Origin of the sequence: Escherichia sp. XD33 (genome assembly GCF_019375075.1) — a bacterium.
GTDB classification, from domain to species: domain Bacteria; phylum Pseudomonadota; class Gammaproteobacteria; order Enterobacterales; family Enterobacteriaceae; genus Enterobacter; species Enterobacter flexneri_A.
Genome location: NZ_JAENDM010000015.1, coordinates 56,973 through 102,523, shown reverse-complemented (window position 1 = coordinate 102,523; position 45,551 = coordinate 56,973). Strand labels below are relative to the sequence as shown.

The 45,551-nt window shown below is 52.4% G+C and carries 39 protein-coding genes, 6 tRNA genes, 1 rRNA gene and 1 pseudogene (1 of these 47 only partly in view); 35 read left to right on the top strand and 12 right to left on the bottom strand.

Annotation, left to right across the window (positions count from 1 at the left end; translation table 11 throughout):
* The 3 genes from rrf to K0778_RS11455 form a co-directional block, all read left to right on the top strand.
* Positions 1 to 105: ribosomal RNA gene (rrf, locus tag K0778_RS11465) — 5S ribosomal RNA — on the top strand; the annotation flags it as partial.
* A gap of 54 nt (positions 106 to 159) precedes the next feature.
* Positions 160 to 236: transfer RNA gene (locus K0778_RS11460), tRNA-Asp, on the top strand.
* Positions 237 to 244: 8 nt separating this feature from the next.
* Positions 245 to 320: transfer RNA gene (locus K0778_RS11455), tRNA-Trp, on the top strand.
* A gap of 95 nt (positions 321 to 415) precedes the next feature.
* Here the strand turns inward: K0778_RS11455 and hdfR are convergent.
* Positions 416 to 1,255 (bottom strand): HTH-type transcriptional regulator HdfR, encoded by an 840-nt coding sequence (hdfR, locus tag K0778_RS11450; RefSeq protein ID WP_000379245.1) that lies wholly within the window; start codon positions 1,253 to 1,255, stop codon positions 416 to 418.
* 118 nt (positions 1,256 to 1,373) lie between these two features.
* Here hdfR and maoP point away from each other — a divergent pair, with 118 nt between their 5' ends.
* A complete protein-coding gene (gene maoP, locus K0778_RS11445) occupies positions 1,374 to 1,712 on the top strand; it encodes a macrodomain Ori organization protein MaoP (protein ID WP_000841001.1) in 339 nt (112 codons plus the stop codon).
* Positions 1,713 to 1,736: 24 nt separating this feature from the next.
* Here the strand turns inward: maoP and K0778_RS11440 are convergent, their stop codons facing one another.
* Entirely contained in the window at positions 1,737 to 3,257 is a 1,521-nt protein-coding gene (locus K0778_RS11440) for a YifB family Mg chelatase-like AAA ATPase (RefSeq protein ID WP_000058964.1), read from the bottom strand.
* 352 nt (positions 3,258 to 3,609) lie between these two features.
* Between K0778_RS11440 and ilvL the strand changes: the two genes are divergently transcribed.
* The 7 genes from ilvL to ilvA all read left to right on the top strand — a co-directional run bounded on the left by ilvL (position 3,610) and on the right by ilvA (position 10,165).
* Positions 3,610 to 3,708, top strand: coding sequence for an ilv operon leader peptide (gene ilvL, locus K0778_RS11435; protein WP_001311244.1), 99 nt, complete (start codon positions 3,610 to 3,612; stop codon positions 3,706 to 3,708).
* Between the two features lie 86 nt (positions 3,709 to 3,794).
* Positions 3,795 to 3,845 (top strand): peptide IlvX, encoded by a 51-nt coding sequence (ilvX, locus tag K0778_RS11430; RefSeq protein ID WP_001387183.1) that lies wholly within the window; start codon positions 3,795 to 3,797, stop codon positions 3,843 to 3,845.
* A 2-nt stretch (positions 3,846 to 3,847) separates the two neighbouring features.
* Positions 3,848 to 5,494 (top strand): acetolactate synthase 2 catalytic subunit, encoded by a 1,647-nt coding sequence (ilvG, locus tag K0778_RS11425; RefSeq protein ID WP_001012624.1) that lies wholly within the window; start codon positions 3,848 to 3,850, stop codon positions 5,492 to 5,494.
* Positions 5,491 to 5,754 carry an acetolactate synthase 2 small subunit gene (ilvM, locus tag K0778_RS11420; RefSeq protein ID WP_000983255.1) on the top strand — a complete coding sequence of 88 codons (264 nt, stop codon included), beginning with the start codon at positions 5,491 to 5,493 and terminating at the stop codon, positions 5,752 to 5,754. The genes ilvG and ilvM overlap by 4 nt, the downstream gene beginning before the upstream one ends.
* A gap of 19 nt (positions 5,755 to 5,773) precedes the next feature.
* Positions 5,774 to 6,703, top strand: coding sequence for a branched-chain-amino-acid transaminase (gene ilvE / locus K0778_RS11415; RefSeq protein WP_000208520.1), 930 nt, complete (start codon positions 5,774 to 5,776; stop codon positions 6,701 to 6,703).
* A gap of 64 nt (positions 6,704 to 6,767) precedes the next feature.
* Positions 6,768 to 8,618 (top strand): dihydroxy-acid dehydratase, encoded by a 1,851-nt coding sequence (ilvD, locus tag K0778_RS11410; RefSeq protein WP_001127420.1) that lies wholly within the window; start codon positions 6,768 to 6,770, stop codon positions 8,616 to 8,618.
* A 2-nt stretch (positions 8,619 to 8,620) separates the two neighbouring features.
* Positions 8,621 to 10,165 carry a threonine ammonia-lyase, biosynthetic gene (ilvA, locus tag K0778_RS11405; RefSeq protein ID WP_001460158.1) on the top strand — a complete coding sequence of 515 codons (1,545 nt, stop codon included), beginning with the start codon at positions 8,621 to 8,623 and terminating at the stop codon, positions 10,163 to 10,165.
* Positions 10,166 to 10,216: 51 nt separating this feature from the next.
* Here ilvA and ilvY read toward each other — a convergent pair whose 3' ends face one another.
* A complete protein-coding gene (ilvY, locus tag K0778_RS11400; RefSeq protein ID WP_000365774.1) occupies positions 10,217 to 11,110 on the bottom strand; it encodes an HTH-type transcriptional activator IlvY in 894 nt (297 codons plus the stop codon).
* Between the two features lie 149 nt (positions 11,111 to 11,259).
* On the opposite strand from ilvY, the gene ilvC reads away from it, so the two are divergent.
* Positions 11,260 to 12,735, top strand: coding sequence for a ketol-acid reductoisomerase (gene ilvC / locus K0778_RS11395; RefSeq protein WP_001491404.1), 1,476 nt, complete (start codon positions 11,260 to 11,262; stop codon positions 12,733 to 12,735).
* Between the two features lie 86 nt (positions 12,736 to 12,821).
* On the opposite strand, the gene ppiC is transcribed toward ilvC, so the two are convergent.
* Positions 12,822 to 13,103: a peptidylprolyl isomerase PpiC gene (gene ppiC, locus K0778_RS11390; protein WP_001140251.1), complete on the bottom strand. Its 282-nt coding sequence runs from the start codon at positions 13,101 to 13,103 to the stop codon at positions 12,822 to 12,824.
* 198 nt (positions 13,104 to 13,301) lie between these two features.
* Positions 13,302 to 13,750 (bottom strand): annotated as a pseudogene (locus tag K0778_RS11385) (type II toxin-antitoxin system PemK/MazF family toxin).
* 216 nt (positions 13,751 to 13,966) lie between these two features.
* Here K0778_RS11385 and rep point away from each other — a divergent pair.
* Complete coding sequence (gene rep, locus K0778_RS11380; protein WP_001238890.1) at positions 13,967 to 15,988, top strand: DNA helicase Rep; 2,022 nt, start codon at positions 13,967 to 13,969, stop codon at positions 15,986 to 15,988.
* 46 nt (positions 15,989 to 16,034) lie between these two features.
* On the opposite strand, the gene gppA is transcribed toward rep, so the two are convergent.
* Together gppA and rhlB are read right to left on the bottom strand one after the other, a co-directional pair.
* Positions 16,035 to 17,519 carry a guanosine-5'-triphosphate,3'-diphosphate diphosphatase gene (gppA, locus tag K0778_RS11375; RefSeq protein WP_001401379.1) on the bottom strand — a complete coding sequence of 495 codons (1,485 nt, stop codon included), beginning with the start codon at positions 17,517 to 17,519 and terminating at the stop codon, positions 16,035 to 16,037.
* 133 nt (positions 17,520 to 17,652) lie between these two features.
* On the bottom strand, positions 17,653 to 18,918 hold the full coding sequence (rhlB, locus tag K0778_RS11370; protein ID WP_000047499.1) for an ATP-dependent RNA helicase RhlB: 1,266 nt from the start codon (positions 18,916 to 18,918) through the stop codon (positions 17,653 to 17,655).
* A gap of 130 nt (positions 18,919 to 19,048) precedes the next feature.
* On the opposite strand from rhlB, the gene trxA reads away from it, so the two are divergent.
* From trxA to K0778_RS11265, 21 genes are all read left to right on the top strand, one after another.
* Positions 19,049 to 19,378: a thioredoxin TrxA gene (gene trxA / locus K0778_RS11365; protein WP_001280776.1), complete on the top strand. Its 330-nt coding sequence runs from the start codon at positions 19,049 to 19,051 to the stop codon at positions 19,376 to 19,378.
* 140 nt (positions 19,379 to 19,518) lie between these two features.
* The gene (gene rhoL, locus K0778_RS11360; RefSeq protein WP_001295255.1) at positions 19,519 to 19,620 is read left to right on the top strand and encodes a rho operon leader peptide RhoL; all 102 of its coding nucleotides are present in this window, start codon (positions 19,519 to 19,521) and stop codon (positions 19,618 to 19,620) included.
* A gap of 84 nt (positions 19,621 to 19,704) precedes the next feature.
* Entirely contained in the window at positions 19,705 to 20,964 is a 1,260-nt protein-coding gene (rho, locus tag K0778_RS11355) for a transcription termination factor Rho (protein ID WP_001054527.1), read from the top strand.
* Between the two features lie 239 nt (positions 20,965 to 21,203).
* A complete protein-coding gene (gene wecA, locus K0778_RS11350; RefSeq protein ID WP_001050960.1) occupies positions 21,204 to 22,307 on the top strand; it encodes a UDP-N-acetylglucosamine--undecaprenyl-phosphate N-acetylglucosaminephosphotransferase in 1,104 nt (367 codons plus the stop codon).
* An 11-nt stretch (positions 22,308 to 22,318) separates the two neighbouring features.
* On the top strand, positions 22,319 to 23,365 hold the full coding sequence (wzzE, locus tag K0778_RS11345) for an ECA polysaccharide chain length modulation protein (RefSeq protein WP_001295256.1): 1,047 nt from the start codon (positions 22,319 to 22,321) through the stop codon (positions 23,363 to 23,365).
* A gap of 55 nt (positions 23,366 to 23,420) precedes the next feature.
* Positions 23,421 to 24,551: a non-hydrolyzing UDP-N-acetylglucosamine 2-epimerase gene (gene wecB / locus K0778_RS11340; RefSeq protein ID WP_000866670.1), complete on the top strand. Its 1,131-nt coding sequence runs from the start codon at positions 23,421 to 23,423 to the stop codon at positions 24,549 to 24,551.
* Positions 24,548 to 25,810, top strand: coding sequence for a UDP-N-acetyl-D-mannosamine dehydrogenase (wecC, locus tag K0778_RS11335; RefSeq protein ID WP_000006621.1), 1,263 nt, complete (start codon positions 24,548 to 24,550; stop codon positions 25,808 to 25,810). Before wecB ends, wecC begins: the two co-directional genes overlap by 4 nt.
* Positions 25,810 to 26,877, top strand: a complete 1,068-nt coding sequence (gene rffG, locus K0778_RS11330) for a dTDP-glucose 4,6-dehydratase (RefSeq protein ID WP_001226602.1) — start codon at positions 25,810 to 25,812, stop codon at positions 26,875 to 26,877. The genes wecC and rffG overlap by 1 nt, the downstream gene beginning before the upstream one ends.
* An 18-nt stretch (positions 26,878 to 26,895) precedes the next feature.
* Positions 26,896 to 27,777, top strand: a complete 882-nt coding sequence (gene rfbA, locus K0778_RS11325) for a glucose-1-phosphate thymidylyltransferase RfbA (protein ID WP_000676056.1) — start codon at positions 26,896 to 26,898, stop codon at positions 27,775 to 27,777.
* Positions 27,755 to 28,429 carry a dTDP-4-amino-4,6-dideoxy-D-galactose acyltransferase gene (rffC, locus tag K0778_RS11320; RefSeq protein ID WP_001145183.1) on the top strand — a complete coding sequence of 225 codons (675 nt, stop codon included), beginning with the start codon at positions 27,755 to 27,757 and terminating at the stop codon, positions 28,427 to 28,429. The genes rfbA and rffC overlap by 23 nt, the downstream gene beginning before the upstream one ends.
* Positions 28,430 to 28,433: 4 nt before the next feature.
* Positions 28,434 to 29,564, top strand: a complete 1,131-nt coding sequence (gene rffA, locus K0778_RS11315) for a dTDP-4-amino-4,6-dideoxygalactose transaminase (RefSeq protein ID WP_000612043.1) — start codon at positions 28,434 to 28,436, stop codon at positions 29,562 to 29,564.
* Between the two features lies 1 nt (position 29,565).
* On the top strand, positions 29,566 to 30,816 hold the full coding sequence (gene wzxE / locus K0778_RS11310) for a lipid III flippase WzxE (RefSeq protein ID WP_000050265.1): 1,251 nt from the start codon (positions 29,566 to 29,568) through the stop codon (positions 30,814 to 30,816).
* Complete coding sequence (rffT, locus tag K0778_RS11305) at positions 30,813 to 31,892, top strand: TDP-N-acetylfucosamine:lipid II N-acetylfucosaminyltransferase (RefSeq protein ID WP_000217262.1); 1,080 nt, start codon at positions 30,813 to 30,815, stop codon at positions 31,890 to 31,892. The genes wzxE and rffT overlap by 4 nt, the downstream gene beginning before the upstream one ends.
* Positions 31,889 to 33,241, top strand: coding sequence for an ECA oligosaccharide polymerase (gene wzyE, locus K0778_RS11300; RefSeq protein ID WP_000055132.1), 1,353 nt, complete (start codon positions 31,889 to 31,891; stop codon positions 33,239 to 33,241). Before rffT ends, wzyE begins: the two co-directional genes overlap by 4 nt.
* 2 nt (positions 33,242 to 33,243) lie before the next feature.
* Positions 33,244 to 33,984: a lipopolysaccharide N-acetylmannosaminouronosyltransferase gene (gene wecG, locus K0778_RS11295; RefSeq protein ID WP_001064040.1), complete on the top strand. Its 741-nt coding sequence runs from the start codon at positions 33,244 to 33,246 to the stop codon at positions 33,982 to 33,984.
* Positions 33,985 to 34,174: 190 nt separating this feature from the next.
* Complete coding sequence (locus K0778_RS11290; RefSeq protein WP_000774731.1) at positions 34,175 to 35,560, top strand: amino acid permease; 1,386 nt, start codon at positions 34,175 to 34,177, stop codon at positions 35,558 to 35,560.
* Between the two features lie 102 nt (positions 35,561 to 35,662).
* A tRNA-Arg gene (locus K0778_RS11285) sits at positions 35,663 to 35,739 on the top strand.
* Positions 35,740 to 35,797: 58 nt separating this feature from the next.
* Positions 35,798 to 35,873, top strand: a tRNA-His gene (locus tag K0778_RS11280).
* A 20-nt stretch (positions 35,874 to 35,893) separates the two neighbouring features.
* Positions 35,894 to 35,980, top strand: a tRNA-Leu gene (locus K0778_RS11275).
* Between the two features lie 42 nt (positions 35,981 to 36,022).
* Positions 36,023 to 36,099, top strand: a tRNA-Pro gene (locus K0778_RS11270).
* A 146-nt stretch (positions 36,100 to 36,245) separates the two neighbouring features.
* Entirely contained in the window at positions 36,246 to 37,481 is a 1,236-nt protein-coding gene (locus K0778_RS11265) for an anaerobic sulfatase maturase (RefSeq protein ID WP_000941517.1), read from the top strand.
* A gap of 158 nt (positions 37,482 to 37,639) precedes the next feature.
* On the opposite strand, the gene aslA is transcribed toward K0778_RS11265, so the two are convergent.
* The 5 genes from aslA to hemC all read right to left on the bottom strand — a co-directional run bounded on the left by aslA (position 37,640) and on the right by hemC (position 44,054).
* Positions 37,640 to 39,295, bottom strand: a complete 1,656-nt coding sequence (gene aslA / locus K0778_RS11260) for an arylsulfatase AslA (RefSeq protein WP_000395863.1) — start codon at positions 39,293 to 39,295, stop codon at positions 37,640 to 37,642.
* A 678-nt stretch (positions 39,296 to 39,973) separates the two neighbouring features.
* Positions 39,974 to 41,170 (bottom strand): protoheme IX biogenesis protein HemY, encoded by a 1,197-nt coding sequence (gene hemY / locus K0778_RS11255; protein ID WP_000921791.1) that lies wholly within the window; start codon positions 41,168 to 41,170, stop codon positions 39,974 to 39,976.
* A gap of 2 nt (positions 41,171 to 41,172) precedes the next feature.
* Positions 41,173 to 42,354 (bottom strand): uroporphyrinogen-III C-methyltransferase, encoded by a 1,182-nt coding sequence (gene hemX, locus K0778_RS11250; protein ID WP_001618971.1) that lies wholly within the window; start codon positions 42,352 to 42,354, stop codon positions 41,173 to 41,175.
* A gap of 21 nt (positions 42,355 to 42,375) precedes the next feature.
* Entirely contained in the window at positions 42,376 to 43,116 is a 741-nt protein-coding gene (gene hemD / locus K0778_RS11245; protein ID WP_000026049.1) for a uroporphyrinogen-III synthase, read from the bottom strand.
* Positions 43,113 to 44,054, bottom strand: coding sequence for a hydroxymethylbilane synthase (gene hemC, locus K0778_RS11240; protein WP_001338644.1), 942 nt, complete (start codon positions 44,052 to 44,054; stop codon positions 43,113 to 43,115). The genes hemD and hemC overlap by 4 nt, the downstream gene beginning before the upstream one ends.
* A 386-nt stretch (positions 44,055 to 44,440) precedes the next feature.
* Between hemC and cyaA the strand changes: the two genes are divergently transcribed.
* Positions 44,441 to 45,551, top strand: partial view of a class I adenylate cyclase gene (gene cyaA, locus K0778_RS11235; protein WP_000281668.1) — the 5' portion only. 1,436 nt of this gene lie beyond the right edge of the window; the window shows 1,111 of its 2,547 coding nt (coding positions 1-1,111); its start codon is at positions 44,441 to 44,443; its stop codon lies off the right edge, out of view.

Here is a 45,551-nt window from a genome sequence, read left to right as displayed (position 1 = left end):
TAGCGCGGTGGTCCCACCTGACCCCATGCCGAACTCAGAAGTGAAACGCCGTAGCGCCGATGGTAGTGTGGGGTCTCCCCATGCGAGAGTAGGGAACTGCCAGGCATCAAATTAAGCAGTAAGCCGGTCATAAAACCGGTGGTTGTAAAAGAATTCGGTGGAGCGGTAGTTCAGTCGGTTAGAATACCTGCCTGTCACGCAGGGGGTCGCGGGTTCGAGTCCCGTCCGTTCCGCCACCCTAATTAGGGGCGTAGTTCAATTGGTAGAGCACCGGTCTCCAAAACCGGGTGTTGGGAGTTCGAGTCTCTCCGCCCCTGCCAGAAATCATCCTTAGCGAAAGCTAAGGATTTTTTTTATCTGAAATAACCCTCTCCGAAGTAAATCCTTCTACCGGCATCCTTGCCAGCCATTCATATTAATACACTTCATCCAGCACGTTAATTTTCAAAAGATCGCGAATCAACGCATTTTTATCGCTATTTTGCAGCCATATGGCATAAAGCGGCCGTGAAAGTGTTGTGCTATCGACAACGGTATGCAGGCCGCCTTTTTTACGCGCCCAGCTGACGGGTAGCCAGGTGCAACCATTAAGCATCGCAATCTGTTGCTGTGCCAGTTCAGCAGAACTGGTTGTCAGAATGGGCACTTCGTCAGCACCGATCAAACCTGCCTCATGCTGTTGAAAATCTGGCCCCCACTCAAGTCGCAGATAATTAAGATCTCCCTTTAGTTTTGAAGGGGCACTGGTATAAAGCGCTAAAGTGAAATATCCCAGCAACTGACTACTAAATTCGTCCATTTTGGGCGCTTCAGTGGTAATAAGAAGATCAAGCTGGCGTTCATGCAGCTGTTTTACCAGAGACTGCCGTTGGGCAATTCGCGCTTCGAACTGTAAGCCTGTATGGGCATCCTGATTTTGATACAAGCGTCCCAGCCACTGATTAAGCATACATTCCCACAACGAGGCGCTGGCACCGATAGAAAACTCGTTATGTCGTGAGGTATGCGCCACCTCCTTACGGGCGGCCTGCCAGGTGCTCATGAGCGTTTCTGCATAAGGCAGTAGTTTTTCACCGGCAGCGGTTAAACGGATATTGTTTCTGTGGCGGGTGAAAAGGTTCACACCCAGTTGATTTTCCAGTTGTCTGATTCGAAAGCTCACTGCTGACTGGGTCAGATAGAGCGATTCAGCCGCTCGACCAAAGTGACGCGTTCGGCTAACTTCCAGGAAAGTTTTTAACAATTCCGTATCCACAGTGCTCTCCGCAAAATTATTTGTCGTTATGATTTAAATGTTTTGTTTTACACTCTGTCAAGCGTAACTAATACTCCGCGCCATAACTAGCTCGGTCAAAGAATTAGGAGCGTGCAGGATGGCGGAAAGCTTTACGACGACTAATCGATATTTCGACAATAAACATTATCCACGTGGATTCTCTCGTCATGGTGATTTCACCATCAAAGAGGCACAACTGCTTGAGCGTCATGGTTATGCCTTCAATGAGTTGGATCTTGGCAAACGCGAGCCGGTTACCGAGGAAGAGAAACTCTTCGTAGCAGTATGCCGTGGCGAACGTGAGCCAGTGACAGAAGCAGAACGCGTGTGGTCCAAGTATATGACGCGTATTAAGCGTCCAAAACGTTTTCACACCCTTTCCGGCGGTAAACCGCAGGTTGAAGGTGCTGAAGACTACACCGATTCTGACGATTAATAAAAAGGGCGAAATGCCCTTTTTTTATGTCAGTAGTTTCTGCAGATGGATGAGCAAACGGTCAATCGCTCGATAGCTAACTGCCTCCTGCAAATGCTGACGTGTGATAATGTCAGACTGATCAATATCAGCAATGGTTCGTGCAACTTTCAATAACCGCTGCCAGGCACGAATCGATAACCCCAGATGGATCAGTGTTCCTTCCAACCACATCGCATCTTCGCTCTCAAGTTTGCAGAATTGGCGTATTTCCGGACTATCCAGCCAGGCATTCAGTTTATTCTGCCGCTTAAATTGGCGCTCTCTGGCGGCCATTACGCGTTGTTTAACGGTGGCGCTGCTTTCTCCCGGCACTACCGTTTTACTCAAAATGCCGGGGGGTGGTAATGGGATCTCCAGTGAGAGATCGAAGCGGTCGAGAAAGGGCCCCGAGAGCCGGTTGAGATAACGTAATGTCTGTTCTGGCGTGCAGCGGTTATGGTTTCCCTGATAATGTCCGGTAGGGCTGGGATTCATCGCCGCAACAAGCTGGAAACGGGCTGGATAGGTTATTTTTGCTCGTGTGCGTGAAAGATGGATCTGCCCGGATTCAATCGGCTCTCGCAAGGCATCCAGTGTACGCCGTTCAAATTCAGGTAGCTCATCAAGAAAAAGCACGCCGTTATGCGCCAGCGAAATTTCACCGGGCCCTGGAATTGCGCCACCGCCTACCATCGCAGTTAACGATGCACTGTGATGAGGTGAGCGGAACGGGCGCTGCCGCCATTGTTTTTGTACTGATTCAGCATTTACCAGACTTAATATCGCAGCACTCTCCAGTGCCTCTTCATTGCTTAAATCTGGCAACAGGCCATTAATACGGCTGGCGAGCATTGTTTTACCTGTTCCCGGCGGCCCAATCAGTAAAAGGTTGTGCCCGCCAGCAGCGGTAATTTCCAGTCCTCGCTTTCCTTGTTCCTGACCGATAACATCACTGAGATCATGTTGTAGCGCCCGGGATACTGCATCAGTTGGTTTCGGGCGTTCGAGAGCGTGCTTACCTTCCAGAAACGCACAGACAGCCTGCAGATGATCGGCTATCAGGCATCCTTCACCGTTAATTAGCCCCACTTCATCTTCGTTATCTTTCGCGACGATAATTTTTCTGCCCGACTTAATAGCTTCAGTTGCACTGGAGATTGCGCCGGGAACGCCACGCAGAGCGCCTGTAAGCGCCAGTTCTCCGACTAATTCATATTCATCTAACTTATTGGCTGTAAGCTGTTCTGAGGCCGCCAGCAACGCAATGGCGATAGGTAAATCATATCGTCCCCCTTCTTTTGGCAGATCGGCTGGAGCCAGGTTGATGGTGATTTTTTTCGCCGGATATTCATATCCGCTATTGATAATGGCGCTGCGCACGCGATCGCGAGCTTCTTTTACAGTTGTTTCTGGTAAGCCCACCATCGTTAAGCCGGGTAGACCTTTACTGATATGTACCTCAACAGTGATTGGGGGCGCATTTACTCCCAGGGCTGCGCGGGTATGAACAATTGACAGTGACATAAGCCCTCCTTGAGTCACTATTATGTGCATAAGATATCGCTGCTGTAGCCCGCTAATTCGTGAATTTTAGTGGCTGATTCCTGTTTATTTGTGCAAGTGAAGTTGAGTTGTTCTGGCGGTGGAATGATGCTCGCAAAAATGCAGCGGACAAAGGATGAACTACTAGGAAGGGAACAACATTCATACTGAAATTGAATTTTTTTCACTCACTATTTTCTTTTTAAAAAACAACAATTTCTATTGAAATTATTAAACGCATCATAAAAATCGGCCAAAAAATATCTTGTGCTATTCGCAAAATCTATGGTAACTCTTTAGGCATTCCTTCGAACAAGATGCAAGAAAAGACAAAATGACAGCCCTTCTACGAGTGATTAGCCTGGTCGTGATTAGCGTGGTGGTGATTATTATCCCACCGTGCGGGGCTGCACTTGGACGAGGAAAGGCTTAGAGATCAAGCCTTAACGAACTAAGACCCCCGCACCGAAAGGTCCGGGGGTTTTTTTTGACCTTAAAAACATAACCGAGGAGCAGACAATGAATAACAGCACAAAATTCTGTTTCTCAAGATTCAGGACGGGGAACTAACTATGAATGGCGCACAGTGGGTGGTACATGCGTTGCGGGCACAGGGTGTGAACACCGTTTTCGGTTATCCGGGTGGCGCAATTATGCCGGTTTACGATGCATTGTATGACGGCGGCGTGGAGCACTTGCTGTGCCGACATGAGCAGGGTGCGGCAATGGCGGCTATCGGTTATGCCCGTGCTACCGGCAAAACTGGCGTATGTATCGCCACGTCTGGTCCGGGCGCAACCAACCTGATAACCGGGCTTGCGGACGCACTGTTAGATTCTATCCCTGTTGTTGCCATCACCGGTCAAGTGTCCGCACCGTTTATCGGCACGGACGCATTTCAGGAAGTGGATGTCCTGGGATTGTCGTTAGCCTGTACCAAGCACAGCTTTCTGGTGCAGTCGCTGGAAGAGTTGCCGCGCATTATGGCTGAAGCATTCGACGTTGCCAGCTCAGGTCGTCCTGGTCCGGTTCTGGTCGATATCCCAAAAGATATCCAGCTAGCCAGCGGTGACCTGGAACCGTGGTTCACCACCGTTGAAAACGAAGTGACTTTCCCACATGCCGAAGTTGAGCAAGCGCGCCAGATGCTGGCAAAAGCGCAAAAACCGATGCTGTACGTTGGTGGTGGCGTGGGTATGGCGCAGGCAGTTCCTGCTTTACGAGAATTTCTCGCTACCACAAAAATGCCTGCCACCTGCACGCTGAAAGGGCTGGGCGCAGTTGAAGCAGATTATCCGTACTATCTGGGCATGCTGGGAATGCATGGCACCAAAGCGGCGAACTTCGCGGTGCAGGAGTGCGACTTGCTGATCGCCGTGGGTGCACGTTTTGATGACCGGGTGACCGGCAAACTGAACACCTTCGCACCACACGCCAGTGTTATCCATATGGATATCGACCCGGCAGAAATGAACAAGCTGCGTCAGGCACATGTGGCATTACAAGGTGATTTAAATGCTCTGTTACCAGCATTACAGCAGCCGTTAAATATCAATGACTGGCAGCAATACTGCGCGCAGCTGCGTGATGAACATACCTGGCGTTACGACCATCCCGGTGACGCTATCTACGCGCCGTTGTTGTTAAAACAACTGTCGGATCGTAAACCTGCGGATTGCGTCGTGACCACAGATGTGGGGCAGCACCAGATGTGGGCCGCGCAGCACATCGCACACACTCGCCCGGAAAATTTCATTACCTCCAGCGGCTTAGGCACCATGGGTTTCGGTTTACCAGCGGCGGTTGGCGCACAAGTCGCACGACCGAACGATACTGTCGTCTGTATCTCCGGTGACGGCTCTTTCATGATGAATGTGCAAGAGCTGGGCACCGTAAAACGCAAGCAGTTACCGTTGAAAATCGTCTTACTCGATAACCAACGGTTAGGGATGGTTCGACAATGGCAGCAACTGTTTTTTCAGGAACGATACAGCGAAACCACCCTTACTGATAACCCCGATTTCCTCATGTTAGCCAGCGCCTTCGGCATCCCTGGCCAACACATCACCCGTAAAGACCAGGTTGAAGCGGCACTCGACACCATGCTGAACAGTGATGGGCCATACCTGCTTCATGTCTCAATCGACGAACTTGAGAACGTCTGGCCGCTGGTGCCGCCTGGCGCCAGTAATTCAGAAATGTTGGAGAAATTATCATGATGCAACATCAGGTCAATGTATCGGCTCGCTTCAATCCGGAAACCTTAGAACGTGTTTTACGCGTGGTGCGTCATCGTGGTTTCCACGTCTGCTCAATGAATATGGCTGCCGCCAGCGATGCACAAAATATAAATATCGAATTGACCGTTGCCAGCCCACGGTCGGTCGACTTACTGTTTAGTCAGTTAAATAAACTGGTGGACGTCGCACACGTTGCCATCTGCCAGAGCACAACCACATCACAACAAATCCGCGCCTGAGCGCAAAAGGAATATAAAAATGACCACGAAGAAAGCTGATTACATTTGGTTCAATGGGGAGATGGTTCGCTGGGAAGACGCGAAGGTGCATGTGATGTCGCACGCGCTGCACTATGGCACTTCGGTTTTTGAAGGCATCCGTTGCTACGACTCGCACAAAGGACCGGTTGTATTCCGCCATCGTGAGCATATGCAGCGTCTGCATGACTCCGCCAAAATCTATCGCTTCCCGGTTTCGCAGAGCATTGATGAGCTGATGGAAGCTTGTCGTGACGTGATCCGCAAAAACAATCTCACCAGCGCCTATATCCGTCCGCTGATCTTCGTTGGTGATGTTGGCATGGGCGTAAACCCGCCAGCGGGATACTCAACCGACGTGATTATCGCTGCTTTCCCGTGGGGAGCGTATCTGGGCGCAGAAGCGCTGGAGCAGGGGATCGATGCGATGGTTTCCTCCTGGAACCGCGCAGCACCAAACACCATCCCGACGGCGGCAAAAGCCGGTGGTAACTACCTCTCTTCCCTGCTGGTGGGTAGCGAAGCGCGCCGCCACGGTTATCAGGAAGGTATCGCGCTGGATGTGAATGGCTACATCTCTGAAGGTGCAGGCGAAAACCTGTTTGAAGTGAAAGACGGCGTGCTGTTCACCCCACCGTTCACCTCCTCCGCGCTGCCGGGTATTACCCGTGATGCCATCATCAAACTGGCGAAAGAGCTGGGAATTGAAGTGCGTGAGCAGGTTCTGTCGCGCGAATCACTGTACCTGGCGGATGAAGTGTTTATGTCCGGTACTGCGGCAGAAATCACGCCAGTGCGCAGCGTAGATGGTATTCAGGTTGGTGAAGGCCGTTGCGGTCCGGTTACCAAACGCATTCAGCAAGCCTTCTTCGGCCTCTTCACTGGCGAAACCGAAGATAAATGGGGCTGGTTAGATCAAGTTAATCAATAAATACAAAAAATGGGACGGCACGCACCGTCCCATTTACGAGACAGACACTGGGAGTAAATAAAGTATGCCTAAGTACCGTTCCGCCACCACCACTCATGGTCGTAATATGGCGGGTGCTCGTGCGCTGTGGCGCGCCACCGGAATGACCGATGCCGATTTTGGCAAGCCGATTATCGCGGTTGTGAACTCGTTCACCCAATTTGTACCGGGTCACGTCCATCTGCGCGATCTCGGTAAACTGGTCGCCGAACAAATTGAAGCGGCTGGCGGCGTTGCCAAAGAGTTCAACACCATTGCGGTGGATGATGGGATTGCTATGGGCCACGGGGGGATGCTTTATTCACTGCCATCTCGCGAACTGATCGCTGATTCCGTTGAGTATATGGTCAACGCCCACTGCGCCGACGCCATGGTCTGCATCTCTAACTGCGACAAAATCACCCCGGGGATGCTGATGGCTTCCCTGCGCCTGAATATTCCGGTGATCTTTGTTTCCGGCGGCCCGATGGAAGCCGGGAAAACCAAACTGTCCGAGCAGATCATCAAGCTCGATCTGGTTGATGCGATGATCCAGGGCGCAGACCCGAAAGTTTCTGACTCCCAGAGCGATCAGGTTGAACGTTCCGCCTGCCCAACCTGCGGTTCCTGCTCCGGGATGTTTACCGCTAACTCAATGAACTGCCTGACCGAAGCGCTGGGTTTGTCGCAGCCAGGCAACGGCTCGCTGCTGGCAACCCACGCGGACCGTAAGCAGCTGTTCCTTAATGCTGGTAAACGCATTGTTGAATTGACCAAACGTTATTACGAGCAAAACGACGAAAGTGCACTGCCGCGTAATATCGCCAGTAAGGCGGCGTTTGAAAACGCCATGACGCTGGATATCGCGATGGGTGGATCGACTAACACCGTACTTCACCTGCTGGCGGCGGCGCAGGAAGCGGAAATCGACTTCACCATGAGTGATATCGATAAGCTTTCCCGCAAGGTTCCACAGCTGTGTAAAGTTGCGCCGAGCACCCAGAAATACCATATGGAAGATGTTCACCGTGCTGGTGGTGTTATCGGTATTCTCGGCGAACTGGATCGCGCGGGGTTACTGAACCGTGATGTGAAAAACGTACTTGGCCTGACGTTGCCGCAAACGCTGGAACAATACGACGTTATGCTGACCCAGGATGACGCGGTAAAAAATATGTTCCGCGCAGGCCCTGCGGGCATTCGTACTACACAGGCATTCTCGCAGGATTGCCGTTGGGATTCTCTCGATGACGATCGCGCAAACGGCTGTATCCGCTCGCTGGAACACGCCTACAGCAAAGACGGCGGCCTGGCGGTGCTCTACGGTAATTTTGCTGAAAACGGCTGCATCGTGAAAACCGCGGGCGTCGATGACAGCATCCTCAAATTCACCGGCCCGGCGAAAGTATACGAAAGCCAGGACGACGCGGTAGAAGCGATCCTCGGTGGCAAAGTTGTCGCGGGCGATGTGGTGGTGATCCGCTATGAAGGCCCGAAAGGCGGCCCTGGCATGCAGGAAATGCTCTACCCAACCAGCTTCCTGAAATCAATGGGTCTCGGTAAAGCCTGTGCGCTGATCACCGACGGTCGTTTCTCTGGCGGCACCTCTGGTCTTTCCATCGGCCACGTCTCACCGGAAGCGGCAAGCGGCGGCAGCATTGGCCTGATTGAAGATGGTGACCTGATCGCTATCGACATCCCGAACCGTGGCATTCAGTTACAGGTAAGCGATGCCGAACTGGCGGCGCGTCGTGAAGCGCAGGAAGCTCGGGGTGACAAAGCCTGGACGCCGAAAAACCGTGAACGTCAGGTTTCCTTTGCCCTGCGTGCCTACGCCAGCCTGGCGACCAGCGCCGACAAAGGTGCGGTGCGCGATAAATCGAAACTGGGGGATTAATGATGGCTGACTCACAACCCCTGTCCGGTGCTCCGGAAGGTGCCGAATATTTAAGAGCGGTGCTGCGCGCGCCGGTCTACGAAGCGGCGCAGGTCACGCCGCTACAAAAAATGGAAAAGCTCTCGTCTCGTCTTGATAACGTCATTCTGGTGAAGCGCGAAGATCGTCAGCCAGTTCATAGCTTTAAGCTGCGCGGCGCATACGCCATGATGGCGGGCCTGACGGAAGAACAGAAAGCGCACGGCGTGATCACTGCTTCTGCGGGTAACCACGCGCAGGGCGTCGCGTTTTCTTCTGCGCGGTTAGGCGTGAAGGCCCTGATCGTTATGCCAACCGCCACCGCCGACATCAAAGTCGATGCGGTACGTGGATTCGGCGGCGAAGTGCTGCTTCATGGCGCGAACTTTGACGAAGCGAAAGCTAAAGCGATCGAACTGTCACAGCAGCAGGGGTTCACCTGGGTGCCGCCGTTCGACCATCCGATGGTGATTGCCGGGCAAGGCACGCTGGCGCTGGAACTGCTCCAGCAGGACGCCCATCTCGACCGCGTATTTGTGCCAGTCGGCGGCGGCGGTCTGGCGGCGGGCGTTGCGGTGCTGATCAAACAACTGATGCCACAAATCAAAGTGATCGCCGTAGAAGCGGAAGACTCCGCCTGCCTGAAAGCAGCGCTGGATGCGGGTCATCCGGTTGATCTGCCGCGCGTAGGGCTATTTGCTGAAGGCGTAGCGGTAAAACGCATCGGTGACGAAACCTTCCGTTTATGCCAGGAGTATCTCGACGACATCATCACCGTCGATAGTGATGCGATCTGTGCGGCGATGAAGGATTTATTCGAAGATGTGCGCGCGGTGGCGGAACCCTCTGGCGCGCTGGCGCTGGCGGGAATGAAAAAATATATCGCCCTGCACAACATTCGCGGCGAACGACTGGCGCATATTCTTTCCGGTGCCAACGTGAACTTCCACGGCCTGCGCTACGTCTCGGAACGCTGCGAACTGGGCGAACAGCGTGAAGCGTTGTTGGCGGTGACCATTCCGGAAGAAAAAGGCAGCTTCCTCAAATTCTGCCAACTGCTTGGCGGGCGATCGGTCACCGAGTTCAACTACCGTTTTGCCGATGCCAAAAACGCCTGCATCTTTGTCGGCGTGCGCCTGAGCCGCGGCCTCGAAGAGCGCAAAGAAATTTTGCAGATGCTCAACGACGGCGGCTACAGCGTGGTGGATCTCTCCGACGACGAAATGGCGAAGTTGCATGTGCGCTATATGGTCGGCGGGCGTCCGTCACATCCGTTGCAGGAACGCCTCTACAGCTTCGAATTCCCGGAATCACCGGGCGCGCTGTTGCGCTTCCTAAACACGCTGGGTACGCACTGGAATATTTCTTTGTTCCACTATCGCAGCCACGGTACCGACTATGGGCGCGTGCTGGCAGCGTTCGAACTCGGCGACCATGAACCGGATTTCGAAACCCGGCTAAATGAGCTGGGCTACGATTGCCACGACGAAACCAATAACCCGGCGTTCAGGTTCTTTTTGGCGGGTTAGGGAAAAATGCCTGATAGCGCTTCGCTTATCAGGCTTACCCGCGCGACAACGTCATTTGTGGTTCGGCAAAATCTTCCAGAATGCTTCAATCAGCGGCTCATGTAGCCGCTTTTTCTGCGCACAAACGCCCAGCTCAAACGGCGTTTTCTCATCGCTGCGCTCTAAAATCATCACGCGGTTACGCACCGGTTCCGGGCTGTTTTCCAGCACCACTTCCGGCAACAGCGCCACACCACAGCCGAGCGCCACCATCGATACCATCGCTTCATGCCCGCCAACCGTGGCGTAAATCATCGGGTTGCTGATTTTATTGCGTCGAAACCACAGTTCAATGCGGCGACGCACCGGTCCCTGATCGGCCATGATAAACGGCACTGTAGACCAGTCCGGCTTCTCTGCCGAAACCTGGTTACGCACCGGGCAGGGCAGCGCGGGCGCAATCAGCACTACTGCCAGATTCTCCAGCATCGAAAACGCCACAGCGCCGGGTAGCGTCTCCGGTTTCCCGGCAATCGCCAGATCCGCTTCTCCCGTGACCACTTTTTCCATTGCATCTGCCGCATCACCAGTGGTGAGTTTGATCTCCACCGACGGGTGTTCCGCGCGGAAGCGATCCAGAATCGGCGGCAGATGGCTGTAGGCAGCGGTCACCGAGCAGAAGATATGTAATTCGCCAGAGAGCGACGGCCCTTGCTGATCGATGGTGTGGCGCAATTGCTGATACTGCAACAGCGTTTGCTGGGCGAAAACGCGCAGCTCTTCGCCCGCTTCCGTCAGCGTTACCGTGCGGTTATCGCGCACAAATAGCGGCTGACCAAGATCTTCTTCCAGGCGCTGAATCTGCCGTGAGAGCGTGGATGGGCTAACGTGCATCGCCCGCGCGCTGCGGCCAAAATGGCGGCTTTCCGCCAGATGCAGGAAGGTTTTCAGATCGCGTAAATCCAATGGCGCAGCCCTCGATGTTGACGTTGCAAAAATTGCAATGTGACGTTGTGAATATATCAATTTCCGCAATAAATTTCCTGTCATATAGTGAATTCAATCTCGCAAACGCGAACCGAACAATAAGAAGCACAACATCACGAGGAATCACCATGGCTAACTACTTCAATACACTGAATCTGCGTCAGCAGCTGGCACAGCTGGGCAAATGTCGCTTTATGGGGCGCGATGAATTCGCCGATGGCGCGAGCTACCTTCAGGGTAAAAAAGTAGTCATCGTCGGCTGTGGCGCACAGGGTCTGAACCAGGGCCTGAACATGCGTGATTCTGGTCTGGATATTTCTTACGCTCTGCGTAAAGAAGCGATTGCCGAGAAGCGCGCGTCCTGGCGTAAAGCGACCGAAAACGGTTTTAAAGTTGGTACTTACGAAGAACTGATCCCGCAGGCGGATCTGGTGGTTAACCTGACGCCGGACAAGCAGCACTCTGATGTAGTGCGCACCGTACAGCCACTGATGAAAGACGGCGCGGCGCTGGGTTACTCGCACGGTTTCAACATCGTCGAAGTGGGCGAGCAGATCCGTAAAGATATCACCGTAGTCATGGTTGCGCCGAAATGCCCTGGCACCGAAGTGCGTGAAGAGTACAAACGTGGATTCGGCGTACCGACGCTGATTGCCGTTCACCCGGAAAACGATCCGAAAGGCGAAGGTATGGCGATCGCTAAAGCATGGGCGGCAGCAACCGGTGGTCACCGTGCGGGCGTGCTGGAATCGTCCTTCGTTGCGGAAGTGAAATCTGACCTGATGGGTGAGCAAACCATCCTGTGCGGTATGTTGCAGGCTGGCTCGCTGCTGTGCTTCGACAAGCTGGTGGAAGAGGGCACCGATCCGGCATACGCAGAAAAACTGATTCAGTTCGGTTGGGAAACCATCACCGAAGCACTGAAACAGGGCGGCATCACCCTGATGATGGACCGTCTCTCTAACCCGGCGAAACTGCGTGCTTATGCGCTTTCTGAACAGCTGAAAGAGATCATGGCACCCCTGTTCCAGAAACATATGGACGACATCATCTCCGGCGAATTCTCTTCCGGTATGATGGCGGACTGGGCCAACGATGATAAGAAACTGCTGACCTGGCGTGAAGAGACCGGCAAAACCGCGTTTGAAACCGCGCCGCAGTATGAAGGCAAAATCGGCGAGCAGGAGTACTTCGATAAAGGCGTACTGATGATTGCGATGGTGAAAGCGGGCGTTGAACTGGCGTTCGAAACCATGGTCGATTCCGGCATCATTGAAGAGTCTGCATATTATGAATCACTGCACGAGCTGCCGCTGATTGCCAACACCATCGCCCGTAAGCGTCTGTACGAAATGAACGTGGTTATCTCTGATACCGCTGAGTACGGTAACTATCTGTTCTCTTACGCTTGTGTGCCGTTGCTGAAACCGTTTATGGCAGAGCTGCAACCGGGCGACCTGGGTAAAGCTATTCCGGAAGGCGCGGTAGATAACGGGCAACTGCGTGATGTGAACGAAGCGATTCGCAGCCATGCGATTGAGCAGGTAGGTAAGAAACTGCGCGGCTATATGACAGATATGAAACGTATTGCTGTTGCGGGTTAAGTGCGCGCTGATGCCCTCACCCCGACCCTCTCCCACAGGGAGAGGGAGAAAACACTCAAGGCCTTCTCCTGGAGAAGGCCTTGCTATTAGTTGCGGTACAGCACCTTAATGATGTGATATCCGAACTGGGTGTGCAGCGGGCCGGTCGGCTCCAGTACCGGACAAGAGAAAACCACTTTATCGAACGCCGGAACCATCTGACCCTGGCGGAATTCACCTAAATCACCGCCGCGTTTGCCTGATGGGCAAATGGAGTGTTTCTTCGCCAGCTTGCCGAAATCGGCCCCGTTCTTAATCTGCTCGAGAAGATCCAGAGCCAGTTTCTCTTCTTTTACAAGGATATGCAGTGCTGCTGCTGTTTTTGCCATGATCGTGCCTTGAGTGAATAATTGTCAGGCGGCGATTTTAGCATGATCCGCAGATGCTAACGTAATTGTCAGTCAGGGAGTGGCTGGTACATATATGGCAAAAGCCCGGAAAATCCGGGCTTCGCAGGTCCCTCAAGGGGAGAAAACTTAGGGCCTCTATGGGCTACAAAGTCATTATCGGGGATGGTTATTTTATTGTCAATTTATGAGCGATATGGCATTGATTGACTTGATGACCGCCCTCTGTATGTCTGCAACCAACTCATGTGGCAAACATTGATTAAGATACCCTCTGTAAGTCCTTGCTCTGTTTAATCTGTTTCGACTGACTTGTTGTACCAGGTCGGCTTTGGCCCAACGAATCTGCTGATCAAAGAATTGCAGGTCATTGATAACATTACTGGCTATTTCAACATGCATTCCACGTTTTAACTTGTCTGGTCGCGAGTGGTTGATAATGGAACGACGATGCATGCGTTGCCATTAATTTTTCCGTTGAGCACGACAACTAACCTGTTTTTTATCATTTCAGGAGGAATGCGGCCATCGTAATACGTCGTGCTGAACGGTCCATTTTGGCTAACAGGATAGTTACCAAAGTTGCATTCCAGTATTTCACCAACCTTAGGGCTGAAATTAATCGCCACGAGTAAACCTCTCCTTAGTAAACTCTGAAAAAGTAATAACACAACGTTACGACCCGATATTTTCTAAGTCTAATGGATTCACGATGAACTCCGATTTCGGTCTTCTCTCTCTGATTTAAACATCCGCAGCCAACCGGTTAGCGGCTTACACGCGGTCACATTCAAATGCGATTCTGCTACAATCCTCCCCCCGTTCGAAGATTGAGCAATACACCTATGCGTCTAAACCCCGGCCAACAACAAGCTGTCGAATTCGTTACCGGCCCCTGCCTGGTGCTGGCGGGCGCGGGTTCCGGTAAAACTCGTGTTATCACCAATAAAATCGCCCATCTGATCCGCGGTTGCGGTTATCAGGCGCGGCACATTGCGGCGGTGACCTTTACTAATAAAGCAGCGCGCGAGATGAAAGAGCGTGTAGGGCAGACGCTGGGGCGCAAAGAGGCGCGTGGGCTGATGATCTCCACTTTCCATACGTTGGGGCTGGATATCATCAAACGCGAGTATGCGGCGCTTGGGATGAAAGCGAACTTCTCGTTGTTTGACGATACCGATCAGCTTGCTTTGCTTAAAGAGTTGACCGAGGGGCTGATTGAAGATGACAAAGTTCTCCTGCAACAACTGATTTCGACCATCTCTAACTGGAAGAATGATCTCAAAACACCGTCCCAGGCGGCAGCAAGTGCGATTGGCGAGCGGGACCGTATTTTTGCCCATTGTTATGGGCTGTATGATGCACACCTGAAAGCCTGTAACGTTCTCGACTTCGATGATCTGATTTTATTGCCGACGTTGCTGCTGCAACGCAATGAAGAAGTCCGCGAGCGCTGGCAGAACAAAATTCGCTACCTGCTGGTGGACGAATATCAGGACACCAACACCAGCCAGTATGAACTAGTGAAACTGCTGGTGGGCAGCCGCGCGCGCTTTACCGTGGTGGGTGACGATGACCAGTCGATCTACTCCTGGCGCGGTGCACGTCCGCAAAACCTGGTGCTGCTGAGTCAGGATTTTCCGGCGCTGAAGGTGATTAAGCTTGAGCAGAACTACCGCTCTTCCGGACGTATTTTGAAAGCGGCGAACATCCTGATCGCCAATAATCCGCACGTCTTTGAAAAGCGTCTGTTCTCCGAACTGGGTTACGGCACAGAGCTAAAAGTTTTAAGCGCGAATAACGAGGAACATGAAGCCGAGCGCGTTACTGGCGAGCTTATCGCCCATCACTTCGTCAATAAAACGCAGTACAAAGATTACGCCATTCTTTATCGCGGTAACCATCAGTCGCGGGTGTTTGAAAAATTCCTGATGCAAAACCGCATCCCGTACAAAATTTCTGGTGGTACGTCGTTTTTCTCTCGTCCTGAAATCAAGGACTTGCTGGCTTATCTGCGCGTGCTGACTAACCCGGATGATGACAGCGCATTTCTGCGTATCGTTAACACGCCGAAGCGAGAGATTGGCCCGGCGACGCTGAAAAAGCTGGGTGAGTGGGCGATGACGCGCAATAAAAGCATGTTTACCGCCAGCTTTGATATGGGCCTGAGTCAGACGCTTAGCGGACGTGGTTATGAAGCATTGACCCGCTTCACTCACTGGTTGGCAGAAATCCAGCGCCTGGCGGAGCGGGAGCCGATTGCTGCGGTGCGTGATCTGATCCATGGCATGGATTATGAATCCTGGCTGTACGAAACATCGCCCAGCCCGAAAGCTGCCGAAATGCGCATGAAGAACGTCAACCAACTGTTTAGCTGGATGACGGAGATGCTCGAAGGCAGCGAACTGGATGAGCCGATGACGCTCACCCAGGTGGTGACGCGCTTTACTTTACGCGACATGATGGAGCGTGGTGAGAGTGAAGAAGAGCTGGATCAGGTGCAACTGATGACTCTCCACGCGTCAAAAGGGCTGGAGTTTCCTTATGTCTACATGGTCGGTATGGAAGAAGGGTTTTTGCCGCACCAGAGCAGTATCGATGAAGATAATATCGATGAGGAGCGGCGGCTGGCCTATGTCGGCATTACCCGCGCCCAGAAGGAATTGACCTTTACGCTGTGTAAAGAACGCCGTCAGTACGGCGAACTGGTGCGCCCGGAGCCGAGCCGCTTCCTGCTGGAGCTGCCGCAGGATGATCTGATTTGGGAACAGGAGCGCAAAGTGGTCAGTGCCGAAGAACGGATGCAGAAAGGGCAAAGCCATCTGGCGAATCTGAAAGCGATGATGGCGGCAAAACGAGGGAAATAATCAAGGCCGGAGAAGATGCGTCAGCATCGCATCCGGCACTTACTCATTAATGCACTTCTAGCGGCCAGTGGACATAGCTCTGCCACTGGCTTTCCTGAGCAATAATCTCTTTACCCAGCGGATGTTGGGTTAGCCAACCTTGCGGAAGCGTCAAGGTCAACAGTTCATGGTTAGCCTGTAATGTCATCTCTGGCACGAGATCGTCACGGCGACGGCTGGCAAAAATGATGGCCAGGCGTAGTAAACGGCAGAGTTGTTCTGCGACGCGCGGCGGTACGGCATTTTGCTGATGCAGCGATGAGAGATCGACCGGATTAGTCTGGTTGAGCAGTAGCGTCGCCAGCAGTTTCTTCTGTGCGGGGGTAAAACCGGGAAGATCCAGATTACGCACCAGATAAGCAGCGTGTTGCGGCGCTTGTTTAAAGTCAACGCTCAGGCCGATTTCATGAAGCTGACAGGCGCTGATGAGCAAATCGCGGCTTATTGCTTCGAGATGCCATTCGTTTTCCACCTGATCGAAGAAGTTAGCCGCAACTTTGGCTACGCGCTGTGCCTGATCAATATCGATCATAAAGCGGCGCTGAATATTACGCAGCGTACGGCTGCGAATATCCTGCTCGACGGTAAGATGCAACATACCGTAGACCAGACCTTCACGCAGCGCACCGCCAGCCAGGGTCATACACTGAATATTCAGTTCGGTAAAAATGGCGATCAGGATCGCCAGACCACTCGGGAACACTAACGCACGTTCCAGCGTCAGCCCGTCAATCTCCAGCTCTTCCAGCCGACCGCAATGAATGGCGCGCTGTTTCAGTTGCTGCAACTTTTCCAGGGTAATGCGTTCATCCATCCCCTGTGCCATCATGATTTCCTGTAACGCCTGCACGGTGCCGGAAGCGCCAACGCACACTTTCCAGCCGTGATACCGTAATTCATCGGCAACCGGACGTAACACTTCGCGTGCCGCTTTTTCTGCAGCATCAAAATTTTCCTGCCCCAGATTACGATCGGCAAAATAGCGTTCCAGCCAGGTGACGCAGCCCATCGACAGGCTGAACAACGAGGTGGTTTGTGCACCCGTGCCGGTTACCAGTTCAGTGCTGGCACCGCCTATATCCACCACCAGGCGCTGATCGGCACCACCAGTGGTGTGAGCAACGCCCTGATAAATCAGACGCGCTTCCTCTTCACCGCTGATCACCTGTACCGGACAACCGAGGATTTCCTGCGCTTTGGCAATAAAATCACCCGCATTGACGGCAAGTCGTAATGTCGCCGTAGCGACAACGCGAATTTGCGAGGGAGGGATATCTTGCAGACGTTCAGCAAACAGGCGCAGACATTGCCAACCGCGCTCCATTGCTTCATTAGAGAGGGCATTTTCGCTATTCAGGCCAGCAGCCAGACGCACTTTGCGTTTAATTCGCGTCAGCGTCTGGATGCTTCCAGCCACCTCGCGCACAACCAGCATATGAAAACTATTCGAACCGAGATCAATGGCTGCATACAGCGACGAGGTGGAACCCATACTCTTCATCCTTCAATCTGTCTCTGTGTTGGCTGCATTCTTTCACCTGAATCACTTACTACATTAAGCTCATCGGGATTCATTCTCTTGCCATCTTGATACAGTTTGAATGATTTTGAGTATGACATTTTATTTAACCTGAACGACGACGATTACGCGGAGCGCCAGTACGACGCGGACCATTGCCTGTACGCGGGCGCGTGAGGCGCAGCGGTTTTGGCAGATCGGTCATCAATGCGTCCGGATTGTATTTGCTTACCGGAATTGAGTGACCAATATAGGTTTCAATAGCAGGCAAATTCAATGCATACTCTTCACACGCCAGGCTGATAGAGTGACCGCTTGCGCCTGCGCGACCTGTACGACCAATACGGTGAACGTAATCTTCACAGTCATCGGGTAAATCGTAGTTAAAGACGTGCGTCACTGCCGGAATATGCAAACCACGCGCGGCAACGTCGGTGGCAACCAGAATATCCAGATCGCCACGGGTAAATTCATCAAGAATACGCAGACGTTTTTTCTGCGCGACATCGCCTGTCAACAAACCGACACGATGACCATCTGCCGCCAGGTGGCCCCAGATCTCTTCACAACGGTGTTTGGTATTGGCGAAAATAATCGCTCTGTCTGGCCACTCTTCTTCGATCAGCGTTTGCAGCAAACGCATTTTTTCTTCGTTAGAAGGGTAGAAAAGCTCTTCTTTAATACGGTGGCCCGTTTTCTGTTCCGGTTCCACTTCAATATATTCGGCATTGTTCATCTGCTCGAACGCCAGTTCACGTACCCGGTACGAAAGCGTGGCGGAGAACAGCATGTTGAGGCGCTGGTTTGCAGGCGGCATACGGCGGAACAGCCAGCGGATATCTTTAATAAAGCCCAGATCGTACATGCGATCGGCTTCGTCCAGTACCACTACCTGAATGGCACCGAGGTTAATATGGTTCTGCTTGGCATAGTCAATTAAACGACCCGTGGTGCCAATCAGAATGTCAACGCCGCTTTCCAGCACTTTCAGCTGTTTGTCGTAGCCATCACCACCGTAAGCCAGACCCAGCTTCAGGCCAGTAGCTTCCGCCAGCGGTTCTGCGTCGGCATGGATCTGCACGGCAAGTTCACGCGTCGGTGCCATAATTAAGGCACGCGGTTGATTCACCTTGCGATCGGCAATCGCAGGATGAGAGAGAAGATAATGAAACGTTGACGTAAGAAACGCCATCGTTTTCCCGGTACCGGTTTGCGCCTGCCCGGCTACGTCACGACCCGCCAGCGTCAGCGGAAGGGCCAGTGCCTGAATGGGCGTACAGTTATGAAACCCTTTTTTTTCAAGGGCTTCTACAACCTTCGGATGCAGGGCGAAGTCGGAAAACTTCTGTTCTGTTAAATGTGTTTTGCTCATAGTGTGGTAGAATATCAGCTTACTATTGCTTTACGAAAGCGTATCCGGTGAAATAAAGTCAACCTTTAGTTGGTTAATGTTACACCAACAACGAAACCAACACGCCAGGCTTATTCCTGTGGAGTTATATATGAGCGATAAAATTATTCACCTGACTGACGACAGTTTTGACACGGATGTACTCAAAGCGGACGGGGCGATCCTCGTCGATTTCTGGGCAGAGTGGTGCGGTCCGTGCAAAATGATCGCCCCGATTCTGGATGAAATCGCTGACGAATATCAGGGCAAACTGACCGTTGCAAAACTGAACATCGATCAAAACCCTGGCACTGCGCCGAAATATGGCATCCGTGGTATCCCGACTCTGCTGCTGTTCAAAAACGGTGAAGTGGCGGCAACCAAAGTGGGTGCACTGTCTAAAGGTCAGTTGAAAGAGTTCCTCGACGCTAACCTGGCGTAAGGGAATTTCATGTTCGGGTGCCCCGTCGCTAAAAACTGGACGCCCGGCGTGAGTCATGCTAACTTAGTGTTGACTTCGTATTAAACATACCTTATTAAGTTTGAATCTTGTAATTTCCAACGCTTCCCGTTTTATCTTAAATGCGAAGTGAACAGATTTCTGGCTCGTCACTCAATCCGTCTTGTCGTTTCAGTTCTGCGTACTCTCCTGTGACCAGGCAGCGAAAAGACATGAGTCGATGACCGTAAACAGGCATGGATGATCCTGCCATAGCATTCACAACATTAAGTTCGAGATTTACCCCAAGTTTAAGAACTCACACCACTATGAATCTTACCGAATTAAAGAATACGCCGGTTTCTGAGCTGATCACTCTCGGCGAAAATATGGGGCTGGAAAACCTGGCTCGTATGCGTAAGCAGGACATTATTTTTGCCATCCTGAAGCAGCACGCAAAGAGTGGCGAAGATATCTTTGGTGATGGCGTACTGGAGATATTGCAGGATGGATTTGGTTTCCTCCGTTCCGCAGACAGCTCCTACCTCGCCGGTCCTGATGACATCTACGTTTCCCCTAGCCAAATCCGCCGTTTCAACCTCCGCACTGGTGATACCATCTCTGGTAAGATTCGCCCGCCGAAAGAAGGTGAACGCTATTTTGCGCTGCTGAAAGTTAACGAAGTTAACTTCGACAAACCTGAAAACGCCCGCAACAAAATCCTCTTTGAGAACTTAACCCCGCTGCACGCAAACTCTCGTCTGCGTATGGAACGTGGTAACGGTTCTACGGAAGATTTAACCGCTCGCGTACTGGATCTGGCATCACCTATCGGTCGTGGTCAGCGTGGTCTGATTGTGGCACCGCCGAAAGCCGGTAAAACTATGCTGCTGCAGAACATTGCTCAGAGCATTGCTTACAACCACCCGGATTGTGTGCTGATGGTTCTGCTGATCGACGAACGTCCGGAAGAAGTAACCGAGATGCAGCGTCTGGTAAAAGGTGAAGTTGTTGCTTCTACCTTTGACGAACCCGCATCTCGCCACGTTCAGGTTGCGGAAATGGTGATCGAGAAGGCCAAACGCCTGGTTGAGCACAAGAAAGACGTTATCATTCTGCTCGACTCCATCACTCGTCTGGCGCGCGCTTACAACACTGTTGTTCCGGCGTCAGGTAAAGTGTTGACCGGTGGTGTGGACGCCAATGCCCTTCATCGTCCGAAACGCTTCTTCGGTGCGGCGCGTAACGTGGAAGAGGGCGGCAGCCTGACCATTATCGCGACGGCGCTTATCGATACCGGTTCTAAAATGGACGAAGTTATTTACGAAGAGTTTAAAGGTACAGGCAACATGGAACTGCACCTCTCTCGTAAGATCGCTGAAAAACGCGTCTTCCCGGCTATCGACTACAACCGTTCCGGTACCCGTAAAGAAGAGCTGCTCACGACTCAGGAAGAACTGCAGAAAATGTGGATCCTGCGCAAAATCATTCACCCGATGGGCGAAATCGATGCAATGGAATTCCTCATTAATAAACTGGCCATGACCAAGACCAATGACGATTTCTTCGAAATGATGAAACGCTCATAAATTTGTCTTATGCCAAAAACGCCACGTGTTTACGTGGCGTTTTGCTTTTATATCTGTAATCTTAATGCCGCGCTGGCGATGTTAGGAAAATTCCTGGAATTTGCTGGCGTGTTATGCAATTTGCATATCAAATGGTTAATTTTTGCACAGGACTGGTGGGTTCGGAACGGACTTTCCCTTCTGAATAAAGGTCTTCGTGGTTATACTTCTGCTAATAATTTTCTCTGAGAGCATGCATTGTGAATTTACTGACAGTGAGTACTGATCTCATCAGTATTTTTTTATTCACGACACTGTTTCTGTTTTTTGCCCGTAAGGTGGCAAAAAAAGTCGGTTTAGTGGATAAACCAAACTTCCGCAAACGTCACCAGGGATTGATACCTCTCGTTGGGGGGATTTCGGTTTACGCAGGGATTTGCTTCACGTTCGGAATTGTCGATTACTATATTCCGCATGCATCTCTCTATCTCGCTTGTGCCGGTGTGCTTGTTTTCATTGGCGCGCTGGATGACCGTTTTGATATCAGCGTAAAAATCCGTGCCACCATACAGGCCGCTGTTGGCATTGTTATGATGGTGTTCGGCAAGCTTTATCTCAGTAGCCTGGGTTATATCTTTGGCTCCTGGGAGATGGTGCTCGGACCGTTTGGTTACTTCCTGACGCTATTTGCCGTCTGGGCGGCCATTAATGCGTTCAACATGGTTGATGGCATTGATGGCTTGCTGGGCGGGTTGTCCTGCGTCTCGTTTGCAGCAATCGGTATGATTTTGTGGTTCGACGGGCAAACCAGCCTCGCAATCTGGTGCTTTGCGATGATCGCCGCCATCCTGCCATATATCATGCTTAACCTTGGTATCCTGGGTCGCCGCTACAAAGTCTTTATGGGTGATGCGGGCAGTACGCTGATTGGTTTTACCGTGATCTGGATCCTGCTCGAAACGACCCAGGGCAAAACCCATCCCATCAGCCCGGTTACCGCTTTGTGGATAATCGCCATTCCGCTAATGGATATGGTGGCGATTATGTACCGTCGCCTGCGTAAAGGCATGAGCCCATTCTCTCCTGACCGTCAGCATATTCACCATTTGATCATGCGTGCCGGGTTTACTTCCCGTCAGGCGTTTGTGCTGATTACCCTTGCCGCAGCACTGCTCGCTTCCATTGGTGTGCTGGCAGAATATTCTCATTTTGTCCCGGAGTGGGTCATGCTGGTGCTCTTTTTGCTAGCATTCTTCCTCTATGGATATTGCATTAAGCGTGCCTGGAAAGTTGCTCGCTTTATTAAGCGCGTAAAACGCAGACTGCGTAGAAATCGTGGTGGCAGCCCCAATTTAACCAAATAAATGAGGATGTGATGACACAACCAATGCCTGGGAAACCGGCCGAAGACGCTGAAAATGAACTGGATATTCGTGGGTTGTTTCGTACCTTGTGGGCTGGGAAGCTATGGATTATTGGCATGGGGCTGGCGTTTGCGTTAATCGCGCTGGCGTATACGTTTTTTGCTCGTCAGGAGTGGAGCTCGACGGCGATTACCGATCGTCCAACGGTGAATATGCTGGGGGGATATTACTCGCAGCAGCAATTTTTGCGTAACCTGGATGTCCGTTCAAACATGGCTTCTGCCGACCAACCATCGGTCATGGACGAAGCCTATAAAGAGTTTGTTATGCAACTGGCCTCGTGGGATACCCGCAGAGAGTTCTGGCTGCAAACCGACTATTACAAACAGCGGATGGTGGGCAACAGCAAAGCCGATGCGGCGTTGCTGGATGAAATGATTAACAACATCCAGTTTATCCCCGGAGACTTTACCCGCGCGGTCAATGACAGCGTGAAGCTTATTGCCGAAACCGCGCCTGACGCTAATAACCTGTTACGTCAGTATGTTGCTTTTGCCAGCCAGCGTGCAGCCAGCCATCTGAATGATGAGCTGAAAGGCGCATGGGCGGCGCGTACCATCCAGATGAAAGCTCAGGTGAAGCGTCAGGAAGAGGTGGCGAAAGCCATCTACGACCGCCGGATGAACAGCATTGAGCAGGCGCTGAAAATTGCTGAGCAGCATAATATTTCGCGCAGTGCGACAGATGTACCTGCCGAGGAATTACCTGATTCAGAAATGTTCCTGCTTGGGCGTCCAATGCTTCAGGCTCGACTGGAAAATTTACAGGCCGTCGGTCCGGCCTTTGATCTCGACTATGATCAGAATCGGGCCATGTTAAACACCCTGAATGTTGGTCCAACCCTGGATCCGCGTTTTCAGACCTATCGCTATTTGCGTACGCCGGAAGAACCGGTAAAACGCGATAGCCCACGTCGTGCCTTCCTGATGATTATGTGGGGCATTGTCGGGGGGCTGATCGGGGCTGGTGTCGCATTAACCCGCCGTTGCTCGAAATAGCAACACTGCTGCGGTGAGCGCAAAGGCGCTCGCCGCTTATTCGAAGAGAATCGATGTGAAAGTACTGACTGTATTTGGTACGCGCCCGGAAGCCATCAAGATGGCGCCGTTGGTGCATGCGTTGGCAAAAGATCCTTTTTTTGAGGCTAAAGTTTGCGTCACTGCGCAGCATCGGGAGATGCTCGATCAGGTGCTGAAACTCTTTTCCATTGTACCTGACTACGATCTCAACATAATGCAGCCAGGACAGGGCCTGACAGAGATAACCTGTCGGATTCTGGAAGGGCTAAAACCTATTCTTGCCGAGTTCAAACCAGACGTCGTGCTGGTTCACGGCGATACGACGACGACGCTGGCAACCAGCCTGGCGGCGTTTTATCAGCGTATTCCTGTTGGTCACGTTGAGGCTGGTCTGCGCACGGGCGATCTCTATTCGCCGTGGCCGGAAGAGGCTAACCGTACATTGACCGGGCATCTGGCGATGTATCACTTCTCTCCAACCGAAACTTCCCGGCAAAACTTGCTGCGTGAAAACGTTGCGGATAGCCGAATCTTCATTACCGGTAATACAGTCATTGATGCACTGTTATGGGTGCGTGACCAGGTGATGAGCAGCGACACGCTGCGTTCAGAACTGGCGGCAAATTACCCGTTTATCGACCCCGATAAAAAGATGATTCTGGTGACCGGTCACAGGCGTGAGAGTTTCGGTCGTGGCTTTGAAGAAATCTGCCACGCGCTGGCAGACATCGCCACCACGCACCAGGACATCCAGATTGTCTATCCGGTGCATCTCAACCCGAACGTCAGAGAGCCGGTCAATCGCATTCTGGGGCATGTGAAAAATGTCATTCTGATCGATCCCCAGGAGTATTTACCGTTTGTCTGGCTGATGAACCACGCCTGGCTGATTTTGACCGACTCAGGCGGCATTCAGGAAGAAGCGCCTTCGCTGGGGAAACCTGTGCTGGTGATGCGCGATACCACTGAGCGTCCGGAAGCGGTGACGGCGGGTACGGTGCGTCTGGTAGGCACGGATAAGCAGCGAATTGTCGAGGAAGTGACGCGTCTTTTAAAAGACGAAAACGAATATCAAGCTATGAGCCGCGCCCATAACCCGTATGGTGATGGTCAGGCATGCTCTCGCATTCTGGAAGCGTTAAAAAATAATCGGATATCACTATGAGTTTTGCGACCATTTCTGTTATCGGACTGGGTTATATCGGGCTGCCAACGGCAGCAGCGTTTGCCTCACGGCAAAAACAGGTAATTGGTGTCGATATCAACCAACATGCGGTTGATACCATCAATCGTGGCGAAATCCATATCGTCGAACCTGATTTGGCGAGTGTAGTAAAAACTGCCGTAGAAGGCGGTTTTTTACGAGCGAGCACGACGCCAGTTGAAGCGGATGCCTGGCTGATTGCTGTACCCACGCCGTTTAAGGGCGATCATGAGCCAGATATGACCTACGTTGAATCGGCTGCTCGCTCCATTGCGCCAGTGCTGAAAAAAGGCGCGCTGGTGATCCTTGAATCCACCTCGCCGGTGGGGTCAACCGAGAAGATGGCAGAATGGTTAGCAGAGATGCGTCCGGATCTCACTTTCCCGCAGCAGGTGGGCGAGCAGGCGGACGTCAACATTGCTTACTGCCCGGAACGCGTGTTACCAGGACAGGTAATGGTCGAGCTGATTAAAAACGATCGCGTGATTGGTGGTATGACGCCGGTTTGTTCGGCCCGCGCCAGCGAACTGTACAAAATTTTCCTCGAAGGTGAGTGTGTCGTCACTAACTCGCGGACGGCGGAAATGTGTAAGCTCACCGAAAACAGCTTCCGCGATGTGAATATCGCTTTTGCTAATGAATTGTCGCTGATTTGTGCCGATCAGGGGATTAACGTCTGGGAACTGATTCGCCTGGCGAATCGTCACCCTCGCGTTAATATTCTTCAGCCTGGCCCTGGCGTGGGCGGTCACTGCATTGCTGTTGATCCGTGGTTTATCGTGGCACAGAACCCCCAGCAGGCGCGGCTTATCCGTACCGCGCGCGAAGTGAACGATCACAAACCGTTCTGGGTTATCGATCAGGTGAAAGCGGCGGTGGCTGATTGCCTGGCGGCTACCGATAAACGCGCCAGTGAACTGAAAATCGCCTGCTTTGGTCTGGCGTTTAAACCGAATATTGATGACCTGCGCGAAAGCCCGGCGATGGAAATCGCTGAACTGATCGCCCAGTGGCATAGCGGCGAAACTCTGGTTGTTGAGCCTAACATCCACCAGTTGCCGAAAAAACTGACCGGGCTTTGTACTCTGGCGCAGCTTGACGAGGCGCTGGCAACGGCAGACGTGCTGGTGATGCTGGTCGATCATAGTCAGTTCAAAGTTATCAATGGCGACAATGTCCATCAGCAGTATGTCGTCGATGCCAAAGGAGTCTGGCGCTGATGAGAAAAATTCTGATAACAGGTGGTGCCGGGTTTATTGGCTCGGCGCTGGTGCGTTATATCATCAACGAAACGAGCGACGCGGTGGTAGTGGTCGATAAGCTGACCTACGCCGGAAACCTGATGTCGCTGGCACCGGTCGCGCAAAGCGAGCGCTTTGCCTTTGAGAAAGTTGATATCTGCGATCGGGCAGAACTGGCACGCGTATTCACTGAGCATCAGCCAGACTGTGTCATGCATCTGGCAGCCGAAAGCCATGTTGACCGTTCTATTGACGGCCCGGCAGCGTTTATTGAAACCAACATTGTCGGGACTTATACATTGCTTGAAGCGGCGCGGGCTTACTGGAATGCGCTGACGGAAGATAAAAAATCGGCGTTCCGTTTTCATCATATCTCCACTGACGAAGTATATGGTGACCTGCACTCGACGGATGATTTCTTCACCGAAACCACGCCGTATGCGCCGAGCAGCCCTTATTCCGCGTCAAAAGCCAGCAGCGACCATCTGGTGCGCGCCTGGCTGCGGACCTATGGTCTGCCGACGCTTATCACCAACTGCTCGAATAACTACGGCCCTTACCACTTTCCGGAAAAACTGATCCCGCTGATGATCCTCAACGCGCTGGCGGGTAAATCGCTGCCGGTATATGGCAACGGGCAGCAAATCCGTGACTGGCTGTATGTGGAAGATCACGCCCGCGCGCTGTATTGCGTGGCGACCACCGGGAAAGTCGGTGAAACCTATAATATTGGTGGTCACAACGAGCGTAAGAATCTCGATGTTGTGGAAACCATTTGCGAGCTGCTGGAAGAACTGGCTCCGAACAAGCCGCACGGCGTGGTGCACTATAGTGACTTGATCACCTTTGTCGCTGACCGTCCGGGGCATGATCTGCGTTATGCCATTGATGCTTCGAAAATTGCCCGTGAACTTGGCTGGCTGCCGCAGGAAACCTTTGAAAGTGGAATGCGTAAAACGGTGCAGTGGTATCTGGCTAATGAAAGCTGGTGGAAGCAGGTGCAGGACGGCAGCTATCAGGGCGAGCGTTTAGGTCTGAAAGGCTAATTTTCAGCGGAGGCAAACATGAAAGGTATTATCCTGGCGGGCGGTTCCGGCACCCGATTGCATCCGATTACGCGCGGCGTATCGAAGCAACTGTTGCCGATTTACGATAAGCCAATGATTTACTATCCGCTGTCGGTGCTGATGCTGGCCGGTATCCGCGAAATTCTCATCATCACTACGCCGGAAGATAAAGGTTATTTCCAGCGCCTGCTGGGCGATGGTAGTGAGTTCGGTATCCAGCTGGAATATGCCGAACAGCCCAGCCCGGACGGTCTGGCGCAGGCCTTTATCATCGGTGAAACCTTCCTTAATGGTGAACCTTCTTGTCTGGTGCTGGGCGATAACATCTTCTTCGGTCAGGGCTTCAGTCCGAAGCTGCGTCATGTTGCGGCGCGCACCGAAGGGGCGACGGTTTTTGGCTATCAGGTGATGGACCCGGAACGCTTTGGCGTGGTGGAGTTTGACGACAATTTCCGCGCTATCTCGCTGGAAGAAAAGCCAAAACAGCCGAAGTCAAACTGGGCGGTGACCGGGCTTTATTTCTACGACAGTAAAGTCGTGGAGTACGCAAAGCAGGTGAAGCCGTCGGAGCGTGGTGAACTGGAGATTACCTCCATCAACCAGATGTACCTCGAGGCGGGCAACCTGACCGTTGAACTGCTCGGGCGCGGATTTGCCTGGCTGGATACCGGCACTCACGACAGCCTGATTGAAGCCAGCACCTTTGTACAGACGGTGGAAAAACGCCAGGGCTTTAAGATTGCCTGCCTGGAAGAGATTGCCTGGCGTAACGGCTGGCTCGATGACGAGGGTGTGAAGCGTGCTGCCAGTTCATTAGCGAAAACTGGCTACGGCCAATATCTGCTGGAGTTACTTCGTGCCCGTCCGCGCCAGTATTGAGCCACTAACCTGGGAAAACGCCTTCTTTGGTGTTAACAGCGCCATCGTGCGCATTACGTCTGAAGCACCGCTCCTGACGCCAGACGCGTTAGCGCCGTGGTCACGGGTGCAGGCCAAAATTGCGGCATCAAATACGGGTGAACTGGATGCCCTGCAACAGCTGGGATTCTCCCTGGTAGAAGGTGAAGTTGATTTGGCGCTACCCGTGAACAATGCCAGTGATAGCGGTGCTGTAGTGGCACAAGAGACCGATATTCCCGCATTACGTCAGTTAGCCAGCGCCGCATTTGCGCAAAGCCGTTTTCGTGCGCCGTGGTATGCGCCTGACGCCAGCAGTCGCTTTTATGCACAGTGGATTGAAAATGCCGTGCGCGGCACCTTTGATCATCAATGTCTGATTTTACGTGCGGCGTCCGGCGATATTCGCGGCTATGTCTCTTTACGGGAACTCAATGCGACAGATGCGCGAATTGGCCTGCTGGCTGGACGCGGTGCAGGTGCTGAGCTGATGCAAACGGCGCTAAACTGGGCGTATGCTCGCGGTAAAACAACTTTGCGGGTGGCGACCCAAATGGGCAACACCGCCGCGCTTAAACGATACATACAAAGTGGTGCGAATGTAGAAAGCACCGCGTACTGGTTATACAGGTGATCACATGATTCCATTTAACGCACCGCCGGTGGTGGGAACCGAACTCGACTATATGCAGTCGGCAATGGGTAGCGGCAAACTGTGTGGCGATGGCGGTTTTACCCGTCGCTGCCAGCAGTGGCTGGAGCAACGTTTTGGCAGCGCCAAAGTGTTACTGACGCCGTCCTGCACCGCTTCGCTGGAGATGGCGGCGCTGCTGCTCGATATCCAGCCTGGCGATGAAGTGATCATGCCGAGCTACACCTTTGTCTCCACCGCCAATGCCTTTGTGCTGCGTGGCGCAAAAATCGTTTTTGTGGATGTTCGCCCGGACACCATGAACATCGACGAAACGCTGATTGAAGCGGCGATCACCGACAAAACGCGCGTTATCGTGCCGGTCCATTACGCGGGTGTGGCCTGCGAAATGGACACCATTATGGCGTTGGCGAAAAAGCATAATTTGTTTGTGGTAGAAGATGCCGCTCAGGGCGTGATGTCCACTTACAAAGGGCGTGCACTGGGAACCATTGGTCATATTGGCTGCTTTAGCTTCCATGAAACCAAAAACTACACGGCGGGCGGTGAAGGCGGCGCGACGCTGATTAACGATAAAGCGTTAATCGAACGAGCCGAGATCATCCGTGAAAAGGGCACTAACCGCAGCCAGTTCTTCCGTGGTCAGGTCGATAAATATACCTGGCGCGATATTGGCTCCAGCTATTTGATGTCCGATCTGCAAGCTGCATACCTGTGGGCGCAACTGGAAGCAGCGGATCGTATCAACCAGCAACGTCTGGCGCTGTGGCAAAACTACTACGATGCGTTAGCGCCTCTGGCGAAAGCCGGGCGTATCGAGCTGCCGTCGATTCCCGATGGCTGCGTGCAGAACGCGCATATGTTCTACATTAAACTGCGGGATATTGATGACCGGAGCGCGTTGATTAACTTTCTGAAAGAAGCGGAAATCATGGCGGTGTTTCATTACATTCCGCTGCACGGTTGCCCTGCGGGGGAACACTTTGGTGAGTTCCACGGTGAAGATCGCTACACCACCAAAGAGAGCGAGCGCCTGCTGCGCCTGCCGCTGTTCTACAACCTGTCGCCCGTCAATCAGCGTACGGTAATTGCGACTTTGTTGAACTACTTTTCCTGATATGTCGTTGGCAAAAGCGTCCTTGTGGACGGCGGCCAGTACACTGGTCAAGATTGGTGCCGGGTTACTGGTCGGTAAGTTGCTGGCGGTGTCATTTGGTCCGGCGGGGCTTGGGCTGGCGGCAAATTTCCGCCAGTTGATTACCGTGCTCGGCGTGCTTGCCGGGGCTGGCATCTTTAACGGTGTAACCAAATACGTTGCCCAGTACCATGATAATCCGCAACAGCTGCGCCGCGTGGTCGGCACTTCATCAGCGATGGTACTTGGTTTCTCTACGCTGATGGCGCTGGTTTTTGTGCTGGCAGCTGCGCCAATCAGCCAGGGATTGTTTGGTAATACCGACTATCAGGGGCTGGTGCGTTTAGTGGCGCTGGTGCAAATGGGGATCGCCTGGGGCAACCTGTTACTGGCGCTGATGAAAGGCTTTCGCGATGCCGCAGGTAATGCGTTATCGCTGATTGTCGGCAGCTTGATTGGCGTTCTCGCGTACTACGTCAGTTACCGTTTGGGCGGTTATGAAGGGGCGTTGCTGGGTCTGGCGCTGATTCCCGCGCTGGTGGTAATTCCTGCCGCCATCATGTTGATCAAACGTGGTGTCATCCCGTTAAGCTATCTGAAACCCAGCTGGGATAACGGTCTGGCAGGGCAGTTGAGCAAATTTACGCTCATGGCGTTGATTACGTCGGTGACCTTGCCTGTTGCTTACATCATGATGCGTAAACTGCTGGCGGCGCAGTATAGCTGGGATGAGGTGGGGATCTGGCAAGGGGTGAGCAGTATTTCCGATGCCTACCTGCAATTTATTACGGCATCGTTCAGCGTATATTTGCTGCCCACGTTGTCGCGGCTAACGGAAAAGCGCGATATCACCCGGGAAGTGGTTAAATCGCTGAAATTCGTCTTACCGGCAGTGGCGGCGGCGAGTTTTACCGTCTGGCTGCTGCGTGATTTTGCTATCTGGCTGCTGTTGTCGAATAAATTTACCGCTATGCGCGATCTCTTTGCCTGGCAGTTAGTGGGTGATGTGTTAAAAGTGGGCGCTTATGTCTTTGGTTATCTGGTGATCGCCAAAGCGTCACTGCGGTTTTATATTCTGGCGGAAGTCAGCCAGTTCACTTTATTGATGGTATTTGCCCACTGGCTAATCCCTGCGCATGGTGCACTGGGCGCGGCGCAGGCATATATGGCAACTTATATCGTCTATTTTTCTCTTTGTTGTGGCGTGTTTTTACTCTGGCGTAGGCGGGCATGACTGTACTGATTCACGTACTGGGATCGGATATCCCTCACCATAACCGAACCGTTTTGCGGTTTTTCAATGACGCGCTGGCCGCGACGAGCGAGCACGCGCGCGAGTTTATGGTTGTTGGCAAGGACGACGGCTTAAGTGATAGCTGTCCGGCGCTTTCTGTGCAATTTTTCCCTGGGAAAAAATCGCTGGCGGAAGCGGTCATCGCGAAAGCAAAAGCTAACCGTCAGCAGCGTTTTTTCTTCCACGGTCAGTTCAATCCCACACTGTGGCTGGCTCTGCTGAGTGGTGGCATTAAGTCCCGCCAGTTTTTCTGGCATATCTGGGGGGCAGATCTGTATGAGCTTTCCAGTGGCTTGAGATATAAGCTTTTTTACCCGCTACGTCGCCTGGCGCAAAAGCGAGTCGGCTGTGTATTTGCCACCCGCGGTGATTTGAGCTTTTTTGCCAAAACGCATCCAAAGGTGCGGGGCGAACTGCTGTACTTCCCGACGCGGATGGACCCTTTTCTCAATACGATGGCGAACGATCGGCAACGTGAAGGGAAAATGACCATTCTGGTGGGGAACTCCGGTGACCGCAGCAATGAACATATTGCTGCCTTGCGCGCCGTTCATCAGCAATTTGGCGATACGGTAAAAGTGGTGGTGCCGATGGGATATCCGCCTAATAACGAAGCGTACATCGAGGAAGTTCGTCAGGCGGGGCTGGAGTTATTCAGCGAAGAAAATCTGCAAGTTCTGAGCGAAAAACTGGAATTTGACGCCTATCTGGCGCTACTTCGTCAGTGCGATCTCGGTTACTTTATTTTTGCCCGCCAGCAGGGCATTGGTACGCTGTGCTTACTGATTCAGGCGGGCATTCCTTGTGTGCTTAACCGGGAAAATCCGTTCTGGCAGGATATGACGGAACAGCATTTGCCGGTGCTGTTTACTACCGACGATCTCAACGAGGATATTGTGCGTGAAGCGCAGCGCCAGTTGGCGTCGGTGGATAAAAACACCATTGCCTTCTTTAGCCCTAACTATCTACAAGGCTGGCAGCGGGCGTTGGCGATTGCCGCCGGGGAGGTCGCATGAGTCTGCTGCAATTCAGTGGCCTGTTTGTGGTCTGGCTGCTCTGCACGCTGTTTATTGCCACGCTGACCTGGTTTGAGTTTCGCCGTGTGCGCTTTAACTTCAATGTCTTCTTTTCATTGCTGTTTTTGCTCACCTTTTTCTTCGGCTTCCCTCTGACCAGCGTGCTGGTATTTCGCTTTGATGTTGGTGTCGCGCCGCCAGAAATCTTGTTGCAGGCGTTGCTTTCTGCGGGCTGCTTCTACGCGGTTTACTACGTCACCTACAAAACCCGCCTACGCAAACGCGTTGCTGATGTACCGCGCCGTCCGCTGTTTACCATGAACCGCGTGGAGACCAATCTTACGTGGGTGATCCTGATGGGCATAGCGCTGGTAAGCGTCGGCATCTTCTTCATGCACAACGGCTTTTTGCTGTTCCGGCTTAACTCCTACAGTCAGATCTTCTCCAGTGAAGTCTCCGGCGTGGCGTTAAAACGCTTCTTTTACTTTTTCATCCCGGCGATGCTGGTGGTCTACTTTCTGCGCCAGGACAGCAAAGCGTGGCTGTTTTTCCTCGTCAGCACGGTCGCCTTTGGCTTGCTGACTTATATGATTGTCGGCGGCACTCGCGCCAATATCATCATCGCATTCGCTATCTTCCTGTTTATTGGCATTATTCGCGGCTGGATTTCGTTGTGGATGCTGGCGGCGGCGGGCGTGCTGGGGATTGTTGGCATGTTCTGGCTGGCGCTAAAACGCTATGGAATGAATGTGAGCGGCGATGAAGCGTTCTATACGTTTCTCTATCTCACTCGCGACACCTTCTCGCCGTGGGAGAATCTGGCGTTGCTGTTGCAGAACTACGACAACATCGACTTCCAGGGCCTGGCTCCAATTGTCCGCGATTTCTATGTCTTTATCCCTTCCTGGCTGTGGCCGGGTCGCCCGAGTATGGTGCTGAACTCAGCCAACTACTTTACCTGGGAAGTGCTGAATAACCACTCCGGACTGGCGATCTCGCCTACGCTTATAGGCTCACTGGTGGTGATGGGCGGCGCGTTGTTCATCCCGCTCGGGGCGATTGTGGTTGGACTGATCATCAAATGGTTCGACTGGCTGTATGAGCTGGGCAACCGCGAGACTAATCGCTATAAGGCTGCGATATTGCACAGTTTCTGCTTTGGGGCGATCTTCAATATGATCGTGCTGGCGCGTGAAGGGCTGGATTCGTTTGTCTCACGCGTGGTCTTTTTTATCGTGGTCTTCGGCGCATGTCTGATGATCGCAAAACTGTTGTACTGGCTTTTTGAAAGCGCCGGACTCATTCATAAACGTACAAAATCATCGCTCCGGACGCAGGTTGAAGGATAACAATGAATAACAACACCACGGCACCAACCTATACGCTGCGTGGCTTACAGTTGATTGGTTGGCGTGATATGCAGCACGCCCTCGATTATCTGTTTGCTGACGGGCAGCTTAAGCAGGGAACGCTGGTTGCCATTAATGCTGAAAAAATGCTGACTATTGAAGATAACGCCGAGGTCAGGGAGTTAATTAACGCTGCCGAATTTAAATATGCGGATGGCATCAGCGTTGTACGTTCAGTACGTAAAAAGTACCCGCAGGCGCAGGTTTCCCGCGTTGCCGGTGCCGATCTCTGGGAAGAGTTGATGGCGCGCGCAGGCAAAGAAGGGACGCCGGTATTTCTTGTGGGCGGTAAACCTGAAGTGCTGGCGCAAACTGAAGCTAAACTGCGCAACCAGTGGAATGTGAATATCGTTGGCAGTCAGGATGGTTATTTTAAACCCGAGCAGCGTCAGGCGCTGTTTGAACGCATTCATGCCAGCGGTGCGCAAATCGTCACCGTTGCGATGGGATCGCCAAAGCAGGAGATCATCATGCGCGACTGCCGTCTGGTACATCCAGATGCGCTGTATATGGGCGTTGGCGGGACTTACGATGTTTTCACCGGTCACGTAAAACGCGCACCGAAAATCTGGCAAACGCTGGGGCTGGAGTGGCTCTACCGCCTGCTTTCGCAGCCGAGCCGCATTAAGCGTCAGCTTCGTTTGCTGCGTTATTTACGCTGGCACTACACCGGCAACCTATGATTTTCCTCTCTTTGTAAAGCGACGGAGTGGTCACTCCGTCGCCTGTCTGCTTTTTTATTACACAAAGCATTCAAATTTTTAATGCTTTATTTGCCATTTCTCCTGAATTACGAAAACATTTGCAACACTCGATGTACCCATAACGATAACCGGTAACACCGGAAAGCATGCAAACACAACACGAGGATTTATGGCAGATAACAAACCAGAGCTACAGCGTGGGCTGGAAGCTCGACATATCGAACTCATCGCCCTGGGGGGCACCATTGGCGTCGGCCTGTTTATGGGGGCCGCCAGTACCCTGAAATGGGCCGGGCCATCCGTATTGTTGGCCTATATCATCGCCGGGCTGTTCGTCTTTTTCATCATGCGTTCAATGGGCGAAATGTTGTTCCTCGAACCGGTTACCGGTTCGTTCGCCGTTTATGCGCATCGTTATATGAGCCCGTTCTTTGGCTATCTCACCGCCTGGTCTTACTGGTTTATGTGGATGGCGGTGGGGATCTCTGAAATCACCGCCATTGGCGTTTATGTCCAGTTCTGGTTCCCGGAGATGGCGCAGTGGATACCCGCATTGATCGCAGTGGCGCTGGTGGCGTTGGCGAATCTGGCGGCGGTGCGGTTGTACGGCGAAATCGAGTTCTGGTTCGCGATGATCAAAGTCACCACGATTATCGTGATGATTGTCATTGGCCTGGGCGTGATTTTCTTTGGCTTTGGCAATGGCGGGCAGTCGATTGGTTTTAGCAATCTCACAGAGCATGGCGGTTTCTTTGCGGGTGGCTGGAAAGGGTTCCTGACCGCTCTGTGTATTGTGGTGGCGTCCTACCAGGGCGTGGAGCTGATTGGCATTACTGCCGGTGAAGCGAAGAATCCGCAGGTGACGCTGCGCAGTGCCGTAGGCAAGGTGCTGTGGCGGATCCTGATTTTCTACGTAGGCGCGATTTTCGTTATCGTCACCATCTTCCCGTGGAATGAAATAGGCAGCAACGGCAGCCCGTTCGTACTGACTTTTGCCAAAATCGGTATTACCGCAGCGGCGGGCATTATCAACTTTGTGGTGCTGACGGCTGCGCTCTCTGGCTGTAACAGCGGCATGTACAGTTGCGGACGTATGCTCTACGCACTGGCGAAAAACCGTCAGTTACCGGCGGCAATGGCGAAAGTTTCCCGTCACGGCGTACCGGTTGCGGGTGTGGCAGTATCTATTGCTATTCTGCTAATTGGCTCATGCCTGAACTACATCATTCCCAATCCGCAGCGTGTGTTTGTCTACGTCTACAGTGCCAGCGTGCTTCCGGGGATGGTGCCATGGTTTGTGATATTGATAAGCCAGCTGCGTTTTCGGCGTGCACATAAAGCGGCGATTGCCAGCCATCCGTTCCGCTCAATCCTGTTCCCGTGGGCCAATTACGTAACAATGGCATTCCTGATTTGCGTTTTGATCGGCATGTACTTTAATGAAGATACGCGTATGTCGCTGTTTGTTGGCATCATCTTTATGCTGGCGGTGACGGCGATTTATAAAGTTTTTGGCCTTAATCGCCACGGGAAAGCGCATAAACTGGAGGAATAAGCAGCAAAACGCACAAACCGTAACCAAACGCGCAATTTATTTAAAAAGGGACTAGACAGAGGGGTGGGAAGTCCGTATTATCCACCCCCGCAACGGCGCTAAGCGCCCGTAGCTCAGCTGGATAGAGCGCTGCCCTCCGGAGGCAGAGGTCTCAGGTTCGAATCCTGTCGGGCGCGCCATTTAGTCCCGGCGCTTGAGCTGCGGTGGTAGTAATACCGCGTAACAAGATTTGTAGTGGTGGCTATAGCTCAGTTGGTAGAGCCCTGGATTGTGATTCCAGTTGTCGTGGGTTCGAATCCCATTAGCCACCCCATTATTAGAAGTTGTGACAATGCGAAGGTGGCGGAATTGGTAGACGCGCTAGCTTCAGGTGTTAGTGTCCTTACGGACGTGGGGGTTCAAGTCCCCCCCCTCGCACCACGACTTTAAAGAATTGAACTAAAAATTCAAAAAGCAGTATTTCGGCGAGTAGCGCAGCTTGGTAGCGCAACTGGTTTGGGACCAGTGGGTCGGAGGTTCGAATCCTCTCTCGCCGACCAATTTTGAACCCCGCTTCGGCGGGGTTTTTTGTTTTCTGTGCATTTCGTCACCCTCCCTTCGCAATAAACGCCCGTAATAACTCATTGCCCCACGGTATGATTTCGCCCTTAACGTATTGAAGGATGACTTCAGGCAAGGAGCGACCATGCTGCAACAGGTTCCAACGCGTGCTTTTCATGTGATGGCGAAACCGAGCGGTTCCGATTGTAATCTGAACTGTGACTACTGTTTTTATCTCGAAAAACAATCCCTTTACCGCGAAAAGCCAGTCACGCATATGGACGATGACACGCTGGAAGCGTATGTCCGTCACTATATCGCTGCCAGCGAACCGCAAAACGAAGTGGCTTTTACCTGGCAGGGCGGCGAACCAACGCTACTCGGGCTGGCGTTTTACCGCCGTGCCGTAGCGCTACAGGCGAAATATGGTGCTGGCAGGAAGATAAGTAACAGCTTCCAGACTAACGGCGTGCTGCTGGATGACGAATGGTGCGCGTTTCTCGCGGAGCATCATTTTCTTGTTGGTTTATCGCTGGATGGCCCGCCTGAGATCCACAATCAATATCGCGTGACTAAAGGTGGCAGACCCACGCATAAGCTGGTGATGCGTGCCCTGACGCTCCTGCAAAAACATCATGTCGACTATAACGTGCTGGTCTGCGTTAATCGCACCAGCGCGCAGCAACCGTTGCAGGTATATGATTTTTTGTGCGATGCGGGAGTCGAATTCATCCAGTTTATTCCGGTGGTCGAGCGCCTGGCTGATGAAACAACTGCCCGCGATGGACTTAAGTTACATGCGCCTGGTGATATTCAGGGTGAGCTAACGGAATGGTCGGTGCGCCCCGAGGAGTTCGGTGAGTTTCTGGTGGCGATATTCGACCACTGGATCAAACGCGACGTCGGCAAGATTTTCGTGATGAATATCGAATGGGCGTTTGCCAATTTTGTCGGTGCGCCGGGTGCGGTTTGCCATCATCAGCCAACCTGTGGGCGCTCGGTGATTGTTGAGCACAACGGCGACGTTTACGCCTGTGATCACTATGTTTATCCGCAATATCGGCTGGGGAATATGCACCAGCAAACAATTGCAGAAATGATCGATTCCCCGCAACAGCAGGCGTTTGGTGAAGATAAATTTAAGCAGTTACCGGCGCAGTGTCGCAGTTGTAACGTGTTAAAAGCGTGCTGGGGAGGCTGCCCGAAACACCGCTTCATGCTCGATGCCAGCGGCAAACCGGGACTGAATTATTTGTGTGCCGGGTATCAGCGTTATTTCCGCCATCTACCGCCATATCTTAAAGCAATGGCTGATTTGCTGGCGCACGGTCGCCCGGCCAGCGACATTATGCATGCGCATTTGCTGGTGGTGAGTAAGTAGAAATCGGCGGCCGCCTGCGGTTGATTGCCGGATGCGGCGTAAACGCCTTATCCGGCCTACATGATCGTGCAAATTCAATAAATTGCAGCGTTCTGTAGGCTGGATAAGATGCGTCAGCATCGCATCCGGCAAAGGCAGATCTCAGCGATAGCGCCGGCTTAATCAGATTTAATCTGCGCGCGTGGTGGATATTTTTTCAGGATCTCCATATATGCGTGCATTTCGGTCTGTAGTGGTACACCCATCGGAATATGGCGCACGCCGATGGAGTCGCTTTCCTGCGGATCGGTGTACAGGTTAAACACCGACGATCCCGCCGTTTGCATTACTGTGCCAGTGAATCCACCTTGATATCCGCTCTGGGTATAAGCGTAAGGTTGCTGAATCAGGACGTGATACTTGAACTCATCCATACGCACAGCAGCGAGTTTACCGTTGAGGAAGTAGTGCTCGGCCTTACGGTTAGACTGACCATTTGTTCCCAGGAAGAAAGATGTCTGGTCCACACCATCGATAAAGGTGGTTTTCGGCACTAAATTCGCCACTTTCGCGCCAGGATGCCCTGCCAGATCCAGTGCGGTAGGGAAGAGATCTGCCAGATCAACAATGCCGTCAGATTTACGCGGTTGGATCATGCCTTTCCAGTACACGAAAGTCGGAACGCGAACGCCGCCTTCCCAGGTCGAACCTTTCGCACCACGGAACGGTGTGCGTCCGTGCGGCGGTACTTCGGCTTCCGGTCCGTTATCGGAGGTAAAGACGATCAGCGTGTTATCAAGCTGACCGTTTTTCTCCAGTGTTTTATACAGATTAGCGAATACATCGTTCATCTCCACCATGCAGTCGCCATACGAGGTGCGTGCTGGAGAGCTACCCGCATATTTCGCATTTGGGTAGTTATCGAAGTGGCAGCCACGAGTGCCGTAGTAGAGGAAGAATGGTTTATCGCTCTTCGCCATCTTGTCGAGGAACTTAACGCCATAGTCCATCCAGCGTTGATCCAGATCTTCCATATATTTCGGCGTAATGTCGGCAATGGCCTGTTGTTCGCCGCCGCGCACCGCATGAACGTCATCTTTGCTGAACGGTAATTGCTTGATGTATTCAGAACGGTCCGGACTCAGGGCCACTTCCGGATTGACGTGAACGTCGCGCCATTCGGTGTACATATCAGACACCGAGTTAAAGCCACGGAAATCATCAAAGCCAACGTTCTGCGGCTGCGACTCTTTGTTTTCCCCCATATGCCATTTTCCGATGGCCTGAGTGACGTAGCCCTGATCGTGCAGCAACTGCGGCAGCGTGGTTAACCCTTGCAGCCCGCCCGGTTGCCCGTACATTGGCGGCATCAGAATGCCGTGGTGGATGGAGTATTGTCCGGTGAGAATGGTGGCGCGGGTTGGGGAAGAGCTTGGTTGAGAATACGCCGAAGTTAAAATCAGCCCCTGGCTGGCAACGGCGTCGATATCTGGTGTAGGGTTACCCACCGCCACGCCGCCACCGTTAAAACCGACGTCCATCCAGCCCACATCGTCCAGCAAGAAAACAACCACATTCGGTTTCTTACCGGTTTTTTTCTCAAGTTCTGCCAGCTTCTGCTGGGTTTCTTTATCCTGCGCCGGATGCTGCATTACTGGCATCATATTGTCGGCAATAGTGGTCGCCGGTTTAACCAGATACTGGTTTGGGTGATCGTATCCGGCAAAGCCTTTGCGTGCGGTGGCAGTTGACGGGGTATCTGCTGCGCTGGCCATGAGAGGAAGAGCGGCGGCGACAGCAACAACAAGACGTTTGGGTGAAAACGAAAATTCCATGCAAAATGCTCCGGTTTCATGTCATCAAAATGATGACGTAATTAAGCATTGATAATTGAGATCCCTCTCCCTGACAGGATGATTACATAAATAATAGTGACAAAAATAAATTATTTATTTATCCAGAAAATGAATTGGAAAATCAGGAGAGCGTTTTCAATCCTACCTCTGGCGCAGTTGATATGTAAGGCAGGTTTATTATATCGCGTTGATTATTGATGCTGTTTTTAGTTTTAACGGCAATTAATATATGTGTTATTAATTGAATGAATTTTATCATTCATAATAAGTATGTGTAGGATCAAGCTCAGGTTAAATATTCACTCAGGAAGTTATTACTCAGGAAGCAAAGAGGATTACAGAATTATCTCATAACAAGTGTTAAGGGATGTTATTTCCCGATTCTCTGTGGCATAATAAACGAGTAGATGCTCATTCCATCTCTTATGTTCGCCTTAGTGCCTCATAAACTCCGGAATGACGCAGAGCCGTTTACGGTGCTTATCGTCCACTGACAGATGTCGCTTATGCCTCATCAGACACCATGGACACAACGTTGAGTGAAGCACCCACTTGTTGTCATACAGACCTGTTTTAACGCCTGCTCCGTAATAAGAGCAGGCGTTTTTTTATGTATCAGGAAGGCCCCGGAGGTGCTTGCCTCCGGGTGAGAAGGAACTACTGTGGCGGGTTATTCTGCAACGTTAACATCAAACCGTCGCGACGCATCGCTGCAGCTTCTTCCGGCTTGTGCAGTCTGTCCAGCGCGTCGGCAAGCCATGCGTAATCGTAGGCGTCCGGACGTTGTTTCAGCGCTGCGCGGAAGGCGAGCGATGCTTCCTGCCATTCTCCGTGCTTCATCAGTGACTGGCCCAGTGTGCTCCACAACAGCGGGCGATCGCCGACGTTTTTGATTTGCTGGCGCAGCACTTTTTCCAGCTGTTCCGGATTGTTTGTTTTCAGTCGAGGAATCGGCAGCAGTAGGCGATCGTCGTACTGGCGTTTCAGGCCATCGATGATAATTTGCTGCGCAGTATCATGATCGTCACATTCAATAAGATGTTCCGCCATTGCCACCTGCAACGCTACCTGATGACGCGTTTTCCGGCTTTGGTTTTTCCACCAGTTACGCAAACCTTCGCTACCGTTATCGGCACGCGCCTGATCCATCAGGCCAATCCATGCCTGTTGTTCCAGCATTGCACGATGTTCTTCATCACCAACATGGGCTTTCGCCATTGATGGGATAATATCCAGCAGCGAACTCCATGCACCTGTGCGGATATACGCCTGTTCCGCCAGACGTAATACTTCCGGATGGCGTGGCGTAACTTCCAGCAGCTTATCCACGCCGTGGCGTGCAGCATGGTTTTCATTACGGGCCAGTTGCAGACGTACGCGGGTGATTTCTACCGGAATGGTGTCGTTGCCGGCCAGCTCCGCTGCGCGTTCCAGATGTTGGTTGGCGCGTGCTTCATCACCACGTTGTTGCGCGGCTTCGGCAGCCAGTAGATAGTTCACCACCGGTTGTTCCGCGTGATCGGCATTTTTCGCCATCAGCTTTTCAACTTGCTGATAATCGCCTTCCGCCAGTTTCAGCAGCGCCTGTTCGGTCTGCTTACGTGCACGGCGACGCTTACGTCCGACAAACCACCCACGGGTGTGCGCGCCAGTGCGGAAGATCCGCCGCAGTAGCCACTCAATGGCAAACAGCACTACCATCGCCAGAATCAATATGATCGCCAGGCCCGTGACGCTGGTTTCGATATTGTAGTTGTCGGTCTGGATCAGCACATAACCCTGATGGCCGGCAATCATCGGGCCAACCACGATCCCCGCAATCAGCAACACAAAGAGCAATAACACTTTTAGCATGGTTATTCTCCTTGCGGCGCGGCTGCCGGAGTATCAGCTTGCGGTGCAGGTGCAGGTTTAGCTTCCGTTATCCCCGCTGCCGGTTGTGCCAGCAGGTTACGCACGCGAGTCTGCATCAGTTTTTCCAGCATCGCCTGGCTTTGCAGGGTTTCCGGAAGATCCATCGAGATATTTTGCTGGCTTAACTGGTCAACCTCGTCGAGGAACGCTTTGGTGGTGGCATCATCAGTATCGTAGTAAGCACGTACCCAGGTGGAGACGTTCTCCAGCGCCTGGCGATAAGTCTCTTGCTGGTGACGCGGTACAGCTTGTGCTGCGACCAGCAGGCGAGAGCGAATATTTTCGCGCAGATAGATATCCTGATTTGGCGCTAACAGCGGTACGGCGGTGTCATCACGACGGCGAATCGTAATGAAGTTGTCCATAAAGTTCTGCCAGCTTTTTTGCAGATTGATACGCCATTCGCTGATGGAACTGGAAAGCTCTTCACCGTCGGAATCCATCGGTGAACCATCGCTGTCATTATCGGCCAGACGCAGGTTATCTACCTGATTTGAAAGCTGATTAAGCTTAAGGATGATGCCGTCATAATCCACCTGCGATACTGCAGAAAGGCTGGCGATATCATCGGTAATTGCCCGACGAACGGTAATCAGACTCGGGTCATTCATATCCGCCAGGCTGGCGTCTGCACTTTTCAGCAACGCTGCAGCGGTCGTGACGTCCTGATCGCTCCACAGCTTCCGTCCGGCGAGTTTCACCAGAAAATCGGCCTGAGCCAGCAGCCAGGTTTTAGCATCGCTGCCGGAAATGGTGGCGACCTTTTGTTGGACCTCATCCAACTGTTTTGCCAGCGTTTCTTGCTGACGATTCGCCTGCTTAAGCTGTGCAGCTTGTTGCTTAATAATGCCTTCCAGCTCGGCTTTTTGGCTCTCCTGGGCTTTTTGCAATGCCGTCAGTTGGTTAGCCAGGGCATCGCTGGTGGCGGTCTGATTGACGGCCTGTTGTTTACCCCAGCCATACAAACCGACGCCCGCCGCCAGAGCAATAGCGATAGCCACCGCGCTGAGAATCAATGCGGTATTGTTCTTACTCTTTTTTTCTGTTGCGACAGGTTGTGACGTGGTGTCCACGGCCTCCCTGGTCTCTTCAACCACGGCGGAGGTTTTTTCTTGTTCCGTCATTATGGCTTCCTGTTATGAGAGTTATTGTAATGCCCGTAAAAGCGCATCGTTGTCAGCGTTATCGGCGACCTTAATGTCTTGCCAGCCCAGTTCCCGGGCGAGTTTCGCCAAACGCTCACTGACGACCAATAGTCGACAGTGTAGTAACCAGTGCTCACGATACCATTGTGGGATCAGCGACCAGAGTTGCTGCAACATTTCACCGCTGGTAACAACGACCGTCGTCACCTCGCGGGATTGCCAGCGCATCGCTTCTTCTGCACCATCGTAATGGATTGCGCATCGTTGATAACATTCACAAAAAGTGACCTCAGCACCGCGCGCCGTCAGGGTATCCCCAATTAGCTCACGACCGCCATTGCCACGTAATATCAGCGCACGTTTGCCCGCAATATTTTGTAATTCAGGTAATTGTAGCAAGACTTCGCTGATTTCCCGATCCTGCGGGTAGAGAATCTTCTGTCCGCTTACGGTATGTAGTGCCAGTGCGGTGGTGCGTCCAATGGCGAAATAATCAGGTAGTCGGGGCCATTTACGATCTTGCTGATGCAGCTGTGATTGGGCAAAAGCAACCGCGTGTTGCGAGAGGGCAAACAACAGATCGCTCTCCCCCAGCGCCGCCAGTTGATCAGCAAGTTGCGGTAATTGTTGACCCGGAGAAAACTCAATCAGCGGAAAATGCCAGGCCACCTGCCCCAGTGTGCGCAGACGGCTCACTAACTCTTCTCCAGCGGGAGACGGGCGGGTGACCAGGATACTCATGCCGGGGCGTCTCCGTTATAGACTTCAGCGAGGATCTCGCGCGCGCCGTTATTCAGTAGCTCTTCTGCCAGCGAAATCCCCATTTGTTCGGCATCTTGCGGCGCACCGCGGCGTTCACCGCGAATAATCTGCGAACCGTCCGGCGCGCCGACCAGCGCACGCAGCCAGATTTCGCCATCAATAAGCTCGGCGTAGCTACCAATTGGCACCTGACATCCGCCTTCGAGACGGGTATTCATGGCGCGTTCTGCGGTAACGCGCAGTGCAGTTTCGTGGTGATTCAGCGCGGCAAGCAGCTCGCGAGTGCGTGAATCATCAAGGCGGCATTCAATACCCACCGCACCTTGTCCTACCGCCGGAAGAGAAATCTCGGGTGGCAACGCGGCGCGAATACGTGACTCCAGACCTAAACGTTTTAGTCCGGCTACGGCAAGAATGATGGCATCGTATTCGCCGTTATCCAGTTTGCTCAGGCGAGTGCCGACGTTGCCGCGCAGGGAGCGGATAATCAGATCCGGACGGCGTTCAGCCAGTTGGCACTGGCGACGTAAACTGGACGTCCCGACGATACTGCCTGCCGGTAACGCATCCAGACTGTCATAGTTATTGGACACAAAGGCATCGCGAGGATCTTCACGCTCACAAATAGTGACCAGTCCCAGACCTTGCGGGAATTCAACCGGCACATCTTTCATTGAGTGTACGGCGATATCGGCGCGATTTTCGAGGAGCGCGACTTCCAGCTCTTTTACAAATAAGCCTTTTCCGCCTACTTTCGCCAGCGGCGTATCAAGAATCACATCGCCGCGCGTCACCATCGGTACCAGTTCAACGACCAGGCCCGGATGGCTCGCCATCAACTTGTCTTTGACATAGTGTGCCTGCCAGAGTGCAAGTGGGCTTTGGCGTGTGGCAATTCTTAAAACATTGTCTAACATGCTTGTTACCGTCATTATCATCCGTGGTCCATCCTAACATCCTTGCCAGAGTGATGTCAGTGTTGTGGTGAAACGTAGACGCCTGCGCAAACCGTAAAATGAGGTCTGGCAGTGGATCCTGACAGGCGTTTCACGCCGTTGTAATAAGGAATTTACAGAGAATAAACGGTGCTACACTTGTATGTAGCGCATCTTTCTTTACGGTCAATCAGCAAGGTGTTAAATTGATCACGTTTTAGACCATTTTTTCGTCGTGAAACTAAAAAAACCAGGCGCGAAAAGTGGTAACGGTTACCTTTGACATACGAAATATCCCGAATGCCGCGTGTTACCGTTGATGTTGGCGGAATCACAGTCATGACGGGTAGCAAATCAGGCGATACGTCTTGTACCTCTATATTGAGACTCTGAAACAGAGACTGGATGCCATAAATCAATTGCGTGTGGATCGCGCGCTTGCTGCTATGGGGCCTGCATTCCAACAGGTCTACAGTCTACTGCCGACATTGTTGCACTATCACCATCCGCTAATGCCGGGTTACCTTGATGGTAACGTTCCCAAAGGCATTTGCCTTTACACGCCTGATGAAACTCAACGCCACTACCTGAACGAGCTTGAACTGTATCGTGGAATGTCAGTACAGGATCCGCCGAAAGGTGAGCTTCCAATTACTGGTGTATACACCATGGGCAGCACCTCGTCCGTAGGGCAAAGTTGTTCCTCTGACCTGGATATCTGGGTCTGTCATCAATCCTGGCTCGATAGCGAAGAGCGCCAATTGCTACAACGTAAATGTAGCCTGCTGGAAAACTGGGCCGCCTCGCTGGGTGTGGAAGTCAGCTTCTTCCTGATTGATGAAAACCGCTTCCGTCATAATGAAAGCGGCAGCCTGGGGGGCGAAGATTGTGGCTCCACCCAGCATATACTGCTGCTTGACGAATTTTATCGTACCGCCGTGCGTCTCGCCGGTAAGCGTATTCTGTGGAATATGGTGCCGTGCGACGAAGAAGAGCATTACGACGACTATGTGATGACGCTTTACGCGCAGGGCGTGCTGACGCCAAATGAATGGCTGGATCTCGGTGGCTTAAGCTCGCTTTCTGCTGAAGAGTACTTTGGTGCCAGCCTTTGGCAGCTCTACAAGAGTATCGATTCCCCATACAAAGCGGTACTGAAAACACTGCTGCTGGAAGCCTATTCCTGGGAATACCCGAACCCACGTCTGCTGGCGAAAGATATCAAACAGCGTTTGCACGACGGCGAGATTGTATCGTTTGGTCTCGATCCATACTGCATGATGCTGGAGCGTGTTACTGAATACCTGACGGCGATTGAAGATTTTACCCGTCTGGATTTAGTACGTCGCTGCTTCTATTTAAAAGTGTGCGAAAAGCTCAGCCGTGAACGCGCCTGCGTAGGCTGGCGTCGCGCAGTGTTGAGCCAGTTAGTGAGCGAGTGGGGTTGGGACGAAGCTCGTCTGGCAATGCTCGATAACC

Coding starts and splice junctions, on each gene's coding strand:
- hemY (WP_000921791.1), bottom strand. CDS start 41,170: ATGCTAAAAGTGTTATTGCTCTTTGTGTTGCTGATTGCGGGGATCGTG.
- ilvG (WP_001012624.1), top strand. CDS start 3,848: ATGAATGGCGCACAGTGGGTGGTACATGCGTTGCGGGCACAGGGTGTG.
- rffT (WP_000217262.1), top strand. CDS start 30,813: ATGACTGTACTGATTCACGTACTGGGATCGGATATCCCTCACCATAAC.
- rhoL (WP_001295255.1), top strand. CDS start 19,519: ATGCGAAGTGAACAGATTTCTGGCTCGTCACTCAATCCGTCTTGTCGT.
- rffA (WP_000612043.1), top strand. CDS start 28,434: ATGATTCCATTTAACGCACCGCCGGTGGTGGGAACCGAACTCGACTAT.
- wzxE (WP_000050265.1), top strand. CDS start 29,566: ATGTCGTTGGCAAAAGCGTCCTTGTGGACGGCGGCCAGTACACTGGTC.
- wzzE (WP_001295256.1), top strand. CDS start 22,319: ATGACACAACCAATGCCTGGGAAACCGGCCGAAGACGCTGAAAATGAA.
- K0778_RS11265 (WP_000941517.1), top strand. CDS start 36,246: ATGCTGCAACAGGTTCCAACGCGTGCTTTTCATGTGATGGCGAAACCG.
- hemC (WP_001338644.1), bottom strand. CDS start 44,054: ATGTTAGACAATGTTTTAAGAATTGCCACACGCCAAAGCCCACTTGCA.
- wzyE (WP_000055132.1), top strand. CDS start 31,889: ATGAGTCTGCTGCAATTCAGTGGCCTGTTTGTGGTCTGGCTGCTCTGC.
- ilvE (WP_000208520.1), top strand. CDS start 5,774: ATGACCACGAAGAAAGCTGATTACATTTGGTTCAATGGGGAGATGGTT.
- wecC (WP_000006621.1), top strand. CDS start 24,548: ATGAGTTTTGCGACCATTTCTGTTATCGGACTGGGTTATATCGGGCTG.
- aslA (WP_000395863.1), bottom strand. CDS start 39,295: ATGGAATTTTCGTTTTCACCCAAACGTCTTGTTGTTGCTGTCGCCGCC.
- hemD (WP_000026049.1), bottom strand. CDS start 43,116: ATGAGTATCCTGGTCACCCGCCCGTCTCCCGCTGGAGAAGAGTTAGTG.
- wecG (WP_001064040.1), top strand. CDS start 33,244: ATGAATAACAACACCACGGCACCAACCTATACGCTGCGTGGCTTACAG.
- ilvD (WP_001127420.1), top strand. CDS start 6,768: ATGCCTAAGTACCGTTCCGCCACCACCACTCATGGTCGTAATATGGCG.
- rho (WP_001054527.1), top strand. CDS start 19,705: ATGAATCTTACCGAATTAAAGAATACGCCGGTTTCTGAGCTGATCACT.
- rhlB (WP_000047499.1), bottom strand. CDS start 18,918: ATGAGCAAAACACATTTAACAGAACAGAAGTTTTCCGACTTCGCCCTG.
- rffG (WP_001226602.1), top strand. CDS start 25,810: ATGAGAAAAATTCTGATAACAGGTGGTGCCGGGTTTATTGGCTCGGCG.
- ilvM (WP_000983255.1), top strand. CDS start 5,491: ATGATGCAACATCAGGTCAATGTATCGGCTCGCTTCAATCCGGAAACC.
- gppA (WP_001401379.1), bottom strand. CDS start 17,519: ATGGGTTCCACCTCGTCGCTGTATGCAGCCATTGATCTCGGTTCGAAT.
- K0778_RS11290 (WP_000774731.1), top strand. CDS start 34,175: ATGGCAGATAACAAACCAGAGCTACAGCGTGGGCTGGAAGCTCGACAT.
- ilvL (WP_001311244.1), top strand. CDS start 3,610: ATGACAGCCCTTCTACGAGTGATTAGCCTGGTCGTGATTAGCGTGGTG.
- rfbA (WP_000676056.1), top strand. CDS start 26,896: ATGAAAGGTATTATCCTGGCGGGCGGTTCCGGCACCCGATTGCATCCG.
- rep (WP_001238890.1), top strand. CDS start 13,967: ATGCGTCTAAACCCCGGCCAACAACAAGCTGTCGAATTCGTTACCGGC.
- trxA (WP_001280776.1), top strand. CDS start 19,049: ATGAGCGATAAAATTATTCACCTGACTGACGACAGTTTTGACACGGAT.
- ilvA (WP_001460158.1), top strand. CDS start 8,621: ATGGCTGACTCACAACCCCTGTCCGGTGCTCCGGAAGGTGCCGAATAT.
- hemX (WP_001618971.1), bottom strand. CDS start 42,354: ATGACGGAACAAGAAAAAACCTCCGCCGTGGTTGAAGAGACCAGGGAG.
- ppiC (WP_001140251.1), bottom strand. CDS start 13,103: ATGGCAAAAACAGCAGCAGCACTGCATATCCTTGTAAAAGAAGAGAAA.
- K0778_RS11440 (WP_000058964.1), bottom strand. CDS start 3,257: ATGTCACTGTCAATTGTTCATACCCGCGCAGCCCTGGGAGTAAATGCG.
- maoP (WP_000841001.1), top strand. CDS start 1,374: ATGGCGGAAAGCTTTACGACGACTAATCGATATTTCGACAATAAACAT.
- ilvC (WP_001491404.1), top strand. CDS start 11,260: ATGGCTAACTACTTCAATACACTGAATCTGCGTCAGCAGCTGGCACAG.